At 65.6% G+C, this 54,998-nt stretch carries 61 protein-coding genes and 1 tRNA gene (1 of these 62 running past the window's edge); 20 read left to right on the forward strand and 42 right to left on the reverse strand.

What is annotated here, in order from left to right:
- Positions 1–567 (forward strand): autotransporter outer membrane beta-barrel domain-containing protein (locus AC1DIO_RS27530; protein ID WP_476854389.1); only part of this gene is annotated, 567 nt, incomplete at its 5' end.
- Here the strand turns inward: AC1DIO_RS27530 and AC1DIO_RS27535 are convergent.
- Together AC1DIO_RS27535 and AC1DIO_RS27540 are read right to left on the reverse strand one after the other, a co-directional pair.
- Positions 542–1,267: an LssY C-terminal domain-containing protein gene (locus tag AC1DIO_RS27535; RefSeq protein ID WP_476854390.1), complete on the reverse strand. Its 726-nt coding sequence runs from the start codon at positions 1,265–1,267 to the stop codon at positions 542–544. The two genes, AC1DIO_RS27530 and AC1DIO_RS27535, sit on opposite strands and share 26 nt — an antisense overlap.
- A 253-nt stretch (positions 1,268–1,520) precedes the next feature.
- The gene (locus AC1DIO_RS27540; protein WP_441493238.1) at positions 1,521–2,069 is read right to left on the reverse strand and encodes a GNAT family N-acetyltransferase; all 549 of its coding nucleotides are present in this window, start codon (positions 2,067–2,069) and stop codon (positions 1,521–1,523) included.
- Between the two features lie 129 nt (positions 2,070–2,198).
- Here AC1DIO_RS27540 and AC1DIO_RS27545 point away from each other — a divergent pair, with 129 nt between their 5' ends.
- Positions 2,199–2,672: a GNAT family N-acetyltransferase gene (locus AC1DIO_RS27545; RefSeq protein WP_441493239.1), complete on the forward strand. Its 474-nt coding sequence runs from the start codon at positions 2,199–2,201 to the stop codon at positions 2,670–2,672.
- 235 nt (positions 2,673–2,907) lie between these two features.
- Here AC1DIO_RS27545 and AC1DIO_RS27550 read toward each other — a convergent pair whose 3' ends face one another.
- Entirely contained in the window at positions 2,908–3,249 is a 342-nt protein-coding gene (locus AC1DIO_RS27550) for a phasin family protein (protein ID WP_441493240.1), read from the reverse strand.
- A gap of 331 nt (positions 3,250–3,580) precedes the next feature.
- Between AC1DIO_RS27550 and AC1DIO_RS27555 the strand changes: the two genes are divergently transcribed.
- On the forward strand, positions 3,581–5,272 hold the full coding sequence (locus AC1DIO_RS27555; protein ID WP_476854391.1) for an SPOR domain-containing protein: 1,692 nt from the start codon (positions 3,581–3,583) through the stop codon (positions 5,270–5,272).
- A gap of 45 nt (positions 5,273–5,317) precedes the next feature.
- On the opposite strand, the gene AC1DIO_RS27560 is transcribed toward AC1DIO_RS27555, so the two are convergent.
- Together AC1DIO_RS27560 and AC1DIO_RS27565 are read right to left on the reverse strand one after the other, a co-directional pair.
- Positions 5,318–6,031 (reverse strand): J domain-containing protein, encoded by a 714-nt coding sequence (locus AC1DIO_RS27560; RefSeq protein ID WP_441493242.1) that lies wholly within the window; start codon positions 6,029–6,031, stop codon positions 5,318–5,320.
- Positions 6,028–6,780, reverse strand: a complete 753-nt coding sequence (locus AC1DIO_RS27565; RefSeq protein ID WP_441493243.1) for a VWA domain-containing protein — start codon at positions 6,778–6,780, stop codon at positions 6,028–6,030. Before AC1DIO_RS27565 ends, AC1DIO_RS27560 begins: the two co-directional genes overlap by 4 nt.
- Before the next feature lie 102 nt (positions 6,781–6,882).
- Here AC1DIO_RS27565 and panC point away from each other — a divergent pair, with 102 nt between their 5' ends.
- Positions 6,883–7,731 carry a pantoate--beta-alanine ligase gene (panC, locus tag AC1DIO_RS27570; protein ID WP_441508943.1) on the forward strand — a complete coding sequence of 283 codons (849 nt, stop codon included), beginning with the start codon at positions 6,883–6,885 and terminating at the stop codon, positions 7,729–7,731.
- A gap of 66 nt (positions 7,732–7,797) precedes the next feature.
- Here panC and AC1DIO_RS27575 read toward each other — a convergent pair whose 3' ends face one another.
- Positions 7,798–8,235, reverse strand: coding sequence for a DUF1489 family protein (locus AC1DIO_RS27575; RefSeq protein ID WP_441508942.1), 438 nt, complete (start codon positions 8,233–8,235; stop codon positions 7,798–7,800).
- Positions 8,236–8,402: 167 nt separating this feature from the next.
- Between AC1DIO_RS27575 and AC1DIO_RS27580 the strand changes: the two genes are divergently transcribed.
- Both AC1DIO_RS27580 and AC1DIO_RS27585 read left to right on the forward strand, forming a co-directional pair.
- The gene (locus AC1DIO_RS27580; protein ID WP_441508941.1) at positions 8,403–9,185 is read left to right on the forward strand and encodes an SDR family NAD(P)-dependent oxidoreductase; all 783 of its coding nucleotides are present in this window, start codon (positions 8,403–8,405) and stop codon (positions 9,183–9,185) included.
- 6 nt (positions 9,186–9,191) lie between these two features.
- Positions 9,192–10,031: an aminoglycoside phosphotransferase family protein gene (locus AC1DIO_RS27585; protein WP_441508940.1), complete on the forward strand. Its 840-nt coding sequence runs from the start codon at positions 9,192–9,194 to the stop codon at positions 10,029–10,031.
- A 106-nt stretch (positions 10,032–10,137) separates the two neighbouring features.
- Here the strand turns inward: AC1DIO_RS27585 and AC1DIO_RS27590 are convergent, their stop codons facing one another.
- From AC1DIO_RS27590 to AC1DIO_RS27610, 5 genes are all read right to left on the reverse strand, one after another.
- Positions 10,138–12,120 (reverse strand): acetyl/propionyl/methylcrotonyl-CoA carboxylase subunit alpha, encoded by a 1,983-nt coding sequence (locus AC1DIO_RS27590; protein WP_441493248.1) that lies wholly within the window; start codon positions 12,118–12,120, stop codon positions 10,138–10,140.
- Between the two features lie 199 nt (positions 12,121–12,319).
- Positions 12,320–13,570 carry a YeeE/YedE family protein gene (locus AC1DIO_RS27595; RefSeq protein WP_476854392.1) on the reverse strand — a complete coding sequence of 417 codons (1,251 nt, stop codon included), beginning with the start codon at positions 13,568–13,570 and terminating at the stop codon, positions 12,320–12,322.
- Between the two features lie 40 nt (positions 13,571–13,610).
- Positions 13,611–14,546, reverse strand: coding sequence for a sulfurtransferase (locus AC1DIO_RS27600; RefSeq protein ID WP_441493250.1), 936 nt, complete (start codon positions 14,544–14,546; stop codon positions 13,611–13,613).
- Positions 14,547–14,707: 161 nt separating this feature from the next.
- Positions 14,708–15,382, reverse strand: a complete 675-nt coding sequence (locus tag AC1DIO_RS27605; RefSeq protein WP_441508937.1) for a cation efflux transmembrane domain-containing protein — start codon at positions 15,380–15,382, stop codon at positions 14,708–14,710.
- Between the two features lie 97 nt (positions 15,383–15,479).
- Positions 15,480–16,241: an SDR family oxidoreductase gene (locus tag AC1DIO_RS27610; RefSeq protein ID WP_441493252.1), complete on the reverse strand. Its 762-nt coding sequence runs from the start codon at positions 16,239–16,241 to the stop codon at positions 15,480–15,482.
- Between the two features lie 158 nt (positions 16,242–16,399).
- Here AC1DIO_RS27610 and AC1DIO_RS27615 point away from each other — a divergent pair, with 158 nt between their 5' ends.
- Positions 16,400–17,488 (forward strand): Kelch repeat-containing protein, encoded by a 1,089-nt coding sequence (locus AC1DIO_RS27615; protein ID WP_441508470.1) that lies wholly within the window; start codon positions 16,400–16,402, stop codon positions 17,486–17,488.
- A gap of 25 nt (positions 17,489–17,513) precedes the next feature.
- On the opposite strand, the gene AC1DIO_RS27620 is transcribed toward AC1DIO_RS27615, so the two are convergent.
- From AC1DIO_RS27620 to lipB, 3 genes are all read right to left on the reverse strand, one after another.
- Positions 17,514–19,121, reverse strand: a complete 1,608-nt coding sequence (locus AC1DIO_RS27620; RefSeq protein ID WP_441508471.1) for a carboxyl transferase domain-containing protein — start codon at positions 19,119–19,121, stop codon at positions 17,514–17,516.
- Positions 19,122–19,227: 106 nt separating this feature from the next.
- Positions 19,228–19,410, reverse strand: a complete 183-nt coding sequence (locus AC1DIO_RS27625) for a hypothetical protein (protein WP_113517734.1) — start codon at positions 19,408–19,410, stop codon at positions 19,228–19,230.
- A gap of 93 nt (positions 19,411–19,503) precedes the next feature.
- Positions 19,504–20,205 carry a lipoyl(octanoyl) transferase LipB gene (lipB, locus tag AC1DIO_RS27630; RefSeq protein ID WP_441493255.1) on the reverse strand — a complete coding sequence of 234 codons (702 nt, stop codon included), beginning with the start codon at positions 20,203–20,205 and terminating at the stop codon, positions 19,504–19,506.
- A gap of 131 nt (positions 20,206–20,336) precedes the next feature.
- Between lipB and AC1DIO_RS27635 the strand changes: the two genes are divergently transcribed.
- The 6 genes from AC1DIO_RS27635 to AC1DIO_RS27660 all read left to right on the forward strand — a co-directional run bounded on the left by AC1DIO_RS27635 (position 20,337) and on the right by AC1DIO_RS27660 (position 25,569).
- Positions 20,337–20,606 carry a FliM/FliN family flagellar motor switch protein gene (locus AC1DIO_RS27635; protein ID WP_074471588.1) on the forward strand — a complete coding sequence of 90 codons (270 nt, stop codon included), beginning with the start codon at positions 20,337–20,339 and terminating at the stop codon, positions 20,604–20,606.
- A 109-nt stretch (positions 20,607–20,715) separates the two neighbouring features.
- Positions 20,716–20,800: transfer RNA gene (locus tag AC1DIO_RS27640), tRNA-Leu, on the forward strand.
- A gap of 174 nt (positions 20,801–20,974) precedes the next feature.
- Positions 20,975–22,381 carry a magnesium transporter gene (gene mgtE, locus AC1DIO_RS27645; protein ID WP_441493256.1) on the forward strand — a complete coding sequence of 469 codons (1,407 nt, stop codon included), beginning with the start codon at positions 20,975–20,977 and terminating at the stop codon, positions 22,379–22,381.
- A gap of 77 nt (positions 22,382–22,458) precedes the next feature.
- Positions 22,459–23,391 (forward strand): glycoside hydrolase family 25 protein, encoded by a 933-nt coding sequence (locus AC1DIO_RS27650; RefSeq protein WP_476854393.1) that lies wholly within the window; start codon positions 22,459–22,461, stop codon positions 23,389–23,391.
- Positions 23,392–23,499: 108 nt separating this feature from the next.
- Positions 23,500–24,468: a glycoside hydrolase family 25 protein gene (locus tag AC1DIO_RS27655; RefSeq protein ID WP_441508473.1), complete on the forward strand. Its 969-nt coding sequence runs from the start codon at positions 23,500–23,502 to the stop codon at positions 24,466–24,468.
- Positions 24,469–24,573: 105 nt separating this feature from the next.
- On the forward strand, positions 24,574–25,569 hold the full coding sequence (locus tag AC1DIO_RS27660; RefSeq protein WP_441508474.1) for a CorA family divalent cation transporter: 996 nt from the start codon (positions 24,574–24,576) through the stop codon (positions 25,567–25,569).
- Between the two features lie 22 nt (positions 25,570–25,591).
- Here the strand turns inward: AC1DIO_RS27660 and dmeF are convergent, their stop codons facing one another.
- Together dmeF and AC1DIO_RS27670 are read right to left on the reverse strand one after the other, a co-directional pair.
- Positions 25,592–26,578 (reverse strand): CDF family Co(II)/Ni(II) efflux transporter DmeF, encoded by a 987-nt coding sequence (gene dmeF / locus AC1DIO_RS27665; RefSeq protein WP_441508475.1) that lies wholly within the window; start codon positions 26,576–26,578, stop codon positions 25,592–25,594.
- 19 nt (positions 26,579–26,597) lie between these two features.
- Entirely contained in the window at positions 26,598–26,864 is a 267-nt protein-coding gene (locus AC1DIO_RS27670) for a metal-sensing transcriptional repressor (RefSeq protein WP_441508476.1), read from the reverse strand.
- Between the two features lie 212 nt (positions 26,865–27,076).
- On the opposite strand from AC1DIO_RS27670, the gene AC1DIO_RS27675 reads away from it, so the two are divergent.
- Both AC1DIO_RS27675 and AC1DIO_RS27680 read left to right on the forward strand, forming a co-directional pair.
- Positions 27,077–28,249 (forward strand): isovaleryl-CoA dehydrogenase, encoded by a 1,173-nt coding sequence (locus AC1DIO_RS27675; protein ID WP_441508477.1) that lies wholly within the window; start codon positions 27,077–27,079, stop codon positions 28,247–28,249.
- Between the two features lie 4 nt (positions 28,250–28,253).
- Positions 28,254–28,772, forward strand: coding sequence for a gamma-glutamylcyclotransferase family protein (locus tag AC1DIO_RS27680; protein WP_441493263.1), 519 nt, complete (start codon positions 28,254–28,256; stop codon positions 28,770–28,772).
- Between the two features lie 204 nt (positions 28,773–28,976).
- Here the strand turns inward: AC1DIO_RS27680 and AC1DIO_RS27685 are convergent, their stop codons facing one another.
- The 3 genes from AC1DIO_RS27685 to AC1DIO_RS27695 form a co-directional block, all read right to left on the reverse strand.
- On the reverse strand, positions 28,977–30,773 hold the full coding sequence (locus tag AC1DIO_RS27685; protein ID WP_441493264.1) for an ABC transporter ATP-binding protein: 1,797 nt from the start codon (positions 30,771–30,773) through the stop codon (positions 28,977–28,979).
- A 384-nt stretch (positions 30,774–31,157) separates the two neighbouring features.
- Positions 31,158–31,331, reverse strand: coding sequence for a hypothetical protein (locus AC1DIO_RS27690; RefSeq protein WP_441493265.1), 174 nt, complete (start codon positions 31,329–31,331; stop codon positions 31,158–31,160).
- A gap of 9 nt (positions 31,332–31,340) precedes the next feature.
- A complete protein-coding gene (locus tag AC1DIO_RS27695) occupies positions 31,341–31,763 on the reverse strand; it encodes a rhodanese-like domain-containing protein (RefSeq protein WP_441493266.1) in 423 nt (140 codons plus the stop codon).
- A gap of 110 nt (positions 31,764–31,873) precedes the next feature.
- Between AC1DIO_RS27695 and AC1DIO_RS27700 the strand changes: the two genes are divergently transcribed.
- The 3 genes from AC1DIO_RS27700 (at position 31,874) to AC1DIO_RS27710 (ending at position 33,758) form a co-directional block, all read left to right on the forward strand.
- The gene (locus AC1DIO_RS27700; RefSeq protein WP_441508479.1) at positions 31,874–32,563 is read left to right on the forward strand and encodes a DUF599 domain-containing protein; all 690 of its coding nucleotides are present in this window, start codon (positions 31,874–31,876) and stop codon (positions 32,561–32,563) included.
- A gap of 100 nt (positions 32,564–32,663) precedes the next feature.
- The gene (locus AC1DIO_RS27705) at positions 32,664–33,362 is read left to right on the forward strand and encodes an alpha/beta hydrolase (RefSeq protein WP_476854394.1); all 699 of its coding nucleotides are present in this window, start codon (positions 32,664–32,666) and stop codon (positions 33,360–33,362) included.
- A gap of 129 nt (positions 33,363–33,491) precedes the next feature.
- Complete coding sequence (locus AC1DIO_RS27710; RefSeq protein WP_441508480.1) at positions 33,492–33,758, forward strand: DUF3253 domain-containing protein; 267 nt, start codon at positions 33,492–33,494, stop codon at positions 33,756–33,758.
- An 18-nt stretch (positions 33,759–33,776) separates the two neighbouring features.
- On the opposite strand, the gene AC1DIO_RS27715 is transcribed toward AC1DIO_RS27710, so the two are convergent.
- From AC1DIO_RS27715 to crcB, 9 genes are all read right to left on the reverse strand, one after another.
- Positions 33,777–34,565: a YdcF family protein gene (locus AC1DIO_RS27715; RefSeq protein ID WP_441508481.1), complete on the reverse strand. Its 789-nt coding sequence runs from the start codon at positions 34,563–34,565 to the stop codon at positions 33,777–33,779.
- Positions 34,566–34,736: 171 nt separating this feature from the next.
- Entirely contained in the window at positions 34,737–35,255 is a 519-nt protein-coding gene (locus AC1DIO_RS27720) for a lysozyme inhibitor LprI family protein (RefSeq protein ID WP_441508482.1), read from the reverse strand.
- A gap of 48 nt (positions 35,256–35,303) precedes the next feature.
- Positions 35,304–35,924 carry a glutathione S-transferase family protein gene (locus tag AC1DIO_RS27725; RefSeq protein WP_441508483.1) on the reverse strand — a complete coding sequence of 207 codons (621 nt, stop codon included), beginning with the start codon at positions 35,922–35,924 and terminating at the stop codon, positions 35,304–35,306.
- Between the two features lie 96 nt (positions 35,925–36,020).
- Positions 36,021–38,021: an acetyl-CoA carboxylase biotin carboxylase subunit gene (locus tag AC1DIO_RS27730; protein ID WP_476854395.1), complete on the reverse strand. Its 2,001-nt coding sequence runs from the start codon at positions 38,019–38,021 to the stop codon at positions 36,021–36,023.
- A 120-nt stretch (positions 38,022–38,141) separates the two neighbouring features.
- Positions 38,142–38,579, reverse strand: a complete 438-nt coding sequence (locus AC1DIO_RS27735; RefSeq protein WP_441493274.1) for a hypothetical protein — start codon at positions 38,577–38,579, stop codon at positions 38,142–38,144.
- 434 nt (positions 38,580–39,013) lie between these two features.
- Positions 39,014–39,694, reverse strand: a complete 681-nt coding sequence (locus AC1DIO_RS27740; RefSeq protein WP_441508485.1) for an HAD-IA family hydrolase — start codon at positions 39,692–39,694, stop codon at positions 39,014–39,016.
- Positions 39,695–39,749: 55 nt separating this feature from the next.
- Complete coding sequence (locus tag AC1DIO_RS27745) at positions 39,750–40,238, reverse strand: hypothetical protein (protein WP_476854396.1); 489 nt, start codon at positions 40,236–40,238, stop codon at positions 39,750–39,752.
- 91 nt (positions 40,239–40,329) lie between these two features.
- On the reverse strand, positions 40,330–41,598 hold the full coding sequence (locus tag AC1DIO_RS27750) for an RluA family pseudouridine synthase (RefSeq protein WP_476854397.1): 1,269 nt from the start codon (positions 41,596–41,598) through the stop codon (positions 40,330–40,332).
- Positions 41,595–41,978 carry a fluoride efflux transporter CrcB gene (crcB, locus tag AC1DIO_RS27755; RefSeq protein WP_441508487.1) on the reverse strand — a complete coding sequence of 128 codons (384 nt, stop codon included), beginning with the start codon at positions 41,976–41,978 and terminating at the stop codon, positions 41,595–41,597. The genes AC1DIO_RS27750 and crcB overlap by 4 nt, the downstream gene beginning before the upstream one ends.
- A 159-nt stretch (positions 41,979–42,137) precedes the next feature.
- Between crcB and AC1DIO_RS27760 the strand changes: the two genes are divergently transcribed.
- Positions 42,138–43,451 carry a hypothetical protein gene (locus AC1DIO_RS27760; protein WP_476854398.1) on the forward strand — a complete coding sequence of 438 codons (1,314 nt, stop codon included), beginning with the start codon at positions 42,138–42,140 and terminating at the stop codon, positions 43,449–43,451.
- Between the two features lie 99 nt (positions 43,452–43,550).
- On the opposite strand, the gene AC1DIO_RS27765 is transcribed toward AC1DIO_RS27760, so the two are convergent.
- Together AC1DIO_RS27765 and AC1DIO_RS27770 are read right to left on the reverse strand one after the other, a co-directional pair.
- Positions 43,551–44,858, reverse strand: coding sequence for a replication-associated recombination protein A (locus AC1DIO_RS27765; protein WP_476854399.1), 1,308 nt, complete (start codon positions 44,856–44,858; stop codon positions 43,551–43,553).
- Entirely contained in the window at positions 44,855–46,231 is a 1,377-nt protein-coding gene (locus AC1DIO_RS27770) for a DegQ family serine endoprotease (RefSeq protein WP_441508490.1), read from the reverse strand. Before AC1DIO_RS27770 ends, AC1DIO_RS27765 begins: the two co-directional genes overlap by 4 nt.
- Before the next feature lie 212 nt (positions 46,232–46,443).
- On the opposite strand from AC1DIO_RS27770, the gene AC1DIO_RS27775 reads away from it, so the two are divergent.
- Positions 46,444–46,863 carry a BLUF domain-containing protein gene (locus tag AC1DIO_RS27775; protein ID WP_441493282.1) on the forward strand — a complete coding sequence of 140 codons (420 nt, stop codon included), beginning with the start codon at positions 46,444–46,446 and terminating at the stop codon, positions 46,861–46,863.
- Between the two features lie 9 nt (positions 46,864–46,872).
- Here the strand turns inward: AC1DIO_RS27775 and AC1DIO_RS27780 are convergent, their stop codons facing one another.
- The 12 genes from AC1DIO_RS27780 to rplF all read right to left on the reverse strand — a co-directional run.
- A complete protein-coding gene (locus AC1DIO_RS27780; protein ID WP_441493283.1) occupies positions 46,873–47,844 on the reverse strand; it encodes a tripartite tricarboxylate transporter substrate-binding protein in 972 nt (323 codons plus the stop codon).
- A gap of 396 nt (positions 47,845–48,240) precedes the next feature.
- Positions 48,241–48,657: a 50S ribosomal protein L17 gene (gene rplQ, locus AC1DIO_RS27785; RefSeq protein WP_113517762.1), complete on the reverse strand. Its 417-nt coding sequence runs from the start codon at positions 48,655–48,657 to the stop codon at positions 48,241–48,243.
- 112 nt (positions 48,658–48,769) lie between these two features.
- Positions 48,770–49,786, reverse strand: coding sequence for a DNA-directed RNA polymerase subunit alpha (locus AC1DIO_RS27790; protein WP_043237077.1), 1,017 nt, complete (start codon positions 49,784–49,786; stop codon positions 48,770–48,772).
- Between the two features lie 90 nt (positions 49,787–49,876).
- Positions 49,877–50,266: a 30S ribosomal protein S11 gene (gene rpsK, locus AC1DIO_RS27795; protein WP_043237079.1), complete on the reverse strand. Its 390-nt coding sequence runs from the start codon at positions 50,264–50,266 to the stop codon at positions 49,877–49,879.
- Between the two features lie 116 nt (positions 50,267–50,382).
- Complete coding sequence (rpsM, locus tag AC1DIO_RS27800) at positions 50,383–50,751, reverse strand: 30S ribosomal protein S13 (protein WP_476854400.1); 369 nt, start codon at positions 50,749–50,751, stop codon at positions 50,383–50,385.
- 484 nt (positions 50,752–51,235) lie between these two features.
- Positions 51,236–51,817 carry an adenylate kinase gene (locus AC1DIO_RS27805; protein ID WP_441508489.1) on the reverse strand — a complete coding sequence of 194 codons (582 nt, stop codon included), beginning with the start codon at positions 51,815–51,817 and terminating at the stop codon, positions 51,236–51,238.
- Positions 51,817–53,154 carry a preprotein translocase subunit SecY gene (gene secY / locus AC1DIO_RS27810; RefSeq protein WP_069880173.1) on the reverse strand — a complete coding sequence of 446 codons (1,338 nt, stop codon included), beginning with the start codon at positions 53,152–53,154 and terminating at the stop codon, positions 51,817–51,819. The genes AC1DIO_RS27805 and secY overlap by 1 nt, the downstream gene beginning before the upstream one ends.
- Before the next feature lie 98 nt (positions 53,155–53,252).
- Positions 53,253–53,732 carry a 50S ribosomal protein L15 gene (rplO, locus tag AC1DIO_RS27815; protein ID WP_069880172.1) on the reverse strand — a complete coding sequence of 160 codons (480 nt, stop codon included), beginning with the start codon at positions 53,730–53,732 and terminating at the stop codon, positions 53,253–53,255.
- Positions 53,733–53,745: 13 nt separating this feature from the next.
- Positions 53,746–53,940 carry a 50S ribosomal protein L30 gene (gene rpmD, locus AC1DIO_RS27820; protein ID WP_069882649.1) on the reverse strand — a complete coding sequence of 65 codons (195 nt, stop codon included), beginning with the start codon at positions 53,938–53,940 and terminating at the stop codon, positions 53,746–53,748.
- 10 nt (positions 53,941–53,950) lie between these two features.
- Positions 53,951–54,514: a 30S ribosomal protein S5 gene (gene rpsE, locus AC1DIO_RS27825; protein ID WP_113517766.1), complete on the reverse strand. Its 564-nt coding sequence runs from the start codon at positions 54,512–54,514 to the stop codon at positions 53,951–53,953.
- Positions 54,515–54,582: 68 nt separating this feature from the next.
- Positions 54,583–54,945, reverse strand: a complete 363-nt coding sequence (rplR, locus tag AC1DIO_RS27830; RefSeq protein ID WP_441493285.1) for a 50S ribosomal protein L18 — start codon at positions 54,943–54,945, stop codon at positions 54,583–54,585.
- A gap of 11 nt (positions 54,946–54,956) precedes the next feature.
- Positions 54,957–54,998: the final stretch of a 50S ribosomal protein L6 gene (rplF, locus tag AC1DIO_RS27835; protein ID WP_043237092.1), read on the reverse strand. The gene runs 492 nt beyond the window's last position; 42 of the gene's 534 nt are visible here — the last part of the coding sequence; its start codon lies beyond the right edge, outside the window; its stop codon occupies positions 54,957–54,959.

Here is a 54,998-nt window from a genome sequence, read left to right on the forward strand (position 1 = left end):
TATGGCGGCATGCGTTTCGGGGCGGTCTCGCTGCGGGCCGGCGCGGCCTATGCGTGGAGTGATCTCGACGTGACCCGCCGGGTGACACTGCCCGGGATCTCCGATGTGCTGCGCTTCGATGGCCGCAGCGCGACCGCCCAGGCCTTCGCCGAGATCGGCTACGCCCTGCCCTACGGGCCGGTCTCGTTCGAGCCCTTCGCGCAGATCGCAGCCGTCACGGTCCGCACCAGCCGCGACGCCGAGACAGGTGGCCCGACCGCACTGCAGGTACTCGGCCGGGATCAGCGCCTCGGCTTCTCGACGCTCGGCCTGCGGGCCGAGATGCAGCTCGGCGCGACGCCGCTGCTGGCCCGCGGCATGCTCGGCTGGCGCCATGCCTTTGGCGACACGACGCCCGCAGCCAAGCTCGCCTTCCTCGGCGCAGCAACGCCGTTTCAGACTTACGCCGCCCCGCTTGCCCGCAACGCCCTGGTGGCCGAGGCCGGCCTCGCCTGGCGCGCAACCGCGACCACCACGCTCGGCGTCAGCTACAGCGCCGCGATCAGCGACAAGGCCCTGGCGCCGTGATCTCGGCAGGCTTGGCTGCCTCGCTACCAGCGGTGACGAGGCGGGCTATCCAAATCTCGCCATCCGAATAATAGGGATCGCCCTCAGCGTTGCGGCCAGTCAGCGTCGGGCCAATGCCCTTCATCTGATCGATGCCGACCACCATGCGAGCTCTGTTCAGCCCCTCGATCAGCCTCTTGCGCTCTTCGTCGATAGCGGGGGCAATGCGGTGTGTAACCTGTCCGGTGTCGCGGCTGAGCGTGACCCCGCTGTCAAATGTTGCCGAGCCGAGCCAGACAGGACGCGTATCAGTTCCGTTTGCAAGCGCCTGCCAGAGCCGCACATGCTCACGACGATCGGCACTGCCGCCCGCGGGCCTTTCAAACGCCAGGTCCTCGCGTCGTCCTTCGAAGTAGAGAGGGCTGACCGGCGCGGTCTTGTAGGGCCTGTCGAGCAGGACGCTCCCGATGATTTCCAGGCTGGTCCGCAGGGTGACCGGATCGGCGGGATACCAACTGGCCGCATGAAACGCACGCACGACATCGTCACGCGTTCCGATCAGGCCGACATTGATCGGATCGCCCGGGATGCCCTGCGCATTCGCGGTCAACATCGTCCGTGTTGACAGCTCCGGCTCTCGCTCGATGCGCGTCCAGACCGCGGGCAGAATGAGATAGCTGACGCCGAGATAGAGAATGAGGGTCGCAGCAAGGAGCTTCACAGCTCGCCGCTTCCTTCGCCTCTCCGTCGTCGGTTCGGTCATAGGGGCACCGGACATCGTCTCGGCCTGGATTTCCAGGTCATCATCCGACGGTTCATGACCGGAGGGAAGAATGATACGAAAGCCGGGCTGGGATTGTTGACTGGGATCAGGGAGCCCGAACCGGATCGGCGACGATTACGCCATGCTTGACGACAAGGTCGACATGGCTCTTCGCTTCGGCCGCCATCCCCAATCACGGCGGTCGAGGGCGCTAGAAAGCCGTTGCAGCTTCGCCGAAGGTCAGTGAATACCGGACAGCGGGCTTTGCTGAATGCGGCGCGGCCCCCCGCTGCTTCAATCCAATCTTCTCCGCAACCCGCAGGGAACCGAGATTCTCGCGGTCGATCTCCGCAACAACCTCCGAGAGCTTCAGCACCTCGAAGGCGTGGGTCAGAACGGGTCGCGCGGCTTCCGTGGCCAATCCTTGACCCCAGAACCGCTGGCGAAGCCGCCAGCCAATCTCGATGTCCGGTCCGACTGCGTCGACGGGAATCAAGAGCACCCATCCGACGAAAACGGCAGGCTCCTGGCGCAGCACGATCGTCCAGTAGCCCATGCCTGGCAGCCACGGGCCGGACGTCCGATTCTCGATGAATTCCCGGTGGGCGGATGGGTCGGACCATGGACCGCTGACGAAGCGGGTGACCTCCGGCTCACGATCCATGAAGAAGCAATCATTGGTGTCGGCCAGCGTACGCGGACGAAGCAAGAGTCGTTCGGTCTCGAAGGTGTTGCAGGCACCGGCGCCGGTAACGATCATGTCGTGAGGCATCCCGCAGTCCGGTTCCGTACATTGGCCGCCCGCGTGGCCAGCGTAACTTCGCCTTCTCCCATAGCGCGACCGCCTTTGGCTTGCCATTGCGAACTGCCCCATGGAAAAGCCGGTGCGATGATGACGACGACTGACCAGACCATCGAGATTACGGCGCTGAGCGAACGGCCACATTTCCGCGAGGCGGTGTCCGACCGGATCTGGAAGGCATGGTGGCGCGACGAGGGATACCTCCTCGAGCAGATCGACGACCGCGTTCGGCAAAGCCTCGGACCCGAAATCATCCCGGCTGCGCTTGTCGCTGCCGCGGGCGAACGGTTTCTCGGAACGGTGTCGTTGATCGACAACGATATGGACGAACGGCCCGGGTACAGCCCCTGGATTGCGGCGCTGTGGGTCGATCCCGCGCATCGCCGACGGGGCGTAGGAGCGGCACTGGTGCGGGCCGCGGCGGCAAGGGCCTTCGAGGCGGGCTTTCCAACGGTCTATCTCTGCGCGACGCCTGACAACACGCCCTTCTACTTTCCCCTGGGCTGGCAACAGATCGAGGCGAATGTCGCGGGCCTGAACATCCTCTCGCTCTCACGATAAGGCCGGGCGCCAGGGCCCCTCTCCCCCTTCGGAGGTTGATCGCGCTCAGAGGCGATCTGGCTGATCTGCACTCAAAGCGGGACTCCATCAGGCGTGCTCCCGTCCCGTCCAGCGAGATCGGGAGCTTGCATGCCTCCGCAAAGAAAAAGCCCGACCAGATGGCCGGGCTTCCCGAAACTCAATGCTATCTGCCCGCATCGCGCCGCTATGAGGCGGCGCGGCAGCAGGCCGGGTATCACTTAGCGGCCGGGGTGACCTTGGCGACGATGCCTTCGAACGGCTTGTAGGCGTCCTTGGCCAGGGCGCTGTAGAGCTCGCCCATCTTGGTCATCTGGGCAACGGCGCCCTCGAACGAGGTCTTGATGAAGTCGGCCTGGATCTCAAGCGCCTTGTCGAGCGTCTTGACGCCAGCCAGCTTCTCGATGGCGGCAGTGCCGGCCTCGAAGGACTTCTTGGCATAGTCGGTGGCTTCGACGGCAATGGTCTGCACGCCCTTCGAGGTGACGCCGAAGGCCTTCAGAGCCGCATCAACGTTATCCTTGGAAGCCTTCTGGATCGTCTCGAACTGCTGGATCATTCTTCCCACAACGCGTTAGCGTTGCCTCCTTGCTGGCGAGCCCGTAGGCCCTGTTTCCACGCCCCAAGGCCTGATGAAACTGTTCACCACCGGGGACTTCCTGTATATTGTGCAGCGCAACATAAAAGTCAAGGCCGCGCTGCAATGCATCAAACGCTAGGTAATGCCATTCCGCCCGGAGCCCATCCGGGAGCGGGATCGGATCACGATCTTTCGCCGTTTAACGGCTCCGTAACCCCATCATCCTAACCTTCCCAACTGTGTCCTTCGCGCCACGTCGCCAGACGCCGCGGAGACCGGGGAACAGTAGTACTGGGTTGAGGCGGGTTGCATGAGTTCTGGTAGCGTTGGTTCCCGGCGCGTGCGTCTTCGCGCACTTGTCGGACTGATCGGTGTTGTCGCCGTCGCGCTCAGCGTGGCCGCGTCCCCTGCCGAGGCCGCACGCAAGAAGCGGCGCCATGTGGGCGGTGGCTATACACCGCCCTATGCGGCGATGGTCGTCGACGTGAAGAGCGGTCGCACGCTGCACGCGGCGAATGAGGATGCCCCGCGCATCCCCGCCTCCCTCACCAAGGTCATGACGCTCTATCTGCTGTTCGAGCAGCTCGAGCGCGGCCGCTTCAACATGAACTCCGAGCTGACGGTCTCGTCCTACGCGGCACGTCAGGCGCCTTCCAAGATCGGCTTCGCGCCCGGCGAGACGATCGAGGTGCGCGACGCGATCATGGCGCTGATCACCAAATCGGCCAATGACGTCGCCATGGCGGTCGCGGAGAATGTCGGCGGTTCCGAGGACGAATTCGCACGGATGATGACGGCGCGCGCCCGCTCGCTCGGCATGAGCCGGACCAGCTTCTACAATCCGCATGGCCTACCGCATAATCCGCCGAACCTGACGACGGMGCGCGATCTCACCATTCTCGCCCGCGCGATCCAGGAACGCTTCCCGCGCTATTACCCGATGTTCTCGACCCGCGTGTTCAACTATGCGGGCGGCGCCTACCGCAACCACAACAAGCTGCTCGGCCGCGTCGAGGGCGTGGACGGCATCAAGACCGGCTACACCAACGCTTCGGGCTTCAACCTGATGACTTCGGCCAAGTCGGACGGTCGCCAGATCGTCTCGGTCGTGCTCGGCGGCCGCTCCGGCGCCAGCCGCGACAAGATCATGGCCGACCTGGTCGCCGCCAATCTGCCGCGCGCCGCGGCCGGCGGGCGGTCCGCCCCGATGGTCGCCGAGGCCGAGCCGGCGCAGGAGCGTCCGCATCAGGCGACCCAGGTTGCCGCGGCTCCCGTCCAGCATGCGGCCGCCAGCGAGCCCGCGCCAAGGCCGGTGCCGCGTCCGCGCGTCGAGAGCGAGCCGGAAGTCCCGGCGGCTGCCCGCGCCTATGCCGCAACCACCACCACACCGATCGCGCCGCCGCGCCCGATCAATCTCGGCGCTCAGCCGCTGCCGCTCTCCGGTATGCGTCCGGTCACCGCGACGACGACGCCCTCGGCCATGCGCTGGTCGATCGGCGCCCCGCCGGTTGATGGCAAGATCCTGCGCCCACCGGCGAATGTCGATGTCACCTCGTCGATTGCAAAGGTTGCCGAACCTGAAGAAAAGCCCGTCGCCCGGGCTCCCGAGCCCGCCAAGGTCGAACTGCGCCAGCCTGAAGTCGCCCCGGCCATCGCCCAGGCCAAAGCTCCCTCTGCCGGCACCACGACGCTCGCCAAGGCCCAGGACAGCAACAAGGCGAGCGATGCGCGCAGCGGTTCAACCGCGATCCCATCCGGCAAATGGGTGATCCAGCTCGGCGCCACCGATGACGAAGCCAAGGCCAAGGATATCCTGGCCAAGGCCCGCGCCAAGGCCGCAGGCCCGCTCGCCGAGGCATCCCCCTTCACCGAGAAGGTCGAGAAGGGCGGCACCACGCTCTTCCGCGCCCGCTTCGCCGGCTTCGAGGATCCGAAGGACGCTCAGAACGCCTGCGCCAAGCTCAAGCGCGACGGCTTCTCCTGCTTCGCGATCCGCGGCTGAACGAACTGGGAAAGGACCTCAGCCATGTCGTTCCAGCCCGGAATCTCACTTCAGCAGAGCATCCTTGGCCTGATTGACGCGAGCAGCAAGCCCGCTGGTGCCTCCGGCGTCCGGGTGGATCCGCTTCATCAGGGCTCGATGGGCCTCGCGGACCGCCTCCTCGCCCGCCCCAGGCTGAAGCCCCAGGATCTCGTAGGCCTCCTGTTGCGTCATCGCGCCCGGGCGCGTCGCGCCGCCCTGCCCCGCGTCGCGGTGACCATCAGCGTGTTCACGCCAGCCGGGCGTCCGGCGGTCGAGATAAGCCTCTAGCAGCCGCGCTCCCTCCGGGTCCTGCGCCAGGCAGTCCCGCATCAGACGGGCGATCTCGTCGAGGCTCAGCGCATCGAGATCGCGGCCGGCGAAAGCGCCGGCCTTGACCTTGCCGGTCATGCCGCCGCTGTCATGGTCGAGTTCCATCTCCAGCAATGTCGACGAGACGCGCGAGCGCGCGCCCGGTGTCTCCCGGGCCCCGCCGCTCCAGGGAAAGCGCATTCCGCCGGGCCCATAGGCACTCCAGCCGAGGAGCCAGGCTCCGATACCGCCGACGAAGATCGCCATGTCGAGCCGGCCTCGCAGCATCATGAGAGCCGCCACGCCAAGCGAGAGAACGCCACCCAGCGTCTTCAGCGCCTTCGCCAGCAGTTGCGGATTGGCCCCGGTGAAGAGCTTCGAAACCCACCAGAGCAGGATCACGACGGCGATGCCGTAGAGCAGCGTCACCGACGGCCTCCATCCATGGCGGCGAGCAGGCCCTTCACGGCGGGGCTCGCACCGGCAAGCTTCAGCATCGCCTCGCGTCCTCCGCTGGCATAGGCGGCAGCGCCGCGCAGCAGATCGAGCAGCGAGCCCGGCGCAGTCGCGTCGAAACGCGCATAGGCGCCACCGGTCAGCCGCGCGATGGAGGCGAAGGCAGCGCTTGCCGCAGGATCGCCCCCCTCCTGGAACATGAAGCCGCGAATGCCGCGCAGGCCGAGTTCGCCGGCAAGGGTGGCAAGCGTGTCGACATCCTCCTCCATCGCATCGCCGACGAAGACGAAGGCGCGCACCGGCACTGCCCTGGCCTCGTCGCGGACGTGCCTGAGCACACGCGAGATCTGGGTCTGCCCGCCTTCGCAGGCAATTTGCGTCATCAGCCCGGTCAGGCGGCGCGGTTCGCCGATCCAGCCCGAGGCGCGGCATTCGGCAAAGCCGCGGAAATAGACGAGTTGCACAGCGAGCCCGCCGGAGCCGGCCGCGACCTCGAACATTCTTGCCTGCAGGGAGCAGGCGAGGTCCCAGGTCGGCTGACGGCTCATCGTGGCGTCGAGCGCGAAGACGAGCCGACCGGCCTGCCCGGTCGCAAGCGGTGCGAGCTGCTTGGCGGCGCCGAGGAACCTGTCGATCTCTCCCGGCGCGGAATGGCCGGCCTGTGGCGCATTGGGCGAAACGCCCGCCGCCTTGCCTACAGCCTTGTCGGTCTCTCGCGTCATCAGGGTCCCGGGCGCATCACGCTGCCAAACTCGAATCCAAACCTGATATTGGCCATCGCTCCGGCATTTGCTACCCGTCTCCGGCCGATGGAGAGAGAACCGATGACGCAGGTGGCGGTGGTGGAGACGGTCCGGGACCTGCGCCGGGCGGTGGCGGGCTGGCACGCAGCGGGCGAAAGGGTCGCCTTGGTGCCGACCATGGGCGCCCTGCATGAGGGCCATATCGCGCTGGTGAAGCTGGCGCAGCAGCATGCGCGCCGCGTTGTCGTCTCGATCTTCGTCAATCCGACCCAGTTCGCCCCGCACGAAGACTTCAAGAAATATCCCCGCACATTCGACACCGACCGCAGCCTGCTGGAAGCGGCGCAGGCGGACGCGATCTTCTTCCCCTCGGTCGAGGAGATGTACCCRGCGGGCTTCGCCAGCCGCGTGCTGCTGCTCGGCCCGGCCGCCGTCGGCCTCGACGATCGCTTCCGCCCGACGCATTTCGAGGGTGTCGCAACGATTTGCTGCAAGCTGTTTACCCAGAGCCGGGCTGATTGCGCCGTCTTCGGCGAGAAGGACTACCAGCAGCTCAAGGTGGTGACGCGGATGGCGGCGGACCTCGATCTCGGCATCGAGATCATCCCCGCGCCGACCCATCGCGAGCCGGATGGCCTCGCGATGTCCTCACGCAACCGCTACCTCTCCCCTGAGGAACGCGCGCTGGCGCCCGTGCTCCACCATGTCATGCAAAACCTTGCCATGCGCATCCGCAACGAGGACCCGCTCTTCCAGGCGGTCGGCCAGGCGCAAAGCGAGATCATCACCGCCGGGTTCGAGCTCGACTATCTCGAGGCCCGCCACGCCGAGACGCTGGCCCCGGTCACCGGCCTGGCCGACGGCCCGATCAGGCTGCTGGTGGCGGCGCGCCTCGGCGGAACGAGGCTGATCGACAATATTTCCGTGTGACGGGCTAACCCGGACCCCGAGCAGCCCTTGGGGGCGCAGCCGGCCGCTCCGCGAGAGAACGCCAGCCTAGAGCAGTCCCAACCCAGCCAGTTCGCGCCGCATCTCTTCGGGCATCTCGGCAAGGTCGCCGCCATGCTGGCCGATGTCACGCGGGGCGTCCTTGGGCTGCAGGTAGCGCCAGCCCTGGAAGGGACGGAACGGCCGGGGCTCGACCGGGATCACCACCGGCTCCATCACCAGATGGCAGCGCCCGATCCCCTCGCCATCGGTAAAAGGCCGGATATCCGTCAGTCGCTGGCGCGCCGAGATCTGCCCCTTGATCACCCAGTAGAGCGAGCCGCCATCGACGATCTCCTCGATGCGCTTGGGCACCATGCGGGTGGTATGGGTCTGCTCTTCCCAGCGGCCGAGCCGGCGCATCAACGCCATCTGCTCCTCGACCCATTCCTCGAGATCGCGAATGGATTCGGCGCCGACGCAGAGTTTGAGCATGTGCAAGGCCATGGCCGCATATTAATCCCCCCTGGCGAACCGGGCCAGCGTTGCCGGAGTTTCTCCACAGAGGCTGGATCGCCCGCTCTCAGCCGTCTCCGGGCTCTGCTTGCGCTGACCCGGGATKACGACAGCCGAGAGACGCGATACCTCAGTACCGGGAGAAGGAGACCCAGAACATGCGTGGACTTGCCGGCAAGGCTATTCTCGTTACCGGAAGCACATCGGGCATCGGCTATGCGATGGCTGAGCGTCTCGTCGCCGAAGGCGCCAAAGTCCTGGTTCATGGCCAGGACGACGCACATGTGGCGGCCGCCTGCGCCAAGCTCGGAGCCTCCACGCAAGGCGCGGCTGGCGACCTCGCCGAGCCCGCCACCGCCCAGGTGCTCGTCGACGCCACCGTCGGGGCCTTTGGCCGCATCGACGGGCTGGTCAACAATGCCGGCATCTATCCACGCGGCGTCATCGGCGAGACCACGGCCGCCTTCTTCGACCATGTCTTCGCGATCAATACCCGCGCCCCGCTTCTGTGCGCCGAGGCGGCGATCGCCGCCTTCCGCCTGCAGAAATCCGGAGGCGCCATCGTCACTGTCGGTTCGATCAACGCGCTCTGCGGCCAGAGCGACCTGACGGTCTATTCCATGTCGAAGGGCGCATTGACGACGATGACGCGTAATCTCGCCGATGCGCTCGGGCAGGAACGCATCCGGGTCAACGCATTGAATGTTGGCTGGACCTTTACGGCGAACGAGGACGCGACCCAGCAGCGCGAGGGGCGCGAGCCGGGCTGGCAGAACCATGTTTCGCCGGTCTTCGCCCCGACGGGCCGGATCATGCAGCCCGACGAGATCGCCGCCCACACAGCGTTCTGGCTCTCCGACGACAGCGCGCCGGTCTCCGGCCAGATCTACGAGGTCGAGCAATATCCGCTGATCGGCCGCAACCGCACGCAGACGACCTGAGAGACCATGCCGGACTATGACTTCGCGCCCCATCTCGCACGCTGGGGCCTGGTGCCCGACGGCGTGCCGATCGTCACCCATAGCAGCCACCTTCTCCCTGTCAGGCATCGCGGCGCACCCGCCATGCTGAAGCTGCCGGAGGCGCCCGACGAGCGCCTCGGTTATTTGCCGCTGGAATACTGGGCTGGCGAGGGGGCGGCACGGCTGCTCGCCCGCAGCCCGACCGGCGACGCCATGCTGCTCGAACGCGCGACCGGCCAACGTTCGCTTTCGGCCATGGCTCGCAACAGCGCCGCTGCCGACGACGAGGCGACGGCGATCCTGTGCGAAGCGATCGCGGGATTGCACAAACCGCGCGGCCCGGCACCGGCCGGCCTCATTCCGCTCGAAACCTGGTTTGCCGACCTGTTTCCGATGGCCTCGCAGCGGGGCGGCATCCTGGCGCGCTCTGCTGCGGCGGCGACCGAATTGCTCCCGGCGCAGCGCGAGATCGTGCCGCTGCATGCCGATCTCCACCACGACAACGTGCTCGATTTCGAGTCGCGCGGCTGGCTCGCCATCGACCCGAAATGTGTGCTCGGCGACCGCGCCTTCGAGTACACGATCCTGTTCTGCGATCCCGATCTCTCGGACCCCGATCCGCCTGTCGCCATCGTCCCGGGGCGTTTCGAGCGTCGGCTGGAAATCGTTCTGGAGAAATCGGGGCTGGAACGCCGCCGCCTGCTGAGCTGGCTCCTGGCCTGGTGCGGATTGTCGGCCGCCTGGTTCCTCGGCGACGACGACCCGCTTGCAGAGATCAATCTTGCCGTCGCGGAAAAGGCTGCGGCGCTCCTCGATGAAACCTAGAGCCGGCCCAATTCTCGGCTGGCACAAGGCTATCCCGCTGAAGCGCGGCGGTGGCATCAACGATGGCGGGCCAGCAACGCTGGGATAACCGAAATCAGTTGGAGCCCTACTCTCCCAGCACCACGACCTTGGCGCCCTCGGCCACCTGTGCCCCCGGCTGACCGGCAACTTCAGTCACGGTGCCGTCGCGCGGAGCCGTCAGCACATGCTCCATCTTCATCGCCTCGACGATCGCGAGCCGCTGGCCCTTGGTGACCAGCTCGCCGGGCTGGACGAAGAGCGCGATCAGCTTGCCATGCATCGGCGCCTTGATGACGCCCCCAGACCCCGCGGCGGCGTCGAGATCGACCGCAAACGGATCGTAGAGCGAAACCGTCGTCTGCCGCCCGCGGTGCAGCGCGAACCAGACGCCCCGCTCGGCCTGCGCCAGCGTGATCTCGTGCTCGCCCTCATCGATCTCATGGCCAGGCAGGCTGACGCGCGCACCGTCTTCATGCCACTCGATCCGGGCATCGATCCGTTCGCCGTCGACTGAGAGCGGCAGGCCAAGCGGCTGGCGCGGCATCAGCGAGAAGGCATCGGGAACGACCCAGGGCGAAAGCGCCCCGCCCTCATGCGCCGCCGCTGCAACGAGGCCGGCCTCCTGGCGCTGCTCCTCGAGCTGCAGCGCGGCAGCAGCTACCGCAGCGGCATCAAGCGGCTGCGGCACGGCACCCAGCGCATCGAGATTACGATCGATGAAACCGGTATCGAATGGCCCCTGCCGGAAGCCCTCGGCCTCCGCGAGATGCTTGAGGAAGGCAAGGTTGGTGCGCGGCCCGGCGACGATCGTTTCGCCCAGCGCCTGCGCCAGTCGGTCGAGCGCCTCATTGCGATCGGCGCCATGGGCGATGACCTTGGCAATCATCGGATCGTAGAACGGCGTCACCGTGTCGCCGGCCTCGACGCCCGTATCGATGCGGATGCCTTCCCCCTCGGTGAACTGCAGCGCCCAGAGCTTGCCGGTCGACGGCAGGAACCCCTTTTCGGGATCCTCGGCATAGAGCCGCGCTTCGACGGCATGCCCATTCGCCTGCACATCGGACTGGGTGAAGCCGAGCGGCTCGCCGGCCGCCACCTTGAGCTGGAGCTCGACCAGATCGAGCCCCGTGATCGCCTCCGTGACCGGGTGCTCGACCTGCAGGCGCGTATTCATTTCCATGAAATAGAAGCGGTCGGCCCTCAGGCCTTCCCGCCCATCCGCAATGAACTCGACCGTGCCGGCGCCGACATAACCGACAGCGCGCGCCGCCTCGGTGGCTGCCTTGCCCATCGCCGCCCGGACCTCGGCGCTCATGCCCGGAGCCGGGGCCTCCTCGATCACCTTCTGGTGCCGGCGCTGCAGTGAGCAATCGCGTTCGTAGAGGTGGACGACATTGCCATGACTGTCGCCAAAGACCTGAATTTCGACATGGCGCGGCGAGAGCACGTATTTCTCCACCAGCACGCGGGCATCGCCGAAGGCGCTCTTGCCTTCACGCTGGGCGCTGGAGAGCGCGTCGGCGAAATCCTCTGGCCGATCGACCTTTTTCATGCCTTTGCCGCCGCCACCCGCGACCGCCTTGATCAGCACGGGATAGCCGATCACTTCGGCTTGCCCCGCGAGGAAGCCGACATCCTGTTCGGCGCCGTGATAGCCCGGGACCACCGGCACCTTCGCCTTCTCGACCAGCGCCTTGGCTGCATCCTTCAAGCCCATGGCGCGAATGGCCGAGGCCGGCGGACCGACGAAGACGATGCCGGCAGCGGTGCAGGCATCGGCGAAATCGGCATTCTCGGAGAGGAAGCCGTAGCCCGGATGGATGCAGGCAGCATTCGCCTGCCTGGCAACGGCCAGGATCTTCTCGGCGTCGAGATAGCTTTCGCGGGCCGGCGCAGGACCGATCCGATAGGCCTCGTCCGCCATCTCTACGAAGAGCGCATCCTCATCGGCGTCGGAATGGACCGCGATGGTGCGCAGGCCCAGGCGCCTGGCTGTCCGGATGACGCGGCAAGCGATCTCGCCGCGATTGGCGATCAGGATGGAAGGCAGTTTCTCGGCGATCGTCATGGGCCGCGTCCTTTGAACGTCTGCCCCGTTATAGCAATCCGCACGGCGATGTCTGCGCGCCATTGCGCATCTGCGGATGCGCGGCTCGTCGCGCTTACGCCTCCTCCCCGCTTTGGGAGGAGGCGCAGCCGACTGACCGATCGCGAGGCAACAGAGCAGCCCTTTCGATAGCTTCGTTGCGCTCCAAGGGAAGACCCGCCTAACTCAGCACTCCGAGTCGGCGGCCGAGTTTCAGCGTGACCGTAGCTCCGACCAGCAGCGCCACACCAAAGATCCAGCCGGAGACTGCGCCTGCCGATACGCCCGAGAGCAGCGTGCCGACCGTGCAGCCAAGCCCGACCAGTGTTCCCCAACCGAGGAGCACGCCACCCAGAATCCCACGCAGGATCTGTGGCGGACGCGGCAGGCTCGGCCTGAACTCGCCCGAAGCGAGCGCAGCGCAGAAGGACGCCAGCACAAGGCCGATGACGAACAGACCGTTCGGCGTCAGCAAGGCGTCACGGATCACCGTGGCGCAGCCGCGAAAGCTGTCGAGGCCTTCCAGCCGCTCCGGCAGCAGGTCGAAAGCGTTCGCCACCTGCCGTGAGCGCGAGCCGAGTTCGGCCGTGACGCCGAGCGGGCTCAGCCGCAGATAGGCTGCTATGCCGACGAGGCCGAGGAAGAGACCGCCGAGCCAGGACGGCCAGCGCGCGACGAAGACCTGATGCAAAGGGGCTTGTGACTCCGCTTCGGTCCCGCCGATCGGCCGCCCTACCCGCAACAGCACGAGCGCCAGCGCGGCCAGCGCGCCAAGGCCACCGAGCAGCGCGCCGGCATAGCCGAGATGGCGCGGCAGCCAGAGCACCGCGGATTCCGAGATGCTGAGCAGGTAGAGTTCGTTCCAGCTCAGGAAACCGAACCCGAAGCCAAGCCCGGCCCCGATCAGCGCGAAGGGCGCGGTCGGCKAGCCTTCGCCCAGTCTGTACCAATGGGCACTGATGCAGGAGCCGGAGATCGCCATGCCGGCGCCGAAAGCCAGGCCCGCCAGAACCAGTACAGGACCGACCGGACCGATATGGGCCGTCGGCGGCAGCCGTGCCCCCGACGGGTCGGGCAGCCAGGCTCCGAAGATCAGGGTATAGCCGACGATGCCGACCGCAAGCGCAGTCAGGATACCGAGCAGACCGCGCGGGTCGCGCCGGTCGAGCCAGTCCCGCCAGATGCAGAGGAAGCAGAAGCGGGAGCGCTGCAGCACGAAACCGAAGACCGCGCCGAGGATCAGCGAGAGCTGCAGTTGCGGTGCCGGGTCGCCATGGGTTCCGACGAGATGGATCGCCCCGGCGAGCACCAGGACGACGGCCGTCGCGGCCACGAAGCGCGCAGGCGGGAACTGCAGCTCATCGGCAGCAATCCCGCCCGAGGCGGCTTCGCGCGCCCGCTGATAATCGAGCGCGCCAGTGTCGTCGGACATGCTCATGGATGCTGCCCGGGCAGACTCGCCAGCCTGGCGCTCACTTGCCGCTCCAGACCGTGCCCGCCGGGTTATTGATCGGCAGGCCGACGACATTGCCGTACTCAGTCCAGGAACCGTCATAATTGGCGACCTGGTAGCCAAGCAGGCGCGACAGGATGAACCAGCTATGGCTCGATCGCTCGCCGATCCGGCAGGTCGTGATGATCGGCTTCGAGCCGTCGATGCCGATCTCGGCATAGAGCTTCCTCAGCTCCTCGACCGGCTTGATCGTGCCATCAGCCTGGTTGACTGCGCGTGCCCAGGGCAGGTTGACGGAGCCTGGGATATGGCCGGCGCGGAGCGCCAGTTCCTGGAACCCAGCCGGTGCGATGATCTTGCCCGAGAACTCGTCGGGCGAGCGGATGTCGAGGATGCGGGCATCGGACTTCCTTTCGACGACATTCACGACATCCGTCAGCCGCGCGCGCAGCGTGCGGTTGGGTTGGGAGACGGTGAAGCCCGACGCCTTGACCGGTGCCGGACTGGTCGCGACCGGGCGCTTCTCCAGCTCCCATTTCTTGCGGCCACCATCGAGCAGCTTCACGTTGTCGCGCAGGCCGTAGATGTCGAACACCCAGGCGCCCCAGGCGGCGAACCAGTTGTTGCTGTCGCCGTAGAGAACGACCGTCGTATCCTTGTCGAGGCCGAGCTTGCGGGCCAGCGCCTGGAATTTCTCAGGTGTCGCGATATCCCGTGACACGGTCTCGACCAGATCGGTGTGCCAGACGACGTTCTGCGCCCCCGGGATATGGCCGCGTTCATAGAGCCCAGGCTCGACGCTGACCTCGACGATCCGAAGCGTCGGATTCGCGAGGTTCTGCTCGAGCCATTCGGTCGTCACCAGCGGACCGCCATTCGCCCAGGCAGCCCCGATCGATGCGAGCCCCCCCAGCACCGAACCGAGCACCCATCCCAGTCGCGTCTTCCCAGCCATATCGCCTCAACTCCGTCCATTTGATCGAGAAATCGGGAGGGAGATCGTCGCCGCCAGGGCCGCGCAAGAACAGCCGAACAGGATTTTTTTGTTTGCCGGGTGCGGACAAGAACCGTCCCCCGGCGCCTGCCGTAGGGGAAGATCCTTCCGAAAGGCCCGTGTCAGGCTTCCGCTGGGAGGGTTTTGTCCTGCGGCACCCGGGCAGCTTTCCAGATCGCCCAGGTCGCCTGGAAGCAGATGCCGGCCACGATGAGGTCGAACAGATATTCCGGCCAGCGCACCGGGGCGACGCGGGCGACGAGACCAAGCAGCGCAAAGCCGGTGGTCGAGATCACGTCGTTGCGGCTGGAGAGCCAGGTCGCCTTGATCACCGGATTGGTCTCGCGGCGGAAGCGCCAGAGCAGCGCGACGATCAGGATGGCGATGACGATCGCGCTCGCCGCGGAGAAGCCGAGCGTCCAGATCTCGATCAGCCTTGGGCTGACAATCTTGTCCCAGAGGTCGTAGAGCGTGTGGATACCGGCGACCGCCATGACCGCCCCGATACCGAGCGCGGCCCAGCGCTCGGCCCGCTCGTCACGGCCGAAGACCAGCGCGGCGATGCCGTAGAGCAGGACGTCGTAGACCCAGTCGACGCCGTCCTTGAGCAGTTGGGCGTTGCCGATGCCGTGCGCCCAGAGCACGACATGGGCGGCGAACAGGAAAATGCCGAGCGCGATGCCCCAGATGGTCAGGCGATAGGCGCGGGCCATGCGTGCCTGCGCCTTGCTGTCATGGCCGGGCCCGCCCCGACCTTCCATGTCTTCAAACGGCGTGTTCGTCTCGAACGCGGACATGCAAGGCGCTCCTCAAGGCCGGCATCCCACTGTCCTGCAACGAGCTGGCGACGCAAGGCGTCATGACCGGGACAGGCCCAGCCGTGACGCCGAGAGATCAGCCGCGCCCGACCAGCGGCGCCTTGGTCGCCATCACGGTGACGAACAGCACATTGGCCTCGATCGGCAGGCTCGCCATGTGCAGAACCGTGGAGGCGACATGCGCCACGTCCATCACCGCCTCAACCTTGATCGAGCCGTCGGCCTGCGGCACGCCGGTCGTCATCTTCTGCGCCATCTCGGTCAGTGCATTGCCGATATCGACCTGGCCGACCGCGATGTCGTATTTGCGGCCGTCGAGCGATGCGGTCTTGGTCAGGCCGCTGATCGCGTGCTTGGTCGCGGTATAGGCGGCCGAGTTCGGGCGCGGCACCTGCGCCGAGATCGAGCCGTTGTTGATGATGCGACCGCCGCGCGGGCTCTGGTCCTTCATCTGCTTGAAGGCCTCCTGCGTGCAGAGGAACGGCCCGGTCAGGTTGGTGTCGACCACCGCCTGCCACTGCTCCAGCGAGAGATCCTCGAGCAGGATTCCGCCCGGTGCATTGACGCCGGCATTGTTGAACAGCACGTCGAGGCGGCCAAAAGTCTCCTTCGTCCTGGCAAAGAGGTTCTTCACGGAAGCCTGGTCGGTCACATCGGTCGAGACGGCGAGCGCCTGCGCGGCCGGGGCGCCCGAGAGCTTGATCGTCTCCTCCAGCGCGTCCACCCGACGCCCGGCGAGGACCGTGCGATACCCGTCCTTGAGGAAGGCGATCGCGACGGCGCGGCCGACGCCCGAACCCGCACCGGTGATGATGGCGACCTTGTTGTGCCCAGACATGCGTATCCTCGCGTTTCCCGTGATTTCAACCGTTTCAGGCGGCCGGACCATAACAGCGTATGCAGTATGCGGAACAGGGTTTGGCGCAAGCCCGTCCCCGCCCTTTCGCTTGCCAAGGCCCGCGGCTGACATAGTCTTGTAGCGAGGGAGGATGCATGATGACCAGCCTGAGCCGCCGCCGTTTCATCGCCACCGGAGCGGCAACGCTTGCAACTGCCCCCGCACTGGCCCAGCAGCCGGGCCACGAGCACCATGGCGGCGCCTATGAGCGGCTGAACCAGCCCGGCCGCATCGACCGGCCGGAACTTGCAAAGACGCAGAACGTCTTCGATTCCCCTGCCCCGAAGGCCGCCAACCCCGGCCGCTGGCAGGCGAAGGCGCCGCTGCCGATGCCGCGCTCGGAAATGGCCTGGGCGACGGCGCATGAGGGCAAGATGCACATCGTCGGGGGGTATGCCGAGCAGCGCGTCGACCGCCCCTATCACCATGTCTACGAGGCAGCCTCCGACCGCTGGAGCGATGCCGCTCCGTTGCCGCTAGGCGCCAACCATGTCGGCGTCGCCTTCCTGGACGGAAAGCTCTACGCGATCGGCGGCTTCCTGGAGCAGAATCGCAAGCCGCATCCGCGCTGCTTCGTCTATGATCCGGCGAGAGACAGATGGGCCGAGATCAGGTCCCTGCCGCGCCCCGTCGGCTCGGCGGCGATTGTTGGCCTGGGCGGTCGGTTGCATGTCATTGGCGGCGCCATCGGCGAGACGACCGACACCAAGAAGTCGATCGACTGGCACCTKACCTACGATCCCAAGGCCGACAACTGGGAGAACCGCGCGCCGTTGCCGACCGCCCGCGACCACACCGGCACGCTCGCCATCGCGCCCCTGATCCATGTCATCGGCGGCCGCGTCGACTCCTTCCACACCAATTCGAACCTGCACCACGCCTATGACCCGGCGACCGACAAATGGACGCCGCGCAATCCGCTGCCAACAGCCCGCTCCGGCCACGGCGCGGTGCTCTACCGCGGAAAGGTCTTCGTCATGGGCGGCGAAGGCACCAACCGCGTCTTCGGCCAGATGGAGGCCTATGACCCCGTTGGCGATGCCTGGGAGCAATACGCTCCAATGCCAACGCCCCGCCACGGGCTCGGCGCTGCACTGGTCGGAGACGCCATCCATGTCGCCGGCGGCGGCCCGATCATGGGCGGCGGCGTCCAGAGCGCCGTGCACGAGGCATTTGTGCTGGGCTGAGCCCCTGGCGGCCAGCGCTCCCGCCTCACATCCGGAAGACGCCGAAGCGGGTCTCCGGCACTTCGGCATTGAGACAGGCGGAGAAGGCCAGCGCCAGCACGCGGCGCGTCTCGGACGGAAGGATGATGCCATCGTCCCAGAGCCGCGCGGTGGCGTGATAGGGCGAGCCCTCATCCTCGTATTTCGCGCGGATCGGGGCCTTGAAGGCCTCTTCCTCCTCGGCCGACCAGGACTTGCCCTCAGCCTCGATATTGTCGCGGCGGACGGTCGCGAGCACGCTCGCCGCCTGCTCGCCGCCCATCACCGAGATACGGGAGTTGGGCCAGGTGAACAGGAAACGCGGTGAATAGGCGCGCCCGCACATGCCGTAATTGCCGGCGCCGAAGGAGCCGCCAACCAGTACGGTGATCTTCGGCACGCGGGCCGAGGCGACTGCCGTGACCAGCTTGGCGCCGTCCTTGGCAATGCCGCGCGTCTCGACATCGCGGCCGACCATGAAGCCGGTGATGTTCTGCAGGAAGAGCAGCGGAATGCGACGCTGGCAGCAGAGCTCGATGAAATGCGCGCCCTTCAGCGCGCTCTCCGAGAACAGGATGCCATTATTGGCGATGATGCCGACCGGCATGCCGTGGATGCGGGCAAAACCGGTGACCAGCGTCGTGCCGTAGAGTCGCTTGAACTCGTCAAATTCGGAGCCGTCGACGAGCCGGGCGATGACCTCGCGGATGTCGTATTGCTTCTTCAGGTCGGTCGGCACCACGGCCTCGAGCTCGGCGGGGTCGTAGAGTGGCTCCCTCGGCTCGGCGATGTCGATATCGGGACGCTTGACGCTGTTCAGGTTGGCAGCGATGCGGCGCGCAATCGCGAGCGCATGGGTGTCGTCGCCGGCATAATGGTCGGCGACGCCGGACAGCCTCGCATGGACATCGGCGCCGCCAAGGTCCTCGGCCGAGACAACCTCGCCGGTCGCCGCCTTCACCAGCGGCGGGCCACCCAGGAAGATCGTGCCCTGCCGGCGCACGATCACCGTCTCGTCCGACATCGCCGGCACATAGGCGCCGCCGGCCGTGCAGGAGCCCATGACGACGGCGATCTGCGGAATCCCCTCCGCCGAGAGCGTCGCCTGATTGTAGAAGATCCGGCCGAAATGCTCGCGATCGGGGAAGACATCGGTCTGGTGTGGCAGGTTGGCACCGCCGGAATCGACGAGGTAGACGCAAGGCAGCCGGTTCTCGCGTGCGATCTCCTGCGCCCGCAGATGCTTCTTCACCGTCATCGGGTAATAGGTGCCACCCTTGATGGTGGCGTCGTTGCAGACGACCATCACCTCGCGGCCGGCAACGCGACCGATCCCGGCGATCATGCCTGCGCCGTGGATCTCCTTGTCATACATCTCGAAGGCGGCCAGCGCCCCGATCTCGAGGAAGGGCGAGCCCGGATCGAGCAGGCGCAGCACCCGCTCCCGCGGCAGCAGTTTTCCACGAGCGGTATGGCGCTCCCGCGACTTGGCATTGCCGCCGAGCGCAGCGGCCGCGCGGTGCCGGGCCAGCTCGGCACGCAGGCCGTCCCAGGCCTCGGCGTTGGCGCGCGTCTCGGCCGAGTTGAGATCGACCTTGCTCTCGATGACCGCCACGGCACGCTCCCTTAAGCGAAGAAGTCCTCGCCGGGTTATGGCGCGCCACGCGAAAAACGCCAACCGGCGCGGATGCGCAGGGGCGCGAGCGCAAATCCGCCCGCTCTCAGCGCGCCACCGCAGGGGCAGCCACGGCGCCGATCGCGCCCCCCGCAACCGCTCCGATCGGCCCGCCGATAAGGGCCCCCGTGCCGGCGCCCGCAGCCGCGCCGGCGATGATCTTGTCGTTGGTGGTGCAGGCACCCAGCACGACCGCGCAGGCGGCCGCGAACATCACTGTCCGGATCATCTTCGTCCCCGTTTCCGATTCATCCCACCGCGGGAGGTTGGCCGGCTTTGGTCAACGGATGGTGAACGAAGGATGAAGAGCCTTAGTCGAGGCTCAGGCGAGAACGGTTGCCCCGAAGATCCTCTCGAACTCGGCACGCAGCATCGAATCGACCTCCGGAAGCGTCACCGGCAACCCGAGATCGACCAGCGAGGTCACGCCCTGGTCACTGACGCCGCAGGGCACGATTCCCCCGAAATGCGACAGCTCCGGCTCGACATTCAGCGAGATGCCGTGGAACGAAACCCAGCGCCGGACGCGGATGCCGATGGCGGCGATCTTGTCCTCGCTATCCGCTCCTTTCTCGGGCCGGCGCACCCAGACGCCGACACGGTCCTCGCGCCGCTCGCCGCGGACATTGAAGCGCTCAAGCGTGCCGATCAGCCAGGCTTCGAGGGCGGCAACGAATCGCCGGAGGTCGGGATCGCGACGCTTCAGGTCGAGCATGACATAGGCCACCCGCTGGCCGGGACCGTGATAAGTGAACTGCCCGCCCCTGCCGCTCTGATGCACCGGAAAGCGTTCGGGCTCGATCAGATCGGCCTCGCGGGCCGAGGTGCCGGCGGTATAAAGCGGCGGATGCTCGATGAGCCAGACGCGCTCGCGGGCCTTGCCGTCCGCGATCAGCGCCGCGCGCGCGTCCATCTCGGCGACAGCTTCGTCATAGCCGACAAGCCCCCCGGCATGGACCCATTCGACGGGCTCGGAGCCCGGCTGCGGCAGGAATGAAACCGCAAGCGTCTCACGTGTCTTCACGGTGCATTAACTCTGTTTGTTCAACGATCGCTAACCGGCTACCGCCTGTCGCCGGCAGGCTCATGCGCCGAAGCCGGCCGGCAGGCAAGTTTCGTTGGTTGAATTCGCAAGTAGGGTTTCGGAGGCAGGACTTGAAGGCCGATCTCGATCTCGTTTCGGTAGAGCTCACCGTGGTTCTGGGCTCGACTCAGATGCCGATCTACAAATTGCTGCGCATGGGCCGCGGTGCGATCATCGAGCTCAACGCCACCGAGAACGACGAAGTCCAGATTCTCGCCAACAATCACCCGTTCGCCCGCGGCAACGTCGTGGTCAGCGGTTCGCGCATCTCTGTCGAGATCACCGAGCTCCTGAAGCGCCCCACGGTCTTCAGCGCGCAGACCATTGCCGAGGCCGCCTGAAAAGGATTTCAAAGTTTTCCACACAACGAGCTTGTCGCGGCGGATTCGATTTGTTAGACCCGCGCCGCTCCGGAGTTCACCGCCTCACCGCGGTTTTCTCTTAKCCGCTGCGGTCATGGCGGAATTGGTAGACGCACTACCTTGAGGTGGTAGCGGGGAGACCCGTGGAGGTTCGAGTCCTCTTGACCGCACCAAATTCAGGCTGATGCCTTGAAACGGCGACCCTCGCGGGTCGCCGTTTTGGTTTTCGGCCCTGCCGGCCATGAAACGTGAGGTCGCCGCGGCGCGTTGCCAGCACAGTCCACGGCTGACACAAGAGGCCCTTCCCTCGAATCCAAGCCCTTTCCTCAAATCGTGGAGTCGGACCGATGGTCGAAGCCGAAAACGCTCCCGACGAATCCGCCACCCGCAGGATTCGCGACGAGGATGGCGCGATTGATCCCGCGCTGGTCGAACAGGTCTCGCAGGCCGTCCTGCTCTCGGACGTCACGACGTTGCGCGGCATCGTTGCCGACATGCACGAGGCCGATCTCGGCGCATTGCTGGAAGCCCTCGACGCCGACGAACGCCCGCGCCTGATCTCGCTGCTCGGCTCCTATTTCGACTTCACGGCGCTGACCGAAGTCGACGACACCGTTCGCGAGGAAATTCTCGAAGAGCTCTCGGCCGAGACCGTCGCGGAAGGCGTACGCGAACTCGACACTGACGACGCGGTCTACATTCTCGAGGACCTCAACGAGGCGGACAAGCAGGAGGTCCTCGACAAGCTCACGCCCTCCGAGCGCATCGCCCTGCAGCAGGGCCTGGATTATCCCGAGGACACGGCCGGCCGGCGCATGCAGAGCGAGGTCATCGCCGTGCCGCCCTTCTGGACCGTCGGCCAGACCATCGACTTCCTGCGCGACACCGCAGACCTGCCCGACCGATTCTTCGAAATATTCGTGGCCGACCCGGCCCATCATTTCGTCGGCACGGTGCGGCTGGACCGACTGCTGCGCAACCGGCGCCCCGTGGTGATTTCGCAGCTGCTGGAAGAGGACCGGCGGGTCGTCGAGGCGACCGACGAACTCGAGGACGTGGCGCGGCTGTTCCAGCGCTACAATCTTGTTGCGGCACCGGTGATCGATGCGACCGGTCGTCTCGTCGGCGTGCTGACCATCGACGATATCGTCGACGTCATCGAGGAAGCCGCGGACGAGGATGTGAAACAGCTCGGCGGCGTCAATCCCGACGAAGAGCTCTCGGACCCGGTCCGGAAGATCATCTGGAGCCGCTTCAGCTGGCTCTTCGTCAACCTGATGACCTCGTTTCTCGCCGCCGCGGTGATGAGCCTGTTTGAGAATCAGCTCGCAAAAGTCGTGGCGCTGGCGATCCTGGCGCCGATCGTAGCGAGCCAGGGCGGCAACGCCGCCACTCAAACCATGACGGTCGCTGTCCGCGCCCTGGCCACGCAGGAGCTTGGCGCCTGGAATCTGCGGCGCTTCTTCACCCGCGAACTGGTCGTCGGCCTCGTGAATGGCTTCGGCTTTGCCGTGATCACCGGCGCCATCGCCGCCGCCTGGTTCGGGAGCGCGGGCCTCGGCGCCGTCATCGCGATCGCGATGGTCGTCACCCTGATCTCGGCCGCCATTGCCGGCGTCCTCATTCCACTGGCACTCGACAAACTCGACATCGATCCGGCGATTGCGTCCGGAACCTTCGTCACGACGGTCACCGACGTGGTCGGCTTCTTCGCCTTTCTGGGGATCGCCACACTTCTGCTCGGCCTGGGGTGACGAAAGCAAAAACTTCGGTAACGTAAACCGGGCGTCAAGTTTTCTCCGCAATTCTCCGCGAGATGATCGCCCGTCGCATGTCCCGCCTCCGTTCAGCCCCATTTCTCGCCGTCGCCGTCGCCGCGCTCGCGGTCCTTGGCGGCTGCGTGGCGTTCGAGGGCCGATATCCGCAGAAGGGCGATGCCCGGCCGCATCCCGGCGTCGCGAGCGCCCTGAACTATGCCGTCCAGGGCATCGATATCTCGCGCTGGCAAGGCGAGATCGACTGGGCCGCGGTCAAGGGCGCCGGCACCCGCTTCGTCTACATGAAGGCKACGGAGGGCGGCGACCACATCGACCCCTCCTTTCTGCGCAACTGGGAAGGCGCGCGCCGGGCCGGCGTGCCGCGCGGAGCCTACCACTTCGTCTTCTGGTGCCGCCCCGCCCATGAGCAGGCAGTCTGGTTCAAGCAGCATATCCCGAACGACCCCGGCGCCTTGCCGCCGGTGCTCGATGTCGAGTGGAATGGCCATTCCAAGACCTGCCCGCAGAAGATCGACCGCTCGCTGGCACTGGAGAAGATCCAGCTGATGCTGACCGAGCTCGAGCAGCTCACCGGCAAGAAGCCGATCATCTATACCGACATCACCTTCCATAAGGACGTGCTGGAAGGGCAGTTCAACGAATATCCCTACTGGATCCGCTCGACGGCAGCGAAGCCCKAGACACGCTACGAGAACCGCCCCTGGGCCTTCTGGCAATTCACCACGACCGGCCGCGTGCCGGGCATCAGGGGCGATGTCGACCGCAACGCGTTCTTCGGCGACGAAGAGCAGTTCATCGGCTGGATCAACGGCGAGTTCGACATCGGCCGGAGGCAGTGGACCAAGCGGCGCGCCTCTCCGGCGCAACCCAGCCCCAGCATCGTCAATGATCCGGAATTCGAGCCTCCGGTCAGCCAGGCTCCGCCCGCCCCGGTCATACCCGGCGCGCTGCAGCCGGTGCCGTCCTCGCTGCAGATCGGCGGATAGCGGGCGCGCCGGTTAACCAACCCTGAAATCATCCGCTCGCATCCGAGCGAACGCTTACCGCGCCTTAACCACGACTGCCGCACCACTGTTTGCATGCAGGAGGGGCGGATGCCGGCGCGTATGAAGACCGATTACAAGGGACTGCGGTGCTTTCTTGCAGTTCTCGGCCTTGCACTCGGCTGCTCCGGCCCTGCCCTCGCGCTCTATCCCAAGAAGGGCGACGCCTCGCCCCATCACGGCGTCCGCGATGCACGCCGCCAGGCTATCCAGGGCATCGACATTTCGCGCTGGCAGGGCGAGATCGACTGGGCCAAGGTCAAGGATGCCGGCACCCGCTTTGCCTTCATCAAGGCGACCGAGGGCGGCGACCACCTCGACCCCAATTTCCGCAAGAACTGGGAGGGGGCGAAGAAGGCCGGCGTAGCGCGCGGTGCCTACCATTTCGTCTATTGGTGCCGCCCGGCCAAGGATCAGGTGCGCTGGTTCAAGCGGCATATCCCGAAGGACCCGGATGCCCTGCCGCCTGTGCTCGATGTCGAATGGAACGGCGAGTCGGAGAGCTGCGGCAAGAAGATCCCGCGCGAGAAGGCGCTGGCCAAGATCAGCGAGATGCTGAAGGGCCTGCAGGAACACACTGGCAAGAAGCCGATCATCTATACCGACATCACCTTCCACGAGGATGTGCTGGAAGGCGAGTTCAACGATCATCCCTACTGGCTGCGCTCAACCGCGGCCCCACTGCGCCATCGCTATGAGCGTAGCAAATGGGAATTCTGGCAGTTCACCACCACAGGACGCGTGCCCGGCATAACCGGCGATGTCGACCGCAACGCGTTCTTCGGGTCCGAGCGGGAATTCGCAGCCTGGCGCGAGGGCCGTTTCGACATCGGCGCCCGGAAGTGGCGGGGTGGCGAGCCGAAGGTTGCCGGCAACCGCGCACCTGCGACATCGGCCGGCTCCAAGGCGCCGCAGGCTGCCGGAGGCGCGACGCTCAAGATGCTGCCTCCCGCGCGCGTCCCGGGCAAGGCGACCGCCAACCGTGATCCACAAGTGACCGGCTCTCTCGCCCGCGATTGACTTTGCGGCACCCGCTGCGCTGTCACGAAGCTGTCATGAGACGCGCGCCCTGATCCCGGGCAGCGCAACCTCTGATGAGAAATCGCCCGCCAGGGCGTGGCCGGAATGCTCCATGATCTGCAATCCCGGGCCGGGTTCGTCTGGGTCTACCATTTTGATTCCGACGGCCGTGCGCATCTCCTTCCTCGCCGCGAGATGCCCGACCTTGCCCTCCCCGAGGCCGAGTTCGTCTGGATCCATCTCGATCTCGTGCATGGCCGCGCCAAGCAATGGGTCGCCGATTGCACCGCTCTGCCCGCCGAGGCGCAGACCCTGTTCCTGACCCAGGACGATCACCAGCGCCTCCATCACAATCGTGACTTCGCCTGGGGCATTACCTTCGACCAGATCCGCGAGGTCGACAGCCCCGCCGACGAGATGGGCATGCTGCACTGGATCATCGCCGACCGGTTTCTGCTGACAGGTCGGAGACAGGCCATGCAGGCAACGCGCCTGACGCGCGACGCCTTGGAGGCCGGCTACCGGGCGAGCTCGCCGGTGATGCTGTTCGAGCGCATCATCGAGTTCGTCATCGAGGATGTGGCCGAAGCGGTGATGCAGCTGACAGAGGACACCGACTCGATCGAGGACCATGTCATCGACGAGCGCGTCAGCGACGAGGCTCGCCGGTTAGGGTTGATCCGCCGGCGGACGGTGAGGCTGCACCGCCAGCTCAACGGCCTGCACCAGCTCTTCCGTCGCTTCTCCGAAAATGCCTCGACACGGGCTGCGCCGGAGACCGTGAAGAGCGCCGCCAGCCGCCTGCTGCAGCGCGTCGACACCATGCTGACCGACGTCCAGATCGTGCAGCAGCGCGCCCGCCTGCTGCAGGACGAGATTGCCTCGCGCCTGACCGCCCAGACCAACAGCCATCTCTATGTGCTCTCGATCCTGACCGCGACGCTGATGCCGGCGACGCTGATCACCGGCCTGTTCGGCGTCAACACCAAGGGCCTGCCCTTCCTCGAGAACGAATGGGGCTTTGTCTATGTCGTGATCCTGTGCGCCCTGGCAGCGCTCAGCGTGTATCTACTGCTCAAGCGCCGCGACATGATCCACTGAGCCCGGGCGGGCTCCTGATGCATCACAGCGCGGCGATGCGCGGGTTCACCTCGACGGTGACATGGGACAGCATCGGCAACCCGGCGAGCAGTGCCTTGTAGGCTGCGGGCGGCTTCGGATCAGTGGCCACGACCGAGACGATCGCCGAGCAATGCCCTGGCCCAACCTGCCAGAGATGCAGGTCGGCAACCTCTGCGCCCTCGGCGGTGAGTCGCGCCTCGATGCCGGCGGCGAGAGCCTTGTCGGGCACAGTATCGAGCAGCACCGCTCCCGAGGCGCGCAGCAATCCGAACGACCAATGCGCGATCACCAGCGCGCCGACGATGCCCACCGCCGGGTCGAGCCAGACCCAGCCATAGAGGCTGCCGCCGAGCAGCGCGACGATGGCAAGCACGGAGGTGAAGGCATCCGCCAGCACATGCAGATAGGCCGCCTGGAGATTATGATCCCGCCCACTCCCGGCGTGGTGGTCATGATGGTGATTGTGGTCCGCGCCACCATGCGCATGATGGTGATGGTCATGGTGATGCGCAGGGCCATGGTCATGTCCGTGTTCGCCCTTCAGCAACCAGGCGCTGGCGAGATTGACCGCAAGGCCCAGAACCGCGACGGCAATCGCCTGCCCGAAGACGATCGGCACCGGCTGGACAAGCCGCATCACCGATTCCCAACCGATGAACAGGGCGACCAGCGCCAGGACGAGCGCGCTCGCGAAGGCTGCGAGGTCGCCGAGCTTGCCGGTGCCGAAGCTGAAGCGTGGGTCGCGGGCGTGGCGCCGCGCGAAGCGATAGGCGAGAGCCGCGATCAGCAGCGCCGCCGCATGGGTCGACATGTGCCAGCCATCGGCGACGAGCGCCATCGAGCCGAACAGCGTGCCGGCGGCGATCTCGCCGACCATCATCGTCATGGTCAGCGCAATGACGATCCAGGTGCGCCGCTCGTTCTCCTGGTGGTCTGCGCCGAGGAAGACATGGTCGTGACGCGGCGCCAGGCTGGCCAGTTCGGACATCGCTGGAACTCCCGTTGGATCAAAGATACTTGGTCAGCGCCTTCAGGCTCTCGATCGAGCGCCGCGTCTCGGGCGTCTGCGTGCCTGTCGTCTCGAACAGGTGATGGTCGATATGGTCGAAGATCAGCAGCATCTTGACCTTCTCCAGCGCCTTTTCGAACGCCTGGAGCTGCTGCACCACCTCTGGCACCTCGCGCCCTCCCGCGAGCATCTTCACGACGGTGTCGAGATGGCCCTGCGCCCGGCGCAGCCGCTTGACGATATCGGGATCATGTGCGTGGCTCATGCTCACATCCTATCCAGGGGATAGGATGTGTAAACCGAGTGTCGGCGCTCCCGCCCCCTCTCGGTCGCCGGCTGCAAGTGGCATGGCAGATCACCCGCCGGTGTGGCCACGCCCATCCGGGAGATCGCGCTGGAACAGCCTGACAGGGCCACAAAGCGCGCTATAACGCTGCAAAGCCGTGCCCGATGCGCGGCGTCTTCCGGGAGGCCACCATGCTCGCCAACGCCCCGCGCCCGTTCAATTTCGATCTCGGCGAGACCGCCGACGCGATCCGCGACACCGTCCACGCCTTCGCGCAGGAGAAGATCGCGCCGCGCGCCGAGGAGATCGACCGCTCAAACCAGTTTCCGCGTGACCTCTGGCCCGAGATGGGGGCCCTCGGCCTGCATGGCATCACGGTCGGAGAAGAGGATGGGGGCGCAGGCCTCGGCTATCTCGAGCATGTCGTGGCGATCGAGGAGGTCAGCCGGGCCTCCGCCTCGGTCGGCCTGAGCTACGGGGCCCATTCGAATCTGTGCGTCAACCAGATCGCCCGCAACGGCAATGCTGCGCAGAAGGCGAAGTACCTGCCAAAGCTGATCTCGGGCGAGCATGTCGGATCGCTCGCGATGTCCGAGCCCGGCGCCGGCTCGGACGTGGTCTCGATGAAGACACGGGCCGAGAAGAAGGGCGACCGCTACGTCATCACCGGCAACAAGATGTGGATCACCAACGGCCCGATCGCCGAGACGCTGGTGGTCTACGCCAAGACCGACCCCGCCGCCGGCGCGAAGGGCATCACCGCCTTCCTGATCGAGAAGGGCATGAAGGGCTTTTCGACCGCCCAGAAGCTCGACAAGCTCGGCATGCGCGGTTCGGACACCTGCGAGCTCGTCTTCGAGGAGTGCGAGGTCCCGGAGGAAAACGTGCTCGGCCAGGTCGGGCGCGGCGTTAACGTGCTGATGTCGGGGCTCGACTATGAGCGCGTCGTGCTCTCGGCCGGGCCCCTCGGCATCATGCAGGCGGCCATGGACGTGGTCATGCCCTATATCCACGAGCGCAAGCAGTTCGGCCAGTCGATCGGCGAATTCCAGCTCGTCCAGGGCAAGGTCGCCGACATGTATGTGATGATGAATGCCTGCAGGGCCTATGTGTATGCCGTCGCCAAGGCCTGCGACCGCGGMGAGACCACGCGAGAGGATGCCGCCGGCGCCATCCTGATCGCGGCCGAGAAGGCGACGCAGATCGCGCTCGACGCCATCCAGCTTCTGGGCGGCAACGGCTATATCAACGATTATCCGACCGGCCGCCTGCTCCGCGATGCAAAGCTCTACGAGATCGGGGCCGGCACCAGCGAGATCCGCCGTATGCTGATCGGCCGCGAGCTGTTCCAGAAGACGAAATAGGCCAGTGCCCCTCTATTTCGCCTATGGTCTGAATATGGACATCGCCGGGATGGCCAAGCGCTGTCCCGGTTCGAAGCCACTCGGTCTCGCGCGCCTGCCGCGCCATCGTTTCATCGTGACGAGCGATGGCTATGCCTCGGCTGTTCGCGATCCGCGCGAAACCGTCCATGGCGTGCTCTGGGACTGCTCGCTCGGCGACATCCGCGCACTCGACAAGTTCGAGGACATCGCCAGCGGTCTCTATGTGAAGATCAGCCAGCCGGTCATCGTCGAGGGCGGCGCCAAGCGGGCCCTGGTCTATGTCGGCCGCAGCGGCACGCTMGGAAAGCCGCGCCCCGGCTATATGGAAACCGTCATCGCGAGCGCCAAACACTGGGCGTTGCCAGAGACTTACGTCACAGGCCTGAATCGGTTTCTGACCAAACCGAATCTCGACATGAAGTCGTTGAATCCAGATGTGAGCGCGGAGCTTCCGCCCGGCCCCGTCGCGGGTGTCCGGCCGCGGGCCCTGGCTCCGAAATAGGTCGCCCGGAACCTCCACGTCTTGTCCCCCCGGAGACGAAGACGCGTATGGCCGGGACAAGCCCGACCATACGCAAAGGGCGCTCCGCAGGTAGTCTGGCGGCTCAATGCATCGGCCCGAAAAGTGGATTGCGGTTTTCGGGAAAGCCGATGCAATGACAGATGGTTAGATCATCGGACCGGATACGATATCCGGTCCGATGATCTATGCCGCCAGCCCCTTCGCCAGTTCGCTGACCTGCTTCTCGAACAGCGCGCGATAGGCGCCGTTCTCGCGGGTCAGCAGCGCCTCGTGGCTGCCTTCTTCGACCACCCTGCCGCGATCGAAGACCAGGATGCGGTCCATCGCCCGCACCGTCGAAAGCCGGTGCGCAATGACGATGGTAGTGCGCCCCTGCATCAGGCGCTCCATCGCCTCCTGGATCAGCGCCTCCGATTCCGAATCGAGGCTCGAGGTCGCCTCGTCCAGGATCAGGATCGGCGCATCGGCCAGGAAGGCACGCGCGAGCGCAACACGCTGGCGCTCGCCACCCGAGAGCTTGACGCCACGCTCGCCGACCAGCGTCGCGTAGCCCTTGGGCAGGCGCATGATGAAGTCATGCGCGTTGGCGAGCTTCGCCGCCTGGACAATCCGGGCCATCGAGGCGCCCGGCTTGGCATAGGCGATGTTCTCCGCCAGCGAGCGGTGGAACAGCACCGGCTCCTGTTGCACGATGGCGATCTGCGCCCGCAGGGAGGTCTGCGTCACATCAGCGATGTCGCGCCCGTCGATGGCGATGCGCCCCCCGGAGACGTCGTAGAGACGCTGAACCAGCTTGACGAAGGTCGTCTTGCCGGAGCCGGAGCGCCCGACCAGACCGACCTTCTCGCCGGCCCGGATCGTCAGCGAGAAATCGCGATAGAGCGGCTCGACATGGCCTCCGTAATGGAAGGTCACCTGCTCGAAGGCGATCTCGCCCGCCGGCACCACCATGTCGGTCGCTCCCTTGCGATCGGGCACCCCATAGGGATGGGCATGCATGGCGACGAGTTCCTCCATGTCGTTCACCGAACGCTGGAGGTTGTGCACGTGCTGGCCGACATCGCGCAGATAGCCGTGAACGACCGCGTACGAGGTCAGCACGAAGGCGACGTCGCCCGGCGTGGCCTGGCCGTTGGCCCAGAGCCAGATGACCAGGCCGATGACCGCGGCGCGAAGCGCCAGCAGGACGATCTGCTGGGCCGTGCCCGAGGTCGTGCCGCGCACCCATGTCCGGCGGGTCCTGAGCGCCCATTTTGCCAGGACACCCGCCAAGCGACCGTCCTCGCGCAGCTCGGCGCCATAGGCCTTGACCACCGGATTGCAGGAGATCGCATCAGCCAATGCACCGCCGACACGCGTGTCCCAGCTATTGGCGAGCCGCGCAGCGGGCGCGACATAGCTGAGCGACAGCGCGATCGTGACACCGACATAGATCACCGAGCCAAGGAAGACGACGAGGCCCATCGCCGGCCAATGCCATGCCAACAGTGCCGTCGTGCCCACCAGCACGACCAGCGACGGCAACAGCGCGATCAGGACCGTGTCGGTCAGCAGGTCGAGGGCCCACATCCCGCGGGTGATCTTGCGCACCGTCGAACCGGCAAAGTTGTTGGCGTGCCAATCGGTCGAGAAGCGTTGCAGGCGTGCGAACGCCTCCTGCGCCGTCTCGCTCATGGTGCGCAACGTCATGCCGGTGATGCCGATGAAACCGAGATGCCGGAACAGCACGCTGACCGCTCCGAGTGCGAGCATCGCGCCCAGCGCCCATAGCGCCGCATCGAGTGCGCTGGCGCCCTCGCCCGCCACCGCATCGACGAGGCGGCCGGCATAAAGCGGCATGAACAGGTCCGCGGCAGTCGCCGCCATCATGGCCCCGGCCACGCCGAGAACCGGCCCTGGTCGGCGCGCCCAGTGCCGGAATGTGAAGCCGAGAACGGCCCGGAACGGCTCCTGCCGCCCGGTTGAGGATTGAAGAGACATAGAAATCATTCGGCGCCGCGCGGGAGCCGACTCCAAATCAGGTGGAGCCGATGCGAATGCGATCGTCTCCGGATGAAACGTAGAGATGAAAAACCCTGGCTGGGGACCGCCTCAGGCGGGCCGCGGCAATGTCCGACCTAGTGGCGGGACATTCGTGGGGGAGTGGCGACGATGATCATGAATTGCATTCAGCCCTCCCCTTTCGCGTGTTGAAGCCAAGATAAACAACATGCCGCATCGGCAGCGAACGCGCAAGCCGCTTCATTTGCAACCGGGGCATGTGTGACCTCGGGGGCACAGGCAATCTTCGGGCAACCCTGGAAAGCGGACCGCAGCGATGACGCCCTGCATGGGCAAGTCCCGTTATCGGACCTGCCRGATTTCCTACCAGAACAGGGCAACCAGCCTGACGGCGATTACCAGCAGGAAGGCGACGATGATCGTGCCGAGCACCTGTTGTCGCTTGGCGCGATCGGGAAACTGGCGAGCCAGCAGGCGTCCGAGCGGCTTGCGGAAGATGACGCCTGCGACGAGCAGAACGATCAGGATATGGGACAAGATGCAGACCTAGCCCTTGTCGCCGGCGTTCCTCGGCTCCGGCGCATCGAGGGGCGCACCAGCCTTCTTCCACGCGCCGAACCCGCCGGCGATATGCGCCACCGGCTTCAACCCCATCTCCTGCGCGGCCTGCGCAGCAAGCGCCGAACGCCAGCCGCCTGCGCAGAAGAAGACGAAGCGCTTGTCCTGCTGGAACACCGGCTTGGCATAGGGGCTTTCGGGATCGATCCAGAATTCGAGCATGCCGCGCGGGCAGTGGAAGGCACCAGGCATGCGCCCCTCCCGCTCCAGTTCACGCGGATCACGCAGATCGACGAAGACGACGTCGTCACGGCCGACCAGCGCGTTCGCCTGCTCGACGGAGAGCGTCTCGACCTTGGCCTCGGCTTCCGCCAGCAACGCCTTGTAGCCTTTGGTGATCACTTGCGGCATTGCCGGCCTCCATCTCGTCGGCGGCACCGTGGCCGCTCGTGCACATCGCGTCAATCGCGGGCTTGCAGCGCGGCCATGCCGACAGCACTCTGGCCCAAGGGAGGCGATTCATGGCCGGCTTCACGACGATCGATATGATCGCCTTCATCTTCTTCGTCGCCTCGTGGCTTGGCTATGGCCTGGCCGTGGAAAAGGGCCCACATGGGGAGCGAAGCCTCAACGCGCGGATGAATCTCCGTCGCGCGCGCTGGATCCAGGAATCGGTCCGGCGCGAAAACCGCATCATCGATACCCAGGTGATGAACGGACTGCAGAACGGCACCGCCTTCTTCGCCTCGACCTCGCTGATCGCGATCGGCGGCTCGCTCGCCCTGCTTCAGTCGACCGACCGCGTCGTCGCGATCTTCGCCGATCTGCCCTTCACCGCGCCGACCTCGCGCGCGGCCTGGGAGATCAAGGTGATCGGGCTTGCGGTGATCTTCGCCCATGCGTTCTTCAAGTTCGCCTGGAGCTACCGGCTCTTCAACTACTGCGCGATCCTTCTCGGCGCGATCCCGCCAAGGGAGCGGGTCGACGAGGAGGAGACGAAGGAGGCCGTCCGCGAGACCATCGCAATGAACATCGCCGCCGGGCGGCATTTCAACCGCGGCCAACGCGCCTTCTTCTTTGCACTCGCCTATCTCGGCTGGTTCATCGATCCTTGGCTGTTCCTCGCTGCAACGGCCGCAGTGCTGACAGTGATGTGGCGCCGGCAGTTCGCGTCGGAATCCGCACGAATCTTCACAAGCCCCGGTCACTGATTCGGGCTGTCCGGCCGCAACGATTGCTCTGGACACCGGCTGAACCTCCGTGAGACCGTCCGCCCCGGGGGGGAGCCGATCCGCGGATCAGGAGGCCAGCATGAGCAAGCAGCMAGCAATCGTCCTGGTGCATGGTTTCTGGGGCAATGCCTCACACTGGAACAGGGTGATCCTCGAACTCTCCCGGATGGGCTACACATCGCTCCACGCCGTCGAAATGCCGCTGACCTCGCTGGCCGATGACGCCGAGCGCACCCGCAAGATGGTGACGCAGCAGAAGGGCCCCGTGCTGTTGGTCGGGCACTCCTATGGCGGCGCAGTGATCACGGAAGCCGGAGATCTGCCCAATGTGGTGGGTCTCGTCTATATCGCGGCTTTTGCCCCAGATGCTGGCGAGAGCCCGGGCGGAATCACCCAGGAACACCCGCCAGAGGCGGCCGCAAACCTCTCTCCCGACAGCGACGGCTATCTCTGGGTCCTGCCCGACAAATTTCATGAGAGCTTCTGCCCCGACCTGACGCCCGAAGAGGGCTTCGTGATGGGTGTGACGCAGAAGGCCCCGCTTGCCAGCACCTTCGGCAACACCATCACCGCGCCGGCCTGGAAGAAGAAGCCATCCTGGTACCAGATCTCCGGTGAGGACCGGATGATCGCGCCCGCGAACCAGGAGCGCATGTCGGCCCGCCTCAACGCGCGAAAGGTCATCACGCTCGCTGCCAGCCACGCTTCGCTCGCCTCCAAGCCGGCCGAAGTCGCCGCTCTGATCGACGAAGCAGCCAAAGCGACCGCACCGGCTTGAGCCCTTCGTCTCCGCGCACTGCCGCGATGGCGACCGCAGTGCTTTTCACCTCACGCGGCAGGGCAAGCCGATCCCTCCGCCCTGGCCTCGCCGCTTGACGAATCCTGCAGCCCTGCCTCTCTGGGAGGCATGACCGATCACGTTGACGCCCTCGAAGCCGCCATACTCGACCTGCTCACGGAGGCAGGACTGGGTCGTACGATCAGCGCGATGGATGCCGCGCGCCGCGTCGGCGGCGACCATCCCGATGGCTGGGGGCCGCTGATGCAGCCGATCCGCCGCATCGCCGTGCGGATGATGAAGGAAGGTCGCCTCGTCATTACCCGAAAGGGTCGCCCGGTCGATCCGGACGATTTCCGCGGCGTCTACCGCCTGTCCTTGCCAAGCAGCGAATAGGCCCTGCTCCCCGCAACGTCAGGGAGCGGGGAACAGCGCATCCGTGTAGCCGGCGGCGTAATAGGCAACGAGACCAGCCCATTCCTTGAAGGCGAGCTCTGCGATGTCGAGGCCGCGCGACGCCTCGCGGTAGGGCCTGAAGAAATCGGCCGGCTCATTGCTCGAGAGATAGTCGACCGGGAATGCCTCGACCGCGAATCCGGCCTTTCGGAAGACGCCCATCGCGCGCGGCATGTGCCAGGCCGAGGTCAGGAGCAACCAGCGCTCGCCCGGCTTCGGCATCACGAGGTCGCGGGTAAAGATCGCGTTCTCGCGGGTATTGCGCGACTTGTCCTCAAGCACCACCCGCTCGGGCGGCAGGCCCAGCGCCTCGAAAAGCAGCCTGGCGCCATCGGCCTCGGTCCTGACCACGGGCGAGAGCAGATTGGCGCCGCCGCCGGTGAAGGCGATTTTCGCCTGCGGATGCAGCCGGGCGAGCTCGACCGCCTTGGTCATGCGGGCACCGGCGTGGTTCAGCACGATGTCGCCGCGCGCGACGCCGATTGCACCGCCCAGCACGATGACGCCGGTAACCGGCCCCCTGGCGGCCTCCTGCTGCGGAAAGCGGTTTTCCAGCGGCCGCACGATGATCCGCGGCAGCGGGCTGAAGGACAGCACCAGGATGCCGAGCATGGCAAATCCGCCGAGCCAGCGCGCCGGGCGCGCGAAGCGGGTGAAGGCCAGCAGCGCCGCCAAGGCCGCCAGCAGGATCAGCAAATTCACCGGCGAGAACAGGAACCAGATGATCTTGGACAGGACGAAAAACATCGGCGGACTCCGGAACGCACCGGCTGTCTAAGCATCGGCCCGAAAACCGGATTGCGGTCTTCGGGACAGCCGATGCAAACACAGAAGGCTAGATCATTGCACCGGATGCGATATCCGGTCCGATGATCTAGCCGATGACGAGACGACGCTGCATTAACGACGCAACGACGCTCAACGGGTAATGCTGGGTGGATTGGAGGGGCGGCGCACCGGATTGCGCTGGCCGACCATTCGCTCGAGCTCGAGCGAACGGCTGGCCACCTCGCGCAACATGCAGCCCGCCTGCATCCCGGCCACGCGGACAGACGGCTGCATGCTCCCATAGAATGCGCATTTCTGCGCAGCATAGCCTTCCCAGGCGACCTGAAGCGCAGCGAACTGGCCCCGCGCGCCGCTTTCGGCATTGCGCATGACCGCCAGACTCGCGAAGGTCAGGCGCTCGCGCCAGACCGCCTCTTCTCGCCTCGCACAATCGGCTTCGGCCGCACGCCGATCGCCTGAAGCCTCTCGTACGCAGGTCACCGCCACCGACCCGATGCACGAACTGGCAGCCCCACCGCTCTGGCTCAGGCAGGACACCATCTGCGTGCGGTCGGCCGATAGCACCGGATTCGAGGGAGGCGACTGCGCCCAAGCGCCTCCTGCAGCCATTGCCGCCATGCCGAATGCAAGAATTCCCAAGCGGGTCATGGTCACCATCATGTCAAGCTCTGCGGGGAGGGCAAGGCGGCGACACGCTCACGTGATCGGCAGGGGCAGCGCTGGCTTCGCAGCAGGCCGGGCCACCACTGTCTCGTACCAGCGCTGGACATTCGGCCGGGACGCACGCGGCACCGGCATGTTGAGCCAGCGATGCGCGCCCGGCGCAACGGCGATATCGGCCATGCCGAAGCGCGCGCCGGCGAGGTAATCACGTGAAGCCAGATGCGCCTCGAGGATGTCCAGCTTCGCCTCCGTCTTGGCGATGGAGGCCTCGATGACAGCCATGTCACGCTTCTCCGCCGGTGTCCGGATCAGACCGATGAAGGCCGGAGCCATCGCCGGCTGCAATTCGGCAATCATCCAGTCCATCCAGCGATCGGCCTCGGCGCGGCGCGAGGGATCCTCCTCCCAGATCCAGCCCGCCCCATAGCGGGCCGCGAGGTAGCGCACGATGCTGCTGGACTCCCAGATGCAGACATCGCCATCCTCCAGAACGGGGATCATGCCGTTGGGGTTCTTGGCCAGATAGGCCGGCTCGCGGTTGCCGCCGAACGCGCCGCCAAGATCGACCCGTTCAAAACTCTGGCCAACCTCACCGGCCGCCCAGACGGCCTTCTGCACATTGATGGAACTGATCCGTCCCCAGATCGTCAGCATGAAGAGCTCCCCGCCACCCTTTGGCCGGACAGACTTTCCTGCCTGACGCCACGGAAAGCAAATCGTTCTATCTGCAGGCGGTCTGCCGCCTCAAGCTCAGGCGAACTCCATGATCACGGCATCGACCGCGAGCGAATCGCCCTCCTTGGCGAGGATCTTCGCGATGGTGACGTCCTTCTCGGCACGCAGCACGTTCTCCATCTTCATCGCTTCGACCATGCAGAGCGCCTCGCCGGCCTTGACTTCCTGGCCGACCTTCACGGACACGGCCTTGACCAGCCCCGGCATCGGGCAGAGCAGGAATTTTCCGGTATCGGCCGCAACCTTCTCCGGCATCAGGGCGGCAAGCTCGGCCTCGCGCGGCGTATAGACATGGGCGCTGGCATAGGCTCCGGCATGGCCAAGCGATACGCCGTTGAGGATCGCCCTCACCTGCGCCGCAATCGAGACACCATCGAGCGTGCCGCGCCAGACCGGTTCACCCGGCCGCCATTCGGAGGCGACCGCCAATGAACGGTCGCCGAAGCTGACGAGGATCGTCTMGCCCTGCTCCGCCACGATGCCCTCGAAGCGCTCACCGCCGAGCGTCACGATGCGGGTGCGTTCGAACTCGACCTTGCGCCATCCCTCCATCTGGGCCGAGACATGTCGCTTGCGCTGGTTGAGACGGTGGTCGCAGGCGATCGCGATAGCGGCCATGCGCAGCGCTATCTCTCCCTTCGGCTGCGGCAGGGAGAAGCCTTCCGGAAACTCCTCGGCGATGAAGCCCGTCGACAAGTGTCCGGCGATCCAGCGCGGATGCTGCATCAGCGCCGAGACGAACGGGATGTTATGGCGGATGCCCTCGATGGCAAAACCGTCGAGAGCACGGGCCTGCGCTTTGATCGCCGCCTCGCGCGTCGGCGCGTGGGTCACGAGTTTTGCGATCATCGGGTCGTAATAGATCGAGATCTCGCCGCCTTCGAAGACACCGGTGTCATTGCGGACGGTCGCCTCGCCATCCGGACCTTCGGCCGGTGGGCGATAGGTCACCAGCCGCCCCGTCGAAGGCAGGAAATTGCGGGTCGGGTCCTCCGCATAGACGCGGGATTCGACAGCCCAGCCGTTCAGCTTGACATCGGCCTGCGTCAGCCGGAGCTTTTCGCCATAGGCGACACGGATCATTTCCTCGACGAGGTCGATGCCGGTGATCATCTCGGTGACGGGATGCTCGACCTGGAGCCGGGTGTTCATCTCTAGGAAGAAGAAGGAGCGGTCCTGCCCTGCGACGAACTCGACCGTTCCGGCCGAATCATAATTCACCGCCTTGGCGAGGGCCACCGCCTGCTCGCCCATCTTGCGCCGGGTCGCCTCGTCGAGCAGCGGCGACGGCGCCTCCTCGACGACTTTCTGGTTGCGGCGCTGAATCGAGCACTCGCGCTCGCCGAGATAGATGACGTTGCCGTGCTTGTCGCCAAGCACCTGGATCTCGATATGACGCGGGTCGACGATGAACTTCTCGATGAAGACGCGGTCGTCGCCAAATGAGGACGCCGCTTCCGATTTCGCCCGGGCAAAGCCCTCGGCGACTTCCCCGGCCGAATGGGCAATGCGCATGCCCTTGCCGCCGCCGCCGGCAGAGGCCTTGATCATCACGGGATAGCCGATCTCGTCGGCGATCTTCACGGCTTCGGTGGGATCTTCGATGACGCCGAGATGGCCGGGCACGGTCGAGACCTTTGCCGCGGCGGCCGCCTTCTTCGACTCGATCTTGTCACCCATCGCGGCAATCGCGCCGGGATTGGGGCCGATGAAGACGATACCTGCATCCCTGAGCGCCTGGGCGAAGGCCTCGCGCTCGGACAGGAAACCATAGCCGGGATGGACAGCCTCTGCCCCCGTCGCCTTGCAGGCGGCGATGATCCTGTCGATCAGCAGATAGGATTCGGCCGCGGGCGCCGCGCCGACATGGACCGCCTCATCCGCCATCTCGACGTGGAGCGCGTCGCGGTCGGCATCCGAATAGACGGCAACCGTCTTGATGCCCATCCGCCGCGCCGTCTTGATGACACGGCAGGCGATCTCGCCACGGTTCGCGATCAGAATCTTCGTGAACATGGGTGGCGTCTCCCGGCTGTCTGAAAACACTGTGACAGTCGGGGTTTATTGGAGGCCGCAGCCCGCGTCCACTGATGCGAAAGTTCGGGAATGGGCGGCGGGCTGTGCGCGACCGCCTGATCAGTTCGTCCGAAGAACGCGTTCGAGGCGCTGGCCCGGCACCATGAACGTGCTCTTGCGCATGGCGAAGGCGATCAGCATCTCGTCGCAGCGATCCGCCTCGCGCACGATCTCGAAGGCGATGCGTCGCGCCGTCTCGGTCGGGCCGTCGCCAGCAGAGAGCGTCGTCACCAGCCAATGTGCCTTCTCGCGATCGATCACGCCTGTCGGGCGGCTTTCCCAGACAGCGAAGTCGACGACCAGAGTGACCAGGTAATTGGCGAAGGAGGCGCTGGTCGCGACGACCGCGCGATCCAGCGCAATCAGAACATCGATGACATCGCGCGTCATCACGCTATCGACCAAGATTTCGCGCTGAAGCATCTTGGTGTCTTGATCGTCGATCGCGTGCTTTTCCATCACGCGATCGACGAATTCACGGAGCTCATGACCAATCATCGTTCGACTCCTGCCCAGCTTTATTTTGCGCCGGTGCGTTCCTGTTGTGGGAACACCATGACGCGGCACCCGCCAGCAGGTGGTTAACGGCCAAATCTGAACTTCTGTTCAGGTTAAACGGTCCTGATCGGACGTGGTTGCGAGGATGTTACTGAAGTGCCGCCATGCATCGGGTCGCGGTCGAAATCCGGCACCGAATCGGTTTCCGCTCGACGGCACGCCGTCCTGCTCGCCGCGATGACGGAACCTCCGCGCGCCTCTCTTACGGACAGGGCGTTTCGGCTGCACAGTTTGCGGCGATTTCCAGTTCGACCGGGACGTCGGCGCGAAGGAGCGAAGCGGGGACATGGATCAGTCTTCGCGCCGATCCGACGGCGCGAAGAGACTGTGGAACCCGATCGGAGCGGAACGTCGCAGTGCCCTCGCCGCCGCCCTCAGGTCGGCTCAGCCACCGCGAGCCCGTCAATGATGCCCGTCAACTCGGCACAATCGGTGAGGACATGGCGCGCGCCGAGCGCCTGCAGGGATGCCACCGGCTGGAAGCCCCAGGAGACGGCTACCGGCGTGACCCTAGCGGCAACCGCCATCTGGATATCGAAGGAACTGTCGCCGACCATCAGGGTACGTTCCGGTCGCGCGCCGGTTTCCCTCATCGCCTGCAGGATCATGTCGGGATGGGGCTTGGACGGTGCATCATCGGCCGTCTGGATCGTCGCCATGTGCTGACGCCAGCCATAGCGCTCGACGATGTAGTCCGCGCCCCGACGGGACTTGCCGGTCGCGATGCCGAGCACCGTATCGGGCCGCGCAACCAGCGCGTCCAGCATAGCGGCAACGCCCGGGAAGAGCGGCTCGGCGAGGCTTGGATCGGTCTCGGCCTGCCGCCGCATGGCGCCGAAGACCTCCCTATAGGTTTCCGTCAGCTGGTCGTCGGGGCGTTCCAGCCCCGCAAGCTGCATCAGCGCAATATCGAGCGTCAGCCCGACGATGCCGAGCCCCGCCTCGCGGCCTGGATAGACCAGGCCGCAACGCTTGAAGGTCTCGACCTGGGCGCCGAGGATGATGGCGGCTGAATCGATCAGCGTGCCGTCGAGATCGAATATGACGAGGTCCATGCAGGCGCTTTACCGTGGATCGCGACTGCGATCCACTGCACCCGGCGCGGCTCCGTCATGAACGGCTCTCGCGGGCGCAGTCCGCGACCGCCTTGCGCAGGTCCTCGCCATCGAGCCCTTTCGCGCGGCTCTCCTTGCGACATTCGGCACGAGCCGCCAGATCGGGCCGCTTCGCCTTGAAACAGGCGGCCAGCGCGTCGCGCCGCGCAGCGCCGGTCAGGCCACCCTCATCGGCCTCCGTCTTGCAGGCGGTACGCGCCGTCACGGCCGTGGGCTTGCCGTMGCGCGTCAGCCCATCGCGGGCATAGAGTTGGACGCCCGGAAACTTTGCCTGCATGCAATCGCGCATGGCCTGGCGCAAATCGTCGCCACTCAGCGCAATATGTTCGGCGACACAATCCTGCCGCGCCTTGGCGCGCTCGACGCGCGGCACAGGCTCATCCGCCGCTGCAGCAGCAGCTTGCGGGGCGGTTGGTGACTGCGCAGCGGCAGATGTGGCAAGCGAAAGGGTCAGGCCGGCAAGAACGAAGGCGAAACGCGTCATGGGAGCACCTGCGTAAGAGTGATGAGAACAAAATTAGAACATATCTGTTTTTGTTCCGCAAGTGTTCTCTTACACAAGGTAACGCCAACTCCTACTCGTCGGGCGCGTCCACGATCGGGTCATAGCGCTCGTCCTCGAAACCGAGCAGATTCCAGGACTGGCGCATATGTGGCGGCAGCGGCGCGCTGACATCGATCGTGCCCTTGCCGCGCGGATGCGGCAGCACGATGCGGCGAGCCAGCAGATGCAGCTTGTTCTGGATGCCGCCCGGCAGCTCCCAGTTCTGAATGTTGAAGTATTTGGGATCACCGACGATCGGGTGGCCGATATGGGCCGCATGTGCACGCAACTGATGGGTGCGGCCGGTCACCGGTTTCAGCGAGAGCCAGCCGAGCTTCTGCGCCGCGGTCTCGACCACGGCGTAATAGGTCACGGCATGCATCGCACCGTCGTCGCCATGTTTGGCGACCGCCATCCGCTGATCGCCATCATAGGCTTCCTCGCGGGCGAGATAGGTCGAGATCCGGCCCTGCCGGACGCGCGGGACGCCGGCAACCAGCGCCCAGTAGACCTTGCGGGCCGAGCGCGAACGAAAGGTCTTTGCCAGCGTCGCCGCCGCAAAGCGCGATTTGGCGATGACGAGGCAGCCGGACGTATCCTTGTCGAGCCGGTGCACGAGGCGCGGCTTCTGGCCGTCCTTGCCGGTCAGGGCATCGAGCATGCCGTCGACATGGCGCGTGGTGCCCGAGCCGCCCTGCACGGCCAGGCCGGCAGGCTTGTTGAGGACCATGACATCGTCATCCTCGTAGAGCGTGATCGAGCGCAGGAACTCGACCGTGTCGGAATCGGCCCTGGCCGACCGCGGACGCTCCGCCTGCTGCTCGAGCTTCAGCGGCGGAATGCGCACAGTCTGGCCGGCCTCGAGCCGGTCCTTGCTGTCGGCGCGCTTGCCGTTGACGCGCAGCTCGCCCTTCCGGACGATCCGCTGGATATGGCTGAAGGACAGCTGCGGAAAGCGTGTCTCAAGGAAGCGATCGATCCGCATCTCGTTCTCGTCCGGCGTCACGACGAGTTGCTGAACGCCGGTGACAAGCACCTCTGCGGTCACGGCCTTGACCTCGGCCCGCGTCGGTCCGGCTGGGCGCTGTGCCCGTTGCACTGGCGACCTGCCAACCGGTGCGCGGCGCGCGACGTCCTCGCCCTCGCCCGGCCTGGCCTGGCCCGAAGCGCGCGCCGGCCGGCGCGCGTCATGGCTTGGCCGCTTCTTCCCGGCACCGGCCGCGGGAGGCCTGCCGCCGCGACCCGTTTGCCCCTTGCCGCCGGAGCCCTTGCTGCCGGAGCCCTTGCCACCTTGCCTCATGATAGCCCCCGGACGAGTGCGAGCCCACCGACCAGCGCTGCCAGAGACAGCGCGACGGAGCCCAGAACATAAATGGTGGCGAAGCCCAGTTGGCCGCGCTCCCAGAGCAGAACGGCCTCAAGCGAGAAGGCCGAGAAAGTCGTGAATCCACCCAGGACGCCCGTGGTCAGGAAGAGGCGCGCCTGTTGCGACCAGCCCTCGCCCGCCCTGAAGGCGAGCCAGCCGACGATCAGCCCCATGATCCCCGAACCGAGAATATTGATGGCCATTGTGCCATAGGGAAAACCCGTCCCCAGCCATTTCAGTGAGGTGTAGTTGACGCCGTGTCGCAGCGCGCCGCCGATGCCGGCGCCCAGGAAGACGAGAAACGTGGATGTCATCGTCCTGCAATAGCCAGCACACCCGACCTGCACAAACGAAATCCGGTCTCAGGCCCCGACAATCACGGGAGTGCGCCCTCTCACGGCGCAATTGACACACCCGGATCCCGTAACGACAGATGACCACTGACGACAATGCCTTGGAGCCGCCCGCCACCGATGACCGCCGTGACAGGCCGCGCTGAGGAGAAGCCCTGCCTGCATCGCACCTGGGCGATCGCAGCCTCGGCCTTGCTTGCCTTGCCGGCCTTCGCAGCACTGACCGGGGAAGCAGTCGCACTCCCGCCGCCCAAGGGCCTGAAACCCGCCCGCCCCCCGAGCCTTGCGCGCAGTTGCACGATCACGCCGACCGAGCTTGAGCCCCTCTTCGGCGGCAAGGCCGATCCCCGCCGGCAAATGGAGGACGAAAGCAGCGATGACGAGGAAGAGGACGATGACGAGGACAGCATCCCTGGCCTGATCCTGCCCGGCTCCGCCACCTGCCTCTCGGTGTCGGGCACCGTCAGCGCTGGCCTGCAGAATGACAGTGTCCGGGCATCGCGCTCCGTTTCCTTGCCGCAGTCGAGCCTGACATCCTTTCCGACAAGCGCGAGTATTCGCATCGCGACGTCGCATGATCTCGCCTCCGGGMTGCGCGTCGGCAGCGCCTTCTCCTTCACCATGCAGAGCCCGACCGACGATGTCGCAGGACTCACTTTCGACGAGGCGACGGTGTTGGTCGGGCCCTGGATTTTCGGCCTGGACACCTCGCGCTTCAGCTTCTGGACGGGCGACGAGTTCATCTTCAGCACGCGGGTGCCAAGTCGGACCGTCGGACTGTTGGCCCTGGAATTGCCCTTGACGGAGACCTGGATCGCGACACTTGCCATGGAAGATCCCGCGTTGGGCACGACCTCGACCCTGCCGGTTGCGGCCGGCCGCATGCCGGATGGCGTGGCACGGCTCGTCTACCAGTCCGGGCCATGGACGTTGCATGGCGCTTTGGCACTTCGCGACATCTCCGGCCGAAACTCCCGCTTGGGACGCGCCGGAATTCTGGGCGTTACCTATGAGGCCGAGATGCTGGGGCGCCCCGGTAGCATCACGGCCCAGGTCGCAGGCGCGGTCGACGCGGCGCCCTATATCGGCTCGCAACTCGACGCCGCCGTCGTTCGGACGGTGCTCCTCGGCAGCGACCCGACCCGCGGCTTCTCGACCGCCCTTGTGATGCGGCGGGAATGGACCGACGAGATCGCGACCAATTTTTACGTCAGCCGCTACCAGCTATCGGTTCCGCTGATCGACCAGGCCAAAGGCAAGATCAGCATCGACCGCGCCGCCGCCAATCTGGTCTGGACACCGGTCGAGGGTCTCAAGGCCGGGATCGAAGCGTCGGTCGCGCAAGCCCGGATATCCCTGACTGGCCGGCAGGTCGCCGCAGGGCTGGCGGGGCGTCTGATCTCGACTCAAGTCTTCATAGAGCGCGCGTTCTGATGCATCGGCCCGCAAAATGGAGCGCGGTTCTCGGAAAGACCGATGCGGACGCAGAAGGTCGGATGATCGCACCCGATACCTGTCCGATGATCCGATCTTCTACCTGCTGCGCTCCGCCCTGAGCTTTTCCCAGTATTCCAGCCGCTTTCGGATCTCGCGCTCGAAGCCACGCTCGGGTGGATCGTAGAACAGCTGCCGGCCGAGCGCATCCGGCCAGTAGTTCTGGCCGGAGAAAGCATCGGGTGCGTCGTGGTCATAGGCGTAGTCAGCGCCGTAGCCCTCTTCCTTCATCAGCTTCGTCGGCGCGTTCAGAATGGTMTTGGGTGGCATCAGCGAGCCGCCCTCCTTGGCCGCGCGCCGCGCCGCCTTGTAGGCGATATAGGCCGCATTCGATTTCGGCGCCGTCGCCAGATAGATCACMGTGTTGGCGAGCGCGAGCTCGCCCTCGGGGGAGCCCAGTTGTTCATAGGTCTCGGCCGCGGCGCGGGCATGGACGAGCGCCTGCGGGTCGGCGAGCCCGATATCTTCGACCGCCATGCGCACCAGCCGCCGCGCCAGGAAACGCGGATCCTCACCGGCATCGAGCATGCGGGCGAAGTAATAGAGAGCCGCATCCGGATCAGAGCCGCGGATCGTCTTATGCAGTGCCGAGATCAGGTTGTAGTGGCCGTCCTGCGCCTTGTCGTAGATCGGTGCGCGACGCTGGATCACCTCGGCGAGACCGGCCTCGTCGAAGATCTCGTCCGGCTTGGCGGCACGCCAGATTTCCTCGGCCAGCGTCAGTGCCGCCCTCCCGTCGCCATCGGCAAAGCGGGCAACCGCCAGCCGCGCCTCCGGCGTCAACGGCAATTCCTTGTTCTCCAGCACCTCGGCCCGGCCGAGCAGAAAGAGCAGCGCGTTCTCGTCGAGGGATTGGAAGGTGAGCACCCGCGCCCGCGACAGAAGTGCGGCGTTGAGCGCGAAGGACGGATTCTCGGTTGTGGCACCGACCAGCGTGATCGTGCCGTCCTCCATGACTGGCAGGAACGCATCGAGCTGAGTGCGGTTGAAGCGATGGATCTCGTCGACGAAGAGCAGCGTGCCCTTGCCTCCCAGCCGTCGCCCGCGCGCTGCCTCGAACACCTTCTTGAGGTCCGCGATCCCGGAGAAGATCGCGCTGATCTGCTCGAACCCGAGATCGACCGCACCGGCGAGCAGGCGCGCGACCGTCGTCTTCCCGGTGCCCGGCGGCCCCCAGAAGATCAGGCTGCCAATCGAGCCCGAGGCCAGCAGTCGCGTGAGCGCGCCATCCGGCCCCGTCAGGTGCCCCTGCCCGGTGACCTCGGCCAGCGTCGTCGGCCGCAAACGGTCGGCAAGCGGGCGCGGCCCCGCCTTGTCGAGGCCGGAAGCGGAAAAGAGGTCGCTCACCCCGGGAAGACCGATGTCACGGTCTGTCCGGCACGCGAGATCGTCACCTCCCAGGCGCGCTTGCGCTGACGCAGGGCCGCCTCGACATCGCGCGAGCGCTCCATGCGCTCTCCGTTCAGGGCCAGGATGATGTCGCCCTTCTGGAAACCGACGCGAGCCGCAAGGCTGCCTTCCTCGATGGCACTGACCACGACGCCTTCGGTTCCGGCATCGATCGAAAGCTCCTCGGCAACCGCCGGCGACAGGTTGAGCACCGTCAGCCCCGAAAGCGGCGTGCGGCCCGAAAGCGTCACGGTTTCGCGCGGCCGCGTCTCGGGCGCGGGAACGAGCTTCACCGGAACCACCAGGCGCTTGCCGCCGCGCAGGACGGTCAGAGAGGTCGTACCCCCGATCGGGCGGGTCGCGAAACGATAGCCGAAGGCCTCGGGATCATCGACGGCGACTCCGTCAAGCGCGAGGATGACGTCCGAACGCTTGAGCCCGCCCTCGGCGGCCGGCCCCTTCTCGACCACGCTGGCAACGACCGAGCCGGCCGGGCGGTCGAGCCCAAGCCCGTCGGCGACATCGGCCGTCAGTGCCTGCAGCCTGGCGCCGAACCACGGCCGGCGCACCGAAGCAGCACCCGACTTCGCGCTTTCGACGACGACGCGAACCATCGACGAGGGAATCGCAAAACCGATGCCGTGGCTGCCGCCAGAGCGCGAGAAGATCGCGGTGTTGATGCCGATCAGTCGGCCTTCCATGTCGACCAGCGCGCCGCCGGAGTTGCCGGGATTGATCGCCGCATCGGTCTGGATGAACGACTGCGCATCGGCGACACCGACCTGCGTACGAGCCAGCGCCGAAACGATGCCCTGCGTCACGGTCTGCCCGACGCCGAAGGGATTGCCGATCGCCAGCACGATATCGCCGACTTGGAGCTGGTCGGAATCGGCAAGGTCGATCGCGCTCAGATCCTTGGCGCCGTTCAGCTTCAGCACGGCAAGATCGGTGCGTGGATCGCGCAGGACAATCGTGGCTTCCACCTCGCGCTTGTCCGCAAAGGCGACCTTGACCTCGCTCATGCCCTCGATGACGTGGTTATTGGTCACCACGAGCCCGCTCGCATCGACGATCACGCCTGAGCCAAGCGATCGTTGCACGCGTTCGCGCGGGACACCGAACCCGTCATCGCCAAAGAAGCGGCGAAAGAACGGATCGTCCATGAAAGGGTTCTGAGCCCGACGCTCGACACGGGCGCCATAGACATTCACGACCGACCCGGCCGTCTTCTGCACGATCGGCGCAAAGGAAAGCTGAACCTGCTGACGGGTTTCCGGAACCTGCCGCGCCTGCGCAAGCAATGGCAGCGGCGCAAGACTCGCAATGAGCATCAAGGCGGTCGGCAAGGCAGTTCTTCCGAAACGGACCGGCATGATCCCGCGCTTCATTCCTGTCTCCACGCTGAAACAAAACACCGCTCGCGGCGTTCCAAGTCTTCCAATACGAACCATTCCCGGGAAATCTCTTCGCCCGCGACGCCACTGGCGCCATCCGGATCATCGAACGGGTCAGTCGAGCAAAGATCCGCGAAGGAGCTGGTCCCTTGAGTCTGATACGTCTTGTTTATGCCAGCCGGAGTCGCCTCGTCGAGGCCAATCGCAGTGAGGAGGTTGGCAGGATGATCGCCAGCGCCCAGCGGCTGAACGTACAGAACGAGGTGACGGGATTTCTCCTGGTGACGCCCGGGGCCTTCGCGCAGGTGCTCGAAGGCGAGGCGCATAATGTCGCGGAGACATATGGCCGGATCGTGGTCGATCCACGCCATACCGGGATCCGCCTGCTGGCCGAAGAGCAGATTGCGGCCCGGAGCTTCCAGAACTGGTCGATGGGCCTCGCCGAACATGACGAGACCACGCACTTCATCTTCGGTCTCTACGGTGTCACGCCAGAGGCCGATCTCCAGGTCCAGCCTGCCGACGTGCTGCTGGATCTCGCTGGCGAGCTTGCCCGCCAGCGAGCATAGGGCCAAGCCTCACTTGTCCTGAAGCAGGATCTTGTACTTTTCGATCTCGCCAGGAACCATCGCGCCGACATGGGCAGGCGTGAGTTCGTTCTCGGCTGGCAGCACGGACGAAAGCTCCTTGAATCGAGCTTGCAGGTTCGGGCTCGCAAGCGCGGTCCGCAAAGCCTGATTCAGCTTGGTGACGATCGGTTCAGGCAGGCTTTTTGGGCCGAAGAGCGCATTCCAGCCCTGGGCCTCGAAAGCCGGCAGCCCGGCCTCCCTGGAGGTTGGCACATCCGGAAGGCTGTCGAGCCGGCTCGGTGTCGCGACCACGAGCGCCTTGACCTTGGCTCCCTGCACCGCGCCCGAGAGCGAGGTTGCAGCATCGCAGACGCCGTCGATCTGCCCGCCCATCAGGTCGTTCAAAGCCGGTCCTGCGCCCCGATAACTGACGAGCGCAACCTCGACACCAGCCGCCTTGATGAAGTTCCGGCAGATCAGATAATTCGACGAGCCGACACCAGCATGCCCGAGACTGACCTTGCCGGGGTTCTTCTTGGCATAGTCGACGAACTCCATCAGGTTCTTGGCCGGAAAATCGAGCTTGAGCGCGATCATCGGCGATGTCTTGGCGACGAGGCCGATCGGCGCGAAATCGGCCTGGGTGTATTTCAGATCCGGATAGATCGAATAGGACGCAGCATTGGTTCCGCTATTGCCGATGACGATAGTGTAGCCATCGGGATCGGCCTTGGCGGCGCGCGTCAGCGCCGTCGCGCCCCCCGCCCCTGCCATGTTCTCCATGACGATGCGCTGGCCGAGCACCCGCCCCATCTCGTCGCCGACCAGCCGTGCGATCACGTCGGAGGAGCCCCCGGCTGCGAATGGCACGATCATGGTGATCGGCTTGTTGGGATAGCCGTCCTGCGCCAGGGCGGGAGCCGCCAGCGCCAACATCGCCGTCAGCGCCAGCCGCCGCGTGGTCAATAGTCTTGAAATCATCAGTCTCTCCCTCCGGGGCCGCCTCTTGCGGGCGGTTTTCGCTGGGAAGCTTGACCATTGCGCTTTGTGGCGCACAAGCGGCGTTTCGAGCAATAATCTTCGGCATCAGTTGCCGATCCAGCGCCTACTGACGCGAAACGCGATGCCCCGCCTGTCACCGCGAACGAAGCTCTGGGCCTCCCGCGCTTGATGGCCGTCCGCTCCGGGCCGGTCGATGTCATCCGCGCCCCGCGCGAGCCTTCATTTCCACCACCAATGGCGGTCGAGAGCCCCGTCGGACTGTGTCCATACGTCATCGCAGAGGCCGACATCCGGGTCGCGCGCCTCCCCGGCCCCTTCGCAAAAGAAAAGGCGGCCTTGCGGCCGCCTTTCAAATCTCCGGGGAAGCAGCCTTGCTCAGGCGGCTTCGTCGTCAGCCGTGAAGACCGGGCCGGAATCCTTGCCCTTGGCATCGACATCGCGATCGACGAACTCGATCACGGCGAGCGGGGCGTTGTCGCCGAAGCGGAAGCCGGCCTTCATGATGCGCAGATAGCCGCCATTGCGCTCCTTGTAGCGCGGGCCGAGGACCGCGAAGAGCTTGCCGACGAGTGCGACATCCTTGATCTGGGCGATCGCCTGACGGCGGGCGTGCAGGTCGCCGCGCTTGGCGAGGGTCACCAGCTTCTCGACGACCGGACGCAGGTCCTTGGCCTTCGGCAGCGTGGTGGTGATCTGCTCATGCTTGATCAGGGCCTGGGACATGTTGGCGAACATCGCCTTGCGATGCTCAACCGAGCGGTTGAAACGACGACCGCGGAAACCGTGACGCATTTGGCTCTCCTGTGATTACGGCCGCCGTGCCACGGTACGGCCGTTCATTATGCTCCGGCGCTCACGCACCGTGCGGGAAACAGGCGCGGAGGCAAGCTCCGCGCCGGCGGGATCAGTAATGCTCTTCGAAGCGCTTCGCCAGCTCTTCGATGTTCTCCGGCGGCCAGCCGGTCACGTCCATGCCGAGATGGAGGCCCATGGTCGCGAGCACTTCCTTGATCTCGTTCAGCGACTTGCGGCCGAAGTTCGGGGTACGAAGCATCTCGCCCTCCGACTTCTGGATCAGGTCGCCGATATAGACGATGTTGTCGTTCTTCAGGCAGTTCGCCGAACGCACCGAAAGCTCGAGCTCGTCGACCTTCTTGAGCAGCGCCGGGTTGAAGGGCAGCTGCGGCGCGGTCGAGACGGCCTCTTCCTTGCGCGGCTCCTCGAAGGTGATGAAGACGGCAAGCTGGTCCTGCAGGATGCGGGCGGCGAGCGCCAGCGCGTCCTCGGGAGTGACCGAGCCGTTGGTCTCGATCTGCAGGGTCAGCATGTCGCGGTCGAGATTCTGGCCCTCACGGGTGTTCTCGACGCGATAGGAGACCTTCTTGACCGGCGAATAGAGGCTGTCGACCGGGATCAGGCCGATCGGTGCATCCTCGGGACGGTTCTGCTCGGACGGGACATAGCCCTTGCCGGTATTGACCGTGAACTCCATGCGGATCTCGGCACCCTCGTCCAGCGTGCAGAGCACGAGCTCGGGGTTGAGGATCGACACATCGCCGACGGTGTTGATGTCACCGGCGGTGACGGTGCCCGGGCCCGACTTGCGCAGGGTCATACGCTTGGGGCCCTCGCCCTGCATCTTGACGGCGATCGCCTTGATGTTGAGGACGATGTCGGTGACGTCCTCGCGAACGCCGGGAATCGACGAGAACTCATGCAGCACGCCGTCGATCTGGACGGCGGTGACCGCAGCGCCCTGAAGCGAGGAGAGCAGCACGCGCCGCAGCGCGTTGCCGAGCGTCATGCCGAAGCCGCGCTCGAGCGGACGAGCGATCACGGTAGCATGGCGCTTGGGGTCGTCTCCGACCTTGATTTCGAGCTTGTTCGGCTTGGACAAATCCTGCCAGTTCTTGCTGATCACGACCGCACTCCTGGTGCTTCATCTCTCGGCGGCGACGGGCCGCCCCGTACCGGCGCCCGCCAGTGCGAGCGCCGCAATCCAATCCGGGCGTCAGACGCGACGGCGCTTGCGCGGCCGGCAGCCATTGTGCGGGATCGGCGTCACGTCGCGGATCGAGGTCACGGTGAAGCCGGCGGCCTGGAGGGCGCGCAGAGCCGATTCACGCCCCGAACCCGGGCCCGTCACCTCGACTTCGAGGGTGCGCATGCCGTGCTCGGCAGCCTTGCGGGCCGCATCCTCGGCCGCGACCTGGGCGGCATAGGGGGTCGACTTGCGCGAACCCTTGAAGCCCATGGTGCCGGCGGACGACCACGAGATCGTGTTGCCCTGGGCGTCGGTGATGGTGATCATGGTGTTGTTGAACGAGGCGTTCACATGCGCGACGCCAGAAACGATGTTCTTGCGTTCACGACGACGAACGCGCTGGGCTTCCTTGGCCATGGTCTTTCTTTCATCCTTCGAGCGCGCCCGTCATGCCAGGCGCTGGGGATGTCGCCTGCCCTTGAACGGGTCAGGCGACGCATAGACAGCGGGCCGGATGACCGGCCCGCCGAAACTCACTTCTTMTTGCCGGCGATCGGCTTGGCCTTGCCCTTGCGGGTGCGCGCATTGGTATGCGTGCGCTGGCCACGGACCGGCAGCGAGCGACGATGACGCAGACCGCGATAGCAGCCGAGATCCATCAGGCGCTTGATGTTCATCGAGACTTCACGACGCAGGTCGCCCTCGACAAGGTAGTCGCGGTCGATCGTCTCACGGATCTGAAGCACCTCCGCGTCGGTCAGCTGGTTGACGCGACGCTCGTCGGCGATGCCGACCTTCTGGCAGATTTCCTTGGCCTTCTGGGCACCGATGCCGTGGATATACTGCAAACCGATGACGACGCGCTTGCCGGTCGGAATGTTAACGCCCGCGATACGAGCCATGGTCTCTTCTCCATTGTCGGCCGAGGCGCCCGATGGCTGCCCGGCAGTGAAAACCTACCCGCGTCCGGTGGAGGCCGGCCCCTGCGAGCGTTGAATCGGCTCCATGCGAGAACGCGACGTCGCCCCTCCTCGCGAAGGTAACGGCATCGCCACATGCAACCGGATGAGGGTCGTTAGTCGGTCGAAGCTCTTGAGTCAACCCGCCGAACTCAGGAATCATGCCAGCTTCCTCGAAGCTGCTCTTACTCGGCCGGCAGGCGGCGTTACGGCTCAGCCCAGCTCAAGCGGACTGCGCCCCGCCCGACCGAAATCGATTCGGCACCTGCCGCAAGCGCGTTCCGGGCTTCGTTGAGCGGGGCGGCATACGCCCTCTTCGAAACAGAAATCCCCGGCGCGACGAGAACCGTCTCCGCCGGGGCTGATATCGCTGACGACAGCAAGGTCAGAAGTACGAGCCCGATGCCGAACCCGTGCCCGCGCATTGCTAAGCGCCGAGTGCCTTGCAGATCGCACCCGTCACCTCGTCGATCGGCTTCATGCCGTCGATCGCAGTGAGCTGGCCACGCTTCGCATAATAGGGCGAAACCACAGCGGTATCGCGGTTATAGGCTTCGAGCCGGGTCTTGAAGACCACCGGATCGTCATCCTTGCGCACCGGTTGCCCGGCCGCCTTCGCCTCTTCGGCACGACGGATGATCCGGTCGACGAGCTTGTCCTGATCGACCGTGAGCTCCAGGACCGCGTCGAGCTTCAGCCCCTTCTGCGCCAGCATGGCGTCGAGCGCCTCGGCCTGGGCCAGCGTGCGCGGAAAGCCGTCGAGGATGAAGCCCCGCTTCGCGTCCGGCTCTTCGATGCGATCGGCAACGATCCCGATGACGATATCGTCCGAGACCAGTCCGCCGGCATCCATCACCGCCTTGGCCTTGAGCCCCACCGGCGTCCCGGCCGCAACCGCGGCCCGGAGCATGTCGCCGGTCGAGAGCTGCGGAATGCCATGCTTCTCGACGATACGGGTTGCCTGAGTACCCTTGCCCGCCCCCGGCGGCCCCAGGAAGATCAATCGCATCAGCGCCTCGCCCCTCGCAACTTCGCCTTCTTGACCAGCCCCTCATACTGGTGGGCCAGCAGATGCCCGTGAACCTGCGCCACGGTATCCATGGTTGTCGTCACCACGATGAGCAGCGAGGTGCCGCCCAGGAGGATGATCGGAATCTGGGCATACGTGATCATGAACTCKGGGATAAGGCAGACAATAGTCAGATAGCCTGCGCCGAGAACGGTGATCCGGGTCAGCACGCGGTCGATATGCTCGGCGGTGCGCTCGCCCGGGCGGATGCCCGGCATGAAGCCGCCATGCTTCTTCAGATTGTCCGCCGTCTCGACCGGATTGAACACGATGGCGGTGTAGAAGAAGCAGAAGAAGATGATCAGCGCGGCGTAGAGGATCATGAACAGCGGCCGGCCATGCGCCAGATAGGTCGCCACCGTCGACAGCATGCCGGTGCCGCCCGAGGCCTGCGAGAAGCTGGCGATCGTCGTCGGCAGCAGCAGCAGCGAGGAGGCGAAGATCGGCGGGATGACGCCCGACGTGTTGAGCTTCAGCGGCAGGAACGAGGTCTGGCCCTCGTACATGCGGTTGCCGACCTGGCGCTTGGGATAGTTGATCAGCAGGCGGCGCTGGGCCCGCTCCATGAACACGCAGAAGGCGATGACGCAGATGGCCATGACCAGGATCAGCAGCAGCAGGCCGGTCGAAATCGCGCCCTGACGGCCAAGCTCGAGGGTCTGGGCGAGCTGCGACGGGAATTCCGCGATGATGCCCGAGAAGATGATCATCGAGGTGCCGTTGCCGATGCCGCGGCTGGTGATCTGTTCACCGAGCCAGAGCAGGAACATCGTACCGCCGACCAGCGTGATCGTCGTCGAGAGCAGGAAGAACGGGCCGGGTTCGAGCACCAGATTGCCGGACCCCTGCAGGCCGACACCGATGCCGTAGGCCTGGAACACGGCCAGCACGAGGGTCAGGTAGCGGGTGTACTGGTTGAGGACCTTGCGGCCCTGCTCGCCTTCCTTCTTCAGCGCCTCGAAGGTCGGCACCACGCTCGACAGGAGCTGGATGATGATCGAGGCCGATATATAGGGCATGATCGCGAGCGCAAAGATCGCCAGTCGCCCGACGGCACCGCCCGAAAACATGTTGAACAGGCCGAGCACGCCGGTCTGCGACTGTTTGAACAGGTCGGCAACGGCGTCGGGGTTCATGCCCGGCAGCGGGATATAGGTACCGAGCCGGTAGACGATGAGCGCCCCCAGCGTGAACCAGATCCGCTTCTTGAGCTCGTCCGCCTTCGCGAGCGCGCCGAAATTCAGGTTTGCCGCAAGCTGTTCAGCCGCCGATGCCATGCGTCCGGTCCTTGATCGKAATAAACGTCAAACAGTCGAACGGCGGCCTAGGCTTCTGGCCTGGCCGCCGTTCGCAATCGCTCATGTAAGCGTCGCTGTCACGCCTGTGAAGCAGCAGCCGCCAGGATCTTGACCGAGCCGCCAGCCTTTTCGATGGCCTCGACCGCCGACTTCGACGCGCCTGCCACTTCGAAGGCAAGCTTCGTCTTCAGTTCGCCGACGCCGAGGATCTTGACGCCGTCGGGGGCCGCCTTCGAGATCACGCCAGCCGCAACCAGCGCCTCGATGGTGACGACGCCCTTGCCGTCGAGCTTGCCGGCCTCGACCGCCTGCTGGATCCGACCGAGATTGACCTCGTTCAGTTCCTTGGCGAAGAGGTTGTGGAAGCCGCGCTTCGGCAGGCGACGATAAAGCGGCATCTGACCGCCTTCGAAGCCCTTGACCGCCACGCCGGCACGGGCCTTCTGACCCTTGACGCCGCGTCCACCAGTCTTGCCCTTGCCGGAGCCGATACCACGGCCGACACGGATGCGGGACTTGTGGGCGCCTTCGTTGTCACGAATGTCTGTGAGTTTCATCGGACAATCCCCCTCACTTCGCGTCGACGACGCGGACGAGGTGCTTGACCTTCTCGATCATGCCACGGACGGAAGCGGTGTCCTGCAGGGTCGATTGGCGGCGGATCTTGTTCAGGCCGAGACCGATCAGGGTCTGGCGCTGCGAGGCCTCACGGCGGATCGGGCTACCGATCTGCTCGACGACCACGGTCTTTTCAGCTTTTGCCATGGTGCAGCCCTCACGCTTCGGCCGCGGCGTCGGTGCCGGCATCGCGACGACGCGACTGCAGGGCCGAAACCTTCAGGCTGCGGCGCGCGGCGACGCCACGCGGGCTGTCCTCGTTCTTGAGCGCCGAGAAGGTGGCGCGCACGAGGTTGTAGGGGTTCGACGAACCGAGCGACTTCGACACGACATCCTGCATGCCAACCGCCTCGAAGACGGCGCGCATCGGACCACCGGCGATGATGCCGGTACCGGCCGGAGCTGCACGCAGCACGACGCGACCGGCGCCGTGGCGGCCCTGGACGTCGTGATGGAGCGTGCGGCCTTCGCGCAGCGGAATGCGGACCAGCCCGCGCTTGGCGGCTTCAGTCGCCTTGCGGATGGCTTCCGGCACTTCGCGAGCCTTGCCATGGCCGAAGCCGACGCGGCCCTTCTGGTCACCGACGACGACGAGGGCAGCAAAGCCGAAACGACGGCCGCCCTTCACCACCTTGGCGACGCGATTGATGTGGACCAGACGATCCACGAATTCCGAATCGCGCTCTTCGCGATCCTGACGGTCACGAGGTTCTCTCGCCATGTCATCCTCTTACTTGCGCGGACGCTGCCTGATGCAGCGCCGCTCGCTCGAGCATCCCGGATGGGATGTCAGAAGTTCAGTCCGGCCTCGCGGGCCGCATCGGCAAGCGCCTTGACGCGACCATGATACATGTAGGAGCCGCGATCGAAGACCACGTCCTTCACGCCGGCCTTGACCGCACGCTCGGCAACCAACTTGCCGATCGTGGCCGCAGCCTCGACATTCGCGCCCGACTTGATGTCGCCGCGGATGTCCTTGTCCAGGCTCGAGGCCGACGCGAGGGTGATGCCCTTCGCGTCGTCGATGACCTGGGCATAGATCTGCTTGCCGGTGCGATGCACCGACAGGCGAGCGCGGCCATTGGCGACCGCCTTGATGGCGCGACGGACACGGGCCCGGCGGCGCGCAGTGTTTTCTGTCTGCTTGCTCATGGCTCGCGTCCTTACTTCTTCTTCCCTTCCTTGCGGAAGATGAATTCGCCGGC

The organism is Allobosea sp. 05T439 (assembly GCF_056396005.1).

Bases quoted from the DNA above. Each gene is read 5' to 3' on its own strand.
- AC1DIO_RS27605 (WP_441508937.1), bottom strand. From the start codon at position 15,382: ATGTCCGCGTTCGAGACGAACACGCCGTTTGAAGACATGGAAGGTCGG.
- AC1DIO_RS27540 (WP_441493238.1), bottom strand. From the start codon at position 2,069: ATGATCGTTACCGGCGCCGGTGCCTGCAACACCTTCGAGACCGAACGA.
- AC1DIO_RS27715 (WP_441508481.1), bottom strand. From the start codon at position 34,565: ATGTTTTTCGTCCTGTCCAAGATCATCTGGTTCCTGTTCTCGCCGGTG.
- crcB (WP_441508487.1), bottom strand. From the start codon at position 41,978: ATGACATCCACGTTTCTCGTCTTCCTGGGCGCCGGCATCGGCGGCGCG.
- AC1DIO_RS27590 (WP_441493248.1), bottom strand. From the start codon at position 12,120: ATGACGATCGCCGAGAAACTGCCTTCCATCCTGATCGCCAATCGCGGC.
- AC1DIO_RS27660 (WP_441508474.1), top strand. From the start codon at position 24,574: ATGCTCCATGATCTGCAATCCCGGGCCGGGTTCGTCTGGGTCTACCAT.
- AC1DIO_RS27740 (WP_441508485.1), bottom strand. From the start codon at position 39,694: ATGGACCTCGTCATATTCGATCTCGACGGCACGCTGATCGATTCAGCC.
- AC1DIO_RS27720 (WP_441508482.1), bottom strand. From the start codon at position 35,255: ATGACCCGCTTGGGAATTCTTGCATTCGGCATGGCGGCAATGGCTGCA.
- AC1DIO_RS27780 (WP_441493283.1), bottom strand. From the start codon at position 47,844: ATGATTTCAAGACTATTGACCACGCGGCGGCTGGCGCTGACGGCGATG.
- rpsE (WP_113517766.1), bottom strand. From the start codon at position 54,514: ATGGCGAGAGAACCTCGTGACCGTCAGGATCGCGAAGAGCGCGATTCG.
- AC1DIO_RS27585 (WP_441508940.1), top strand. From the start codon at position 9,192: ATGCCGGACTATGACTTCGCGCCCCATCTCGCACGCTGGGGCCTGGTG.
- AC1DIO_RS27695 (WP_441493266.1), bottom strand. From the start codon at position 31,763: ATGCCGCAAGTGATCACCAAAGGCTACAAGGCGTTGCTGGCGGAAGCC.
- rpsK (WP_043237079.1), bottom strand. From the start codon at position 50,266: ATGGCCAAGGAAGCCCAGCGCGTTCGTCGTCGTGAACGCAAGAACATC.
- AC1DIO_RS27565 (WP_441493243.1), bottom strand. From the start codon at position 6,780: ATGACGCGAGAGACCGACAAGGCTGTAGGCAAGGCGGCGGGCGTTTCG.
- rplQ (WP_113517762.1), bottom strand. From the start codon at position 48,657: ATGCGTCACGGTTTCCGCGGTCGTCGTTTCAACCGCTCGGTTGAGCAT.
- AC1DIO_RS27625 (WP_113517734.1), bottom strand. From the start codon at position 19,410: ATGATCCGGACAGTGATGTTCGCGGCCGCCTGCGCGGTCGTGCTGGGT.
- AC1DIO_RS27805 (WP_441508489.1), bottom strand. From the start codon at position 51,817: ATGCGATTGATCTTCCTGGGGCCGCCGGGGGCGGGCAAGGGTACTCAG.
- AC1DIO_RS27710 (WP_441508480.1), top strand. From the start codon at position 33,492: ATGACCGATCACGTTGACGCCCTCGAAGCCGCCATACTCGACCTGCTC.
- AC1DIO_RS27600 (WP_441493250.1), bottom strand. From the start codon at position 14,546: ATGGCTGGGAAGACGCGACTGGGATGGGTGCTCGGTTCGGTGCTGGGG.
- mgtE (WP_441493256.1), top strand. From the start codon at position 20,975: ATGGTCGAAGCCGAAAACGCTCCCGACGAATCCGCCACCCGCAGGATT.
- AC1DIO_RS27750 (WP_476854397.1), bottom strand. From the start codon at position 41,598: ATGAGGCAAGGTGGCAAGGGCTCCGGCAGCAAGGGCTCCGGCGGCAAG.
- dmeF (WP_441508475.1), bottom strand. From the start codon at position 26,578: ATGTCCGAACTGGCCAGCCTGGCGCCGCGTCACGACCATGTCTTCCTC.
- AC1DIO_RS27610 (WP_441493252.1), bottom strand. From the start codon at position 16,241: ATGTCTGGGCACAACAAGGTCGCCATCATCACCGGTGCGGGTTCGGGC.
- rplR (WP_441493285.1), bottom strand. From the start codon at position 54,945: ATGAGCAAGCAGACAGAAAACACTGCGCGCCGCCGGGCCCGTGTCCGT.
- AC1DIO_RS27575 (WP_441508942.1), bottom strand. From the start codon at position 8,235: ATGGCCTTGCACATGCTCAAACTCTGCGTCGGCGCCGAATCCATTCGC.
- AC1DIO_RS27735 (WP_441493274.1), bottom strand. From the start codon at position 38,579: ATGATTGGTCATGAGCTCCGTGAATTCGTCGATCGCGTGATGGAAAAG.
- AC1DIO_RS27655 (WP_441508473.1), top strand. From the start codon at position 23,500: ATGCCGGCGCGTATGAAGACCGATTACAAGGGACTGCGGTGCTTTCTT.
- AC1DIO_RS27545 (WP_441493239.1), top strand. From the start codon at position 2,199: ATGATGACGACGACTGACCAGACCATCGAGATTACGGCGCTGAGCGAA.
- AC1DIO_RS27700 (WP_441508479.1), top strand. From the start codon at position 31,874: ATGGCCGGCTTCACGACGATCGATATGATCGCCTTCATCTTCTTCGTC.
- AC1DIO_RS27670 (WP_441508476.1), bottom strand. From the start codon at position 26,864: ATGAGCCACGCACATGATCCCGATATCGTCAAGCGGCTGCGCCGGGCG.
- rpmD (WP_069882649.1), bottom strand. From the start codon at position 53,940: ATGGCAAAAGCTGAAAAGACCGTGGTCGTCGAGCAGATCGGTAGCCCG.
- AC1DIO_RS27580 (WP_441508941.1), top strand. From the start codon at position 8,403: ATGCGTGGACTTGCCGGCAAGGCTATTCTCGTTACCGGAAGCACATCG.
- AC1DIO_RS27725 (WP_441508483.1), bottom strand. From the start codon at position 35,924: ATGCTGACGATCTGGGGACGGATCAGTTCCATCAATGTGCAGAAGGCC.
- AC1DIO_RS27770 (WP_441508490.1), bottom strand. From the start codon at position 46,231: ATGCTCATTGCGAGTCTTGCGCCGCTGCCATTGCTTGCGCAGGCGCGG.
- AC1DIO_RS27550 (WP_441493240.1), bottom strand. From the start codon at position 3,249: ATGATCCAGCAGTTCGAGACGATCCAGAAGGCTTCCAAGGATAACGTT.
- AC1DIO_RS27685 (WP_441493264.1), bottom strand. From the start codon at position 30,773: ATGTCTCTTCAATCCTCAACCGGGCGGCAGGAGCCGTTCCGGGCCGTT.
- rplO (WP_069880172.1), bottom strand. From the start codon at position 53,732: ATGAAACTCACAGACATTCGTGACAACGAAGGCGCCCACAAGTCCCGC.